Raw genomic sequence first — 57,671 nt, forward strand, 5'->3', positions numbered from 1 at the left:
CATTAGGGCCAATACCTAGGTCTTTAATAAAGTAGGCCATCTCTTTAGCAAATAGCTTTTCCACTTGCAGTTGCGTTTCCGTATCTTGTTGTCTAATCCCCTGTACCTCTATTGTTAAATATTTACCTGGTTTTTTCCCTAGCATTTCACTTCCTTGTTCAGTCACTTCAACATAAGAGATTTTCATGCCCTCTTTTTCTTTTTCTTTAATAATAACGCCTTCGATTTGGGACTGATTATCTTCACCTTGTATTCCTTGGTTTTCTAATACGACCTCACGAGCTTCTATTGCTAAGTCCGTTCTTATCCCATATTTGCTTAGATCCAACTTCTCATTCAAAGCCAAACGACCACCTTTTTTGCGTATTATTGTAGTTTTAGGATGACCACCACTTGTTCAAATCATGCATGTTTTATATGTGAACAATATGTTTCTACAGTGAAGGAGAAGATGGATTTCCTCGTTTTGTATTGATTTATTGTCTCAGTTTTGATAGAATATCACTTGTTCTGAATTTATATTAATGATGAATACAAATATCGAGTTCATAAAAATTCGATGCCTTTTTTGTAGGAGGTGAATGGAATGCCAAATATTAAATCTGCTATCAAACGTGTTAAAACAAACGAAGCACGCTATGCACGTAACATTCAAGCTAAGTCTAACATGCGTTCTGCAGTGAAAAAATCTGAAGCTGCGATTGCTAATAACGATGCAAATGCTGCTGAAAGCTTTGCACTAGCTGCAAGCAAACTAGATAAAGCTGCTGCAAAAGGACTTATCCATAAAAATGCTGCTGCTCGTAAGAAATCTCGTTTAATGAAAAGAATGAATACTGCAAATGCTTAATTTGTAGAAATCATAAAAAGCTATCCGCATGATGGATAGCTTTTTTTCATTACATATAAAAGATTATTTATAGAACTTCCATATCCCGTTTATTTAATTTAAATAAGAATAACTCAATTAATAATTGCTTGTTCATTCCTCCGGTTTTCATTTGATAATCCGCATCTGCGAGAATATCCATGATTTGCGATAACTCTTCTTCACTAAAAAGTCTCGCTTGACCGGCGGCAAGTTTCACTCTAAAAGGGTGCGTTTTAATATATCCAGCTATCTGATTTTGTCCGTAACCTCTTCTAGACAATTCTTTCACTTGGTAAATGAGACGAAACTGATTTGTAATGACTGCCAAAATTTTGATAGGTTCCTCATTTAACTTCAATAAATCATAAAAAATTCTTAATGCTGCTTCTATATCTCTATGGACGACTTTTTCTACAAGTGTAAAGATATTTTGTTCTAAAGACCGCGACACTAATTGATCCACCATTTCAACCGTAATACGTCTTTCATCACTTCCATATAAAGCAAGCTTATCCATTTCGCTCGTTAACATAAATAAATTCATACCTGATAGTGTAAGTAGAAGATTGATTGCTTCTTCATCAATCTGTACGCCATTTTTGGATGCACGATCACGCATCCAAACATGTAGCTCTTTCTCATTCAATTGTTTCGCTTCTAACACTGCAGCGCTTTTTTTGATTTGTTTCGTTAACTTTTTACGTTCGTCTAGCTTTTCATATGCGCCTGAAAATACGAGAATCGTGTAAGGAGCAGGATCTTTCAAATAATTCTCAAGTGCATTTAATTGATGCTCTACCTTCGCTTTCCCTTTATCCGCTGTTAGAAAATAGGGATTATGTAAAATAATAAGACGGCGCTCCCCCATAAAAGGAAACGTTTCAGCGTCTTCAAGCGCAACTTCAATAGGCGTTTCTTCTAAATCATAGGTAGACAAATTGAAGTCAAGTTCTTCTGGCAGTAACGCATGATTTATTAATAATTGTTTCGTTTCATTTATAAGGTAAGGCTCGGTACCGTATAATAAATATACAGATGAGAAGCTTTTTGCTTTAATTTGCTTCCATATATCAAAAACCACTTTTTCTCGCTCCGATCATTTTTTATAAGTACTATCTATCCTATAGAAGCAAATCGATTTTGACAAGTGGAATGAAAAGAATGTACGCTGCTTATAATACCAATAAATATAAAGAAAAGCGCTTTTTAAGGCGCTTCTCAAACAATCTATATAGAAACGCTTGCAAGCAAGAGGCCTAGGATACTCTTGCTGAAGCGGTGCACCCTTATACTTATAATATGTCATGACAGTCGCTGAATTATCGCTGTCAACTCATGTAAGTAAAGGAAAAGCATTTCTAGAAGTGTAGATTTTTTCATGGAAATCACTTATACTAATTAAGGAAATAGGAGGGTTGACTGTGAACGAATTTGAAAAAAATGTCCAATCGAAACGTCACGATATTGGTGACTCCGCAATGGGATTCGTTGCTTCTTTCGGATTCTTTACCATTCTATTTGTCATTGCGGTCGCAATTAAAGCAATCGGCGCATAACCCTTGAAGGCTCATTAGCAGATACATACTTCTGCAATTTTGCATTGACATCGAGCTTTCGGAAGAGACTGCATTACGCTTGCAGTCTTTTTTATTTTTTGAAAAGAAAGTTAAGTTGTTTTCTATTGTCTGGGCATAACATATCCTATGGTAGGACAGTTGAAAAGGTTCCGTTACCTTTGAAAAAAACATAAGTAATTCCGCCATGACGATCAGTTCTTACTATTGGAATTTGATGATTTCTTAACCTCTGCAACACTTCCTCTGTTGGATGACCGAAACGATTGTTTCTACCAACTGAAATAACTGCCAGTTTAGGTTTTACTCCATCAAGAAACTTCTCAGTCGTCGAAGTTTTACTTCCGTGATGTCCCACTTTTAATACATCAACAGATAACCTTTCATATTTATTGACTAGCTTCGCTTCCCCAGCTTCTTCTAAATCACCAGTAAATAACCATGTTAATCCTCCTATGACAGCATAAAGCACGATAGACCCATCATTTTTATTATTTGCTGTTTTATCAAACGGCATAAGAATTTGAAATTCCTCAGTCTTCATACGCCAACGTACTCCAGCACTTACCTGCCGTACATTAACCTGTTTTGTGTGAGCTATCTTTATTATCTCTGTTTCTAACGCACTTCTTTCCTTCGTAATCGGGAGTAATATCTCACTTACTTCAATCATAGACAAAACAGCTGGTGCACCACCCATATGATCACTATCACCATGTGTAAGAATCAGTTTATCAATTTTCCTAATGCCTTTACTTTTCAAAAAAGGCACAACGATATCTTCCCCAGGATCAAATGCGCCGGTTCTTTCCTGCCATTCCTCTTTATCAAACGAAAGTACTCCCCCAGTATCAATTAAATAATTCCCCCTGTTATGAGGTAAACGAATGAAAATACTGTCCCCTTGCCCTACATCAATAAAGGATACTTCACCTGTAAAATAAAAATAAGGAGTGAGATAGTGAATGAAAAAGACGAAAAAAGGTGCAATGCTTGCTAATAGAAAATTCTTTCTCCCCTCCCCTTTCTCCCATTGTAAGAAGAAAAGATTGATTGCAATTAAATAGAGCAGAATAAGCCACAAAGAGGGTCTTCCTAATGTTAATACAGCCTGGGGAAAATCCGCTATTGTTAAACTCAAATCATTCATTCGCTCTAGTAATGTATTTATCCATTGAATCGGAAACCAAGCCCAAGTTCCAACAATCATATGATAAGCCAATAAGAACAGAAATAGCGGGAGAATAACAAAAGAAAAAATGGGTACAAAGAGTATATTAGCGACGAGGGAGAAGATTGAGATTTCATAGAAGGAATAAAGTAATATTGGCGTTGCTGATAATTGACAAATAAAGGATATTATAAAAAGAGATCTTATAGGAGAGGTACGTCTTTTGAGGAGAGAATAAGAAGACAAAAGTAAAACATAAGTAACTGTGAAAGAAAGCTGAAAACCAACGTCATAAAGAATAAATGGGTTAATTAATAAATAACAAACAAATACAATACATAACACATCTTGCGTTCTCATAGCTGACAAAAAAATCTTAAAAAGCGCTGCGAACATAAGCATTGCTACAGCTCGAATCACTGAAGGTGTTCCTCCGGCAAGGATGCCATAGATCGGTAACAAACCCACTAAAATCATCAACATATGCTGTCTTGTCACACCTAGCCTTAAGCCCACAAATAAGAGCATTCCAGCTAATAAACTTACATGCATACCTGAAATAGCTAATAAATGAATAATGCCTAATCTTTGATAAGCTGTTTCAACGGTTTCATCTAATTGCGATCGGTCTCCATAAACTAGAGCATTCACTAGTGGTGCGGTCTCATTTGGAAAATACTTACTCACGTATTGGATCCCTTTTTCCCGCAATTGCCAAATTTGTGTAACGATATTCGTATTGCCCATTTGGCAGCTTCGTAAATCAAATTGGTCAGTTTGAATTTGCCAGTGAATACCTTTGCGCTCTAAATATTGTTGGTAATCAAAGCTATGAAAATTTGTTGCTTTTTGCGGAGTTTCTAGTTTGCCCATCACATTACATATCAGACCTGTACTCGTTACCTTCTCCAGTGAGTCTTTCTCTTCCTTAGATGGAATATAGTATGTAAATACGAGCTTTTCATTTGAAGGTTGATCGATCGCTTGAGCAGAGAGATGATCTCCATCAATGACCCATCCATGAGTAAAGGTCAGCGTGAAATCAGTCCTTTCACTTCTTATATCAGTCCCATTATCATAAGAAGCAACATAACCTCTAATGAAAAATAACACACTACATAAAATAAATAATAATGTCAGTCTTCGAGAAAGATACCTTGTAAAAATACTAAAGAGAAAAAATAGGAAAAGGGGTATGAAATAAAAATAAGAGGAGAAAGAAGATAAGAGTGAAAAAATCGCGACAAGGGAGCAAAAAAACCATTTCCCTGGCAAAGAAATCTCACCACCCATTTAGAATAGTATTGTACACCAAGAGGATGAAACGGCTCGCTACCTAATAAACCGTTTCATCCATCAATTATTTTAAAATTGTTTCTACTTCTTCTTTTAATTGAGCATCTAGAGCGTTCTCACCTTTTAAGTCTCTAATTTCAACCAATAACTTCTTAATTAAGTCGTTCTTTTCTGTTGCTTTTGCATCTAACTGTTGTTGATCGAAAGGTACTTTCTTTAACGAGACTCCAGCTTGTTGAAATAGCTCGATCCCATATGGATGATTTTTATAGTCCTCTGCATAGTATACCTTTTTAATGCCTGCTTGAATAATCGCTTTACAGCATTGTAAGCATGGAAAATGAGTTACATAAATTTCTGCATTCTCTGTTGGTACACCAAATTTCGCGCACTGTAAAATCGCATTCATCTCCGCATGTATTGTTCTAACACAATGATTGTCAATGACGTAGCACCCTTCATCAATACAATGATCGCCACCTGTGATTGACCCATTATATCCACCTGCGATCATTCGTTTATCGCGAACAATTGTTGCCCCTACAGTTAATCGTGTACATGTACTTCTTAATGCTAGTAAATGGCTTTGTGCCATAAAATATTGATCCCAAGAAATTCTGTCCATTGTACGTCTCTCCCTTTTTTAAAAACATCCTCATATTTTAGTTTAATCACACCATACATGTATGGTCAAATCCATTTTCATCTAATCAATTAACACTTATTAGATCTTTTAGTTTTTCAAACGTTTTTTCTCCAATTCCTGATACTTCTTTTAAATCTTCAATAGCTTTAAAAGAGCCGACTTCCTCTCTATACGAAAGAATATCTTCTGCTTTTGAAGGGCCAATCCCTGGCAGTGTTTCAAGCTGTTCAATCGTTGCTTGATTCAAATTGATTTTCCCATCATTACCCTCGTTTAACGGCGGTAATGACGACACGCCCTCTTCCCCCACTTTTGGAATATAGATAACCATTTCGTCTGTCAGTTTCTGAGCAAGATTGACTTGTTTTTGATCCGCTTCACTTAGAAACCCTCCTGCAACTTGAATAGCATCTACAATACGCTGGGTGCTTTTTAATTCATAGACGCCAGGGTCTTTGACTTCTCCTTTAATGTCAACCATAACATCATCATCTGAATAATTCTCTTCTTCTTCTTGAGATATTTCCCCCCCTTCTTCAAAACCTTTATCATCAAGCAACCATTCATTTTCCACTTCAACCGTATTGTTTTGATTTAGAAGTGGGGAGAGCAACCACATACATAAAGCACCAACAATGAATCCAGCGGCTATTACAATATACAGGGCGTATTGCTTCACCCATTCCATTTTCATCAATTCCTTTCAATAGACATAATTTCAACTGGTGCTTCATATTTTTAATAGGAGTCATTTTTTGTTGGCGAAGGAGGGATGTATTTTGAATATCGGTATAATTGGCACAGGCAATATGGGGAGAATTTTGACAGAAGCCTTGCTTGATAGCAAAGCTGTTTCCCCTTCTTCCATTACCATTACAAACCGTACCATTGCAAAATCATTGGAGATAAAAAAAGCATATCCAGATATCAATGTGGCACGAGATGCACTGACAACTGCAAAGATGTCTTCGCTTATTTTCGTGTGTGTCAAACCGCATGATGTTTACGAAGTCATTCAAACCATTCAACCGAGTCTAAATAGAGACAAATGCGTCATCTCTATTACAAGTCCTATTGCAGTAAATCAATTAGAGTCTGTCTTGTACTGTTCAAGTGCAAGAGTCATTCCGAGTATTACGAACCGAGCATTAGCTGGTGTCTCTCTAGTCACATATGGAGATCATTGCTCAAAAGAATGGCGAGAAAGTATTCAATGGCTGTTTGAACAAATTTCTGTCCCTACCATTATTGAGGAGAATATTACAAGAGTGGCTTCAGATATCGTTAGCTGTGGTCCTGCATTTTTTAGTTACTTAACCCAACGATTTATCGATGCCGCCGTTAAGGAAACAAAGATAGATAATGATACAGCCACAAAATTAGCTAGTGAAATGCTGATAGGTTTAGGGGAATTGTTGCGCCAAGGACATTATACATTACCTACTTTACAAGAAAAGGTGTGTGTAAAGGGCGGAGTTACTGGCGAAGGCATAAAGATACTTGAAAAAGAGTTAGGAGATATGTTTGAACACTTGTTCCAAGCGACTCACTCAAAGTTTACTGAGGATATAAACCTGGTTAAAACGCAATATACAACTATTTAATAGTTCTATAAAAAATGCCATAACCCTTCTAACAAAAAAAGAGTCTCGGAATTTTTTCCGGGACTTTTCTTTGTTTATATTCTGTTTTTCAGCTTTTTACAAATAAAAAACAATCTTTCAGCATCGTTCATTTCTCTATTTTTCTCATTAAAATCAACGAAAAAAGTAGTTATTTCAAAACCTGCCTCTTTCAACCACTGTCTGTATACGTCAAATTCATACGTTCTCTGAAAATGGCATTCATCATATCGTTTGTATGTGCCTATTTTTTCATCAAGGACGAAGAATGACAAATCATGTTCCACACTATGAGGAAATTCCCCTTCAAAACTTTGCCAAATATAACTTACGTCTTCTTCATTCAGGGCAAACGTTTGATTAACAAACAAATCATCAATTTTATGAACGGTATGCACGTCAAACATAAACAAACCGTCATCAGCTAAATGTTCATATACACCTGAGAAGGTAGATTTTACTTCATCTTCTGATTGGAGATAGTTCAATGAATCACAAAAAATAGTAATGATATCATAGCAACCAATTTCATCTAATTGGGACATATCCTGCTCTAAAAATTGAATTGACAGGGCTTCGCTCGCTGCTTTTCTTTGTGCAACCGCAAGCATATTGTCTGATAAATCAGCCCCAGTCACTTCATATCCTTTTTTAGCCAATCGCAAAGACAGCTCACCTGTTCCACAAGCAAGATCTAGGAGGCGCTTACCTTTTAATTGATGAAGATTACACTGTGATGCAACAATGGATACCCACTTTTCATAAGGTGCATCTACCATTAATCCATCATAGAGATAAGCAAATTGCTGATAACTCATTACGGTTGCAGCTCACTTTTAATATCTTCCGTTTTTGCATCGCCCCAAAGACGTTCTAAGTTATAATAACTTCTTTCATCACGATGGAACACATGTGCAACGATATCCCCTAAGTCAACTAAAACCCAGCGTGCTTCATCAAACCCTTCCATTCTTTTGACTTCATAGCCGCTTTCTTCAGCTTTGTCTTTTACCTCTTTAGCAATAGCTTGCACTTGCTTATCTGAATTCCCGTGACAAATAACGAAATAATCCGCTATTAACGAGATTCCTTTCATATTTAGTGCCACAATATCTTCTGCTCTCTTACTGTCTACTGCTTTAACAACTGTTGTAAGTAATTGTTTTTCTGACATATCATCAACCCTTTCTATTCATCACTAAATCATTGTACATCGTTAATGTGAGCGGATAGACTGATTGATTTTTTTTCATTAGAAAAAGAATAGAGTTTTTCACAGCTTGAATTAATGCTTCATCCAAATCACGCTGTGCAAGTTCTCTCACTTCTTCAACACCAGGAAAATGCCTACCCGGCTCAATATAGTCCGCTAAATACACAACTTTCTCTAATAATGACATATTAGCTCGCCCTGAAGTATGATAGCGTATTGCCTCTAATATTTCACGATCAGTAATACCAACTTTCGTTTCGACTAAATATGCGCCCACTGGTGCATGCCATAACTCACTATTATATTCTAGTAAGTCTGAAGGCATGTCTTTTGCTATGATACACGCTTTCATTTCTTCCTTAGGATGAAATTTAGCATAATCATGAAAAATGGCGGCCATTTCAGCTTTCTTCACATCTGCTCCGAATCTTTCTGCCAATTCAATGGCACTGTTCATCACACCAATAGTATGTTGATATCGATGGTCTGTTAATTGTTCTTTGACAATCTCTAATGCCTGTTCACGGTTCATATAGGTGATTCTCCTCCATGTATGTGCGGACATTTTCTGGCACTAAATACTTAATTGTCTTTCCATTTTGCATGCGTTCTCTAATCAAAGTAGATGAAATGCCAATCTCAGGAATCTCAACATAATCAACGGGATATTTGGTCGTTAATTGATAATCTGGTCTCTTTACACCTACAAAAGTAACAAGATCAAGTAAATAATCTATATCACGCCATTTATGCAGATACTCAACCATGTCCGCGCCAATAATAAAGAAAAATTTTGTATCTTTCTCTCTTTCATGTAAGATCTTGATCGTATCAACAGTGTAAGAAGGACCTTTTCTTTCTAATTCTACTAATTCTATTTGAAATTGTGGATGATCACTAACCGCTCTTCTTAATAATGCTACTCTATCTTCATTACTTAAAAAGTAACTCTTCTTTTTATGAGGTGGCTCTTGGTTAGGCATAAACCAAATCTCGTCTAAGTCTTTTGCATGCAATACTTCATTAGCGATAATTAAGTGACCTAAGTGAGGAGGATCAAATGTACCTCCTAGGATTCCTATTCTTTTCATCCTTTTCCCCCCACAGGATCGTTTAAGGTAATTTAATTTGTTTATTCTCTTTTGATTGTTTATAAAGCACAATCATATTGCCAATCACTTGTACAAGTTCCGCTTTAGTTCCTTTAACTAACAATTCGGCTACAGTATCCTTATCTTCATCACAGTTTTGTAAGATGCTTACTTTTAATAGTTCTCTTGCTTCTAATGCTTCCGCAATTTGCTTCACCATATTATCATTTACGCCGCCTTTTCCCACTTGGAAAATCGGGTTTAAATGATGTGCTTCTGATCTTAAATATCTCTTTTGCTTACCTGTTAACATAATTTCCTCCTAATTGTTGCTCCACATTTCTTCTCATTCGTTCCGTGTCTGGCATTTGAGAAGTCCATAACTCAAACGCTAACGCTCCTTGATAAACAAACATCTCTAGTCCATTTTGTACACGGGCTCCCTTTGCTTTTGCTTCTGCTAAAAAGGCTGTTTCAAATGGATTATATATAATATCGCTAACAAAAACGTCTTCACGCATAAGATTAAGATTAAGTGGTTTTTCATCCATTCTCGGTGACATTCCAATCGAAGTCGTTTGAATGATACAATCATATTCGTCCAGTTTATGTGCTGCATCATCCAATGTCAATGCTCGCATATCTACCTCATACGGACAATCAGCAATCAATTGCGCTGCACGATTAACGGTGCGATTGGCAATTGTGATATGTGAAACACTCGCTTGTGCTAAAGCATAGACAATAGCTTTAGCAGCCCCTCCTGCACCTACTACCAATATTTTATTTTCACTAAACTGTGGTTGATGGTTTTTCAGCCCCCGGAGGAAACCCGTTCCATCCGTATTATAGCCAATTAACTTTCCATCCCTGTGAATGACAGTATTTACTGCCCCTATTGCTTCTGCTAAAGGATCTAGTTCATCTAAATACGCCATAATAGTCTCTTTATGTGGCACAGTCACATTAAATCCTGCAATACCACATGCCCTTAAGCCCTTTATGGCATCCGATAGATTTTCCGATTGAATATGCAACGGTAAATAATGCGCATCCATTTCGTAGTACTGAAATAAATCATTATGCATCACAGGTGACATCGAATGTGCAATAGGATCCCCAATTACTGCATAAAACTTCTCCACTCTTCTTCTCCCCTTTGACAATAAGGATTATATCAGTGATTTTCTTAGTGAAACATTAACACCCTTAGGTACATATGCTGCGATTTTGCACCCTGCTGTAGGTACTGTTATCCAACCTAACCCTGAATAAACGACATCTGTCTTATCTTCTTTTATTGTAAATTCATGACGAATGAGTTCAGGAAACTCGTCTAATTCATCCTTACGAGGTGGTGTCAACATTTCTCCAGCATGCTTTTCGTATAATTCATCTGCTTTTTCTAATTTTGTCCGATGAATTTGGATTTCATTAGAAAAATGACAAATAAATGATGTCCGGTCACCATGAATAAAATCAAATCGACTTAATCCACCAAAATAAAGGGTTTGACCATCATTTAATTGGTATACTTTCGGTTTTATTTCTTTTTTCGGTGTAATGATTTTCAAGTCACGTTTGTCAATATAATGTGCCATTTGGTGATGATTAATAATACCTGGTGTATCGATGAGGGCTTTTCCATCCTCTAAAGGAATTTCAATCATATCTAATGTTGTTCCTGGAAAATGAGAAGTAGTAATGATATCTCCTTCTCCAGTTACCTCTTTTATTATCCTGTTAACAAACGTTGACTTTCCAACATTCGTGCAACCGACAATATATACGTCCTTACCTCTTCTATACCGATCAATTTCTGCTGCTATTTCTTTCATTTGTTGACCTTTCGCAGCACTAACTAAAAAGACATCTTCAGGTTTCAAACCAAGTTCCTTCGCCTGCTGTTTCATCCAGTGAATTAATTTATTATGATTCACTGATTTTGGTAGTAAATCTACTTTATTACCAACTAATAATACTTTATTATTACCTACAAACCTGTGCAATCCAGGCAACCAACTGCCATTGAAATCAAAGATATCAACAATCTTTACAATTAAAGCATCTTTATTTCCTAAGCCATTTAGAATTTTCAAAAAGTCGTCATCTGTTAAACTGACATCCTGTACTTCGTTATAGTGTTTTAGGCGAAAGCAACGCTGACAAATAATTTCTTCTTTTTTTAATGCTGAATTTGGCGCATAACCTATTTCATTCGGATGCTCAGTTTGAATATGCACACCGCATCCTATACAAACGTATTCTTCTTTCAAAGTTAATCCTCCCAATTAATCATACCTTTTTTCTTAAACCAGTTGAGTATTCTTCTTTCTATCGTACGATTGATTTTCGTAAAAAACCCATCTGTTTTTGCAACAGGTACTACTAAAATCGTGTTAAATCCACTTCTATTTCCACCTAATACATCTGTTAATAACTGATCACCAACGACAACAACTTCATGCTTTTCCAGTTGCATTTCTAGTAACGCGCGTTTAAAAGCTCTTCCCATCGGTTTTCTTGCTTGATAAATAAATGGTGTTTTTAAAGGATCAGAGAAATTTTTCACTCTGCTCTCATTATTATTAGATACAATCGTTACTTTAATATCACTTAAGCGCATTTGTTCGAACCAATTAATTAATTTTGGAGTAGCATTAGGTCGATCCCATTCAACTAACGTATTATCTAAATCAGTAATAATCCCTTTAATTCCTTGTTCTTTCAAGATATCTGGAGTAATTTCAAAAACATTCTTTACATGTTGATCCGGTAGAAAATTCTTTAGCACGACCGTTTAAACACCTCATTCTTCATTATTTCAAGCTATCATCTTATTCTGACCTAATATGACATATCACAATCAAATGGTCAATTAGCATTATTCTATATTCGAAAATGAATAATCGAATAAATAGAACTAAAACTTTTCGACAAATTCCAACATTACCCTTTTTGTGGATAACTTTATACACATTATACACTGTGAGATTATTTACTCGTACAGAGATATAAACAGTTTAATCACACTTTATCCACTTTCCACTGTGGATAAACGAACGATTGTTCTATCTTACTCATTCTGCTATGGTAGAAGTAACAACAAGAACTTCTTTTAAAATAGCCCTGTTCTTTAGATAAACGAGAACGAATGAGACGTAATGGAGGTGTGATCCTACATGCGAAAGTTATCTGATGAGCTATTAATAGAATCTTATCACAAAGCTATTCAACTTCAATTATCATTGGATTTCATCCGCCTTATCGAAACTGAAATTCACAGAAGATCCTTATCAAATAGAATAAAAGCTTCTTCCTAGCAGAATCATCGCCCTCCACAATTGTAGGGCTATTCTTTTTGTCTACACAATATGACCAATTACTTCTCCAACTTTTATTGGGGCTGGAAACTGTATTGTCGGTACCAATTGAAAGGCATCTTTTTGAAATAACAAAATCACTGTCGAGCCAAATGAAAAATAAGCAACCTCTTCACCTTTTTTCAATGAGTCATTTTGATACGTCCGCTCAATTGAATTGACAAACATGGCCCCTACTTTGACCATTGCTAATTCGCCACCGTCATATTGAATTTCTGATATTTTGCGATAATTTTTAGATAAAGTATCTTTACCAAGAGTTAAACCCCATTTATTCACTGGGTAAGATTTCTTTCCTAAAGTCCATTGCCTCTTTACTTGACCATCTACGGGACTATGAATACGGTGATAATGACTAGGACTTAAGTAGAAAATCATATACGTCCCACCTTTATATTTCTCCGCTTCTTCAACCCCACCAAGCATTTCTGCAATAGAGTAATCTTTCTCCTTCACAGTAATCACATGTTTACTATCCACCATACCTATATCCTCAATCATAGCATCAACAGGGCTAACAATTGTATCCTCCCCTTGATGAATAGGCCGGGCATCTTCCTTCAATAGACGTATAAAGAATTCATGTAATGTATGGAATTGATCCAAATCTCCTTTAATTTCATCTTCGTTAATACGATACGTCTTAGAAAACGGTTTAATTAAAAATCTACTCATTTTAGATCTTGCAAATTTATATAATATCGATGAGGTCATTCGACCATTCGTTAATTCAATCAAAGTTCGATATATCGCTTGCTTCATCTTTAACACCTTTCTATACTTTTTTTCCAAGGAATAAGCACCTATTTCGTAAAGGTGTCTCTCTTCATTTTAAATTTCTCTAATTCTACTACTCGTTCTTCATTTCTTAAAGTTCATCTATCGTCACTGAATATTTATCATAAATAAAGTCAATTATGTTTATGTTTTTTCTTTATGCATTAAAGAAAGGGGTGTCTTTCATATATAATAAACCCACCCTCACCGACTGCTATTATATCACTAGTTAACAGTCCAGCCTATTAAAATTATCGTAAGGAATGATGATTGTAAAGAGGAAAGAATGAATATGTTGTAAACTTGAGATGATTTACATAGATAGAAGGCATCATTCTAGAGATTTTCGAAGATAGTGAAGATTCATCTTTTGATAGAGGCTAAGCAAAAATCGTATATTAATTGGTCATACTATCCCTAGCCTCTATTCTTTCTTTTATAATGAAGTAGTCAACTGCATAAACTCCTCAATATCCTTTATACAAAGGCTCGCAGCGTTTTCCCAAAAGTCAGGTTTTGTTAAATCCTCATTTAGATGCTTCATCGCAAGAGATTCAACGGTCATAGAACCAGTATCTTTTAATAAATTTACGTATTTCTTTTCATAACTTGGGCCTACTTCTTGTGCTTGTTTATAGATACCCAATGAGAAAAGATAGCCAAATGTGTAAGGGAATTGATAAAAAGGTGTATGGGTATTATAAAAATGCAATTTGGAAGCCCAAAAATACGGATGATAATGTTCTAACGAATGACCATATGCTTGTTTTTGCGCACTTGTCATCAATTCATTTAATCGCTCTCGTGTGACTGTACCTTTTTTTCTTTCTTCATAAAAAGCGGTTTCAAACAAATAACGTGCATGTATATTCATAAACATCGTAACAGTCCGACTAATTTTATCATCCAGAAGAATCACTTTTTCCATTTTTGTTTCCGCCTGCCTTACTGAAGCATCAGCGACAATTAGCTCCGCAAAAGTCGATGCTGTTTCTGCTACATTCATGGCATATTTTCGATTAAAGAAAGGGATGTCTTTCATTACAAAACTGTGAAATCCATGTCCAAGCTCATGCGCAAGTGTAGAAACATTACTAGGTGTCCCAGAATATGTCATAAAAATCCGTGACTCCCCACTGTCGGCAAAATATGTGTGAAATCCTCCTGGACGCTTATTCGGACGATTCTCAGCCTCAATCCAACGGCCTTCAAAAGCTTGTACTGCAAATGTTTTCATTAAAGGACTAAATGTACCAAATTGTTCAATGATAAACTTCGCGCCCGCTGTGAAATCTTTCTTTGTATCTACTTTACCGATCGGTGCATCTAAATCAAACCAGCTTAATTTATTTACCCCAAGTAATTTTGCCTTTCTTTCTAAATAACGCGTAACTGGTTCTTTATATTTCTCTACCGCTGCCCACATACTATGTAAGGTTTCTTCTTTCATTCGGTTATTAAGAAGCGGCTCTTTTAAAGGGCTATTCCAACCTCTTTTCTTATTTGCCATTAATCGATACCCTGCTATGTGATTTAATGCTTTTGCAAAGATAGGAGATTTCTCCTCCCATGCCTGTTCCATTTGATTAAAGACCTTTTCTCTTAATGCTGCATTTGACTGTCCCATTATATTATTCGCTTGTCCTACAGATAATGTTGTTTGGCCATTCTCATCTTCATATGGAATAGCAATCATACTAACAGTTGTATGATATAACTCTCCCCAACTGTGAAATCCATCCATACTTAATGATTGAATTAAATCTTCTTCTTGGATTGATAATTTTTCCTGAGCCATCTGTCGCCATTCGTCTAAAACAAAAGCTACCGGAGTAAGAGTTTTACTACTTACATATTGCTTCCATTCATCATTACCTATAAGTGCCAATTTATTTTGAAAGGTTAATAGCACTGTCGAAAAAGTGGATGATTGTTGCATGACTTGCATTTGTAACCGTTCAACCAAAGGATCTACCGTATTCTCAGCTTTTAAACAACTGACGAAGGCGCTTGCCTGCATGAGCTTTTTAAATACTTCTTCAGATGACCTTAAAACTTGTCCTATACTATTTATAGTATGTTCTTCATTTTCTGTTATTTGCATATCGTTAGCCAGTGAAGCGAATTCTTCCATCAAGATATCTATTTGCTCTAGATAATTTTGAAACGATTGTGATTGACTACCTCCTTCAAAAAAGCTTTCTAAATCCCAAACCTCAGTATAAGTTGTATGAGTCATTCTAATCTCTCCCTTCTAATATTTAAATACTATCAGAGGTTTCAGATTATTAATACTTTTTGGAACGGTTTATATGGCATAAAAATACTCCCTTATAAGTACCAAGCTTATTACTTGTCTACCTATAAGGGAGCGTATCCTAGTGTTTTTCCGTTTATTTTTACTTGACTATGCAAAATGTAGAAGGTTATTTTGCTTCGATTGCAGGTGTTTTAATTGTTTCAACATGATATAGACTGCCTTCAGTTTCTAGAATAAATTCAGGCTTTGGTTTTCCTCTACTTGCTTTATGTCCAGCAATGTGTGCTTCGCTTTTCTCCCAGTTCTTCCAATCCTGTTCCGATTCCCAACGAATTTGCAATATAACTTCTTCATTTCCTCTACGTACTTTTTTTACCATAACTGTGATGTCAATAATCCCTGGTTGTTCATCAATAATGCCTTTTTGGCTGAATTTTTCCACAAGGTGATGGGCATTACCTTCAGTTACAGTAAATTTTTTCATTTGAACGAACATATTTAAATCCACCTCTATATTTAATGATATAACTTCATTTTAATCGATAATGATTATCATCGTCAACCATATGATCTATTTCACTACAATCTTATCACTGTAGGTATAAGATACTGATTCATTGGTAAATTGTCTCTCTCTTTATAAGGAAAAGTTTTATGCATGTTGAGAAAATCCAGTCTGTGCAGCTCTCATTTGAGGTCTTGAACGCGCCGTTATTGCCGTTTACAGCATTCTGAGGAAAAAACGGAAATAAGTGCGCAGTCAACATTAAATAAAGCTTTATGTTGAGTTGAACATTCATAAAATAATCCAATCGATGCGGGGTTCCCTTGATAATCACACAGGTTACAGTGTTTCTTCATTTTGGGATACTCTCGACTTCCTTTACTCACTTGCATTAGGCAAGTTATATGCGGAAATCAATCATTAGAAATCCGCTTTTATGTGGGCAATCGATAATATTCACACATCTCAAATTCATATTATACTAGTAATTAAAAGTACTTGGTTTAAATTTATTGTGTCAATGATTAAACGACCCTTTTCTTCATAAAGCTCGTTCATTTCAATACTATCTTTTACATAGCTCTTACCTTACATTGCAGTCATTTTTCTATACTACAAAGAAACCACAGCATGGAAACTGTGGTAAATACATACGGTATTCTTAATTCTTCTTCTTCTCTTTTTCCGCTCGATAAAACTCATGAAACATTTTCATTAATGCTCGTTTTTCAATACGCGAAACATAGCTCCGTGAAATACCTAATTCTTTTGCTATCTCTCTTTGCGTCTTTTCCTTCTTTAAATCCAACCCAAACCGTCCCACAATCACTTCTTTCTCTCTTTCGTCCAATACATCAATGTATTCTCGCACCTTCTCAAGTTCCATATTTAGTTGAATCGTATTAATCACATCTTCTGATTCTGACTTTAGCACATCAATCAACGAAATTTCATTGCCTTCTTTATCCTGCCCGATTGGATCATGAAGAGAGACATCCTTCTTTGTCTTCTTTAATGCTCTCAAATGCATGAGAATTTCGTTTTCTATACATCTTGCGGCATAAGTAGCAAGCTTTGTTCCTTTGCCTTCAGAATAGCTTTCAATCGCTTTAATTAACCCTATTGTACCGATAGAGATAAGATCCTCAGCATCTTCTCCTGTGTTCTCGAATTTTTTTACAATATGTGCGACAAGTCGAAGATTATGCTCAATTAGCATATTGCGTGCGTGTGAATCCCCTTCTGCCATTTGCCTTAAGTATTTTTTTTCGTCACTTGAAGATAAAGGCTGAGGAAAAGCATTATTCTTCACATATGAGACAAGAAAAACAATTTCTTTAACTAAAAATCCAAGTGCTGTCATAATTCCAGACATAGAGCCACCCCCGCTAGTTTGAACTTTTCGCCTATTAACCATTTCTATGTAGTGGAAAAGCTGTTATTGTCTGTCCTAGCGTATTAATTTTCAATTACAGTGTTTATTGTTTAGTGGAATTGGACGAGGTGTATGCCAATCAGTTAATATGGAGATATAAGAAATGGATAGAAAGTGGGAACGCTAGTTTGGGAGTGAATCGTTTAGTATTAGGGATTGTTTTTCTTATCATCGCCATGGTTAGTATTGCTGAAATTATATTTGAAGGCTTTTCTTGGAAACCAGTTGTCATTTTTGTCATTGGTTTATTTTTAATTATGTTTTTATGGAAACGACCTGATAAATAAAATCATGATGGGACATCTAAAAGCTAGAGGTCCCATCAATTCTGTCTTTATATTTTTCACTTTTGATTTCTATATTTTTTTGTAAAATAAACTGTGAATAGAGTTATTTTTATCGCCACATACTCTCCCCCTACAAAACTACGTTAGGTTGAGTCCTTCTCAACCCAGAAATAAACCTTTCTTCCTTGTAATAAAAACATCATGATCTCCTCCACCTTTCTTTATTTCCTTTATCCTTAGTAAAAATTGCGATAGATTTCTTCTTGTCGTGCTTTATGGTCTTCAAGAAGACGGTTTACATATTCATCATGCATACGTTCTTCAACCGAGCGTTTTCTAGCTTTAATTGTCACCGTTAGAAAAATTAGATTTAATGTCATCCTGCAGCACCTCCTCTCTTTATCTATCCAAAAAATGCACACAAAAATGCCGCAAAGGGGCACTCACCCCCTTACGGCATTAAGAAATAAACATAAAAATGCCGCAGGAGATGACAATTCCTCCCTGCAGCATGGATAGACAAAAAATTAAATGAAGCGATCCATTCCAAATAGGTCGAAATTGATTTGTATTTGAGTTTCATTTACTGCTGTAGTTAAATTGCATAAGTTTTTCATTGTTTCCGACCTCCTTTTTCTTTAGAATATTTTCGCTTACATTGGTAAGTATATCCAAGAAATAGCCATTTGTAAACGGCTTTTTGCAAAAAATTTTAAAAAGGGCGAAAATAATTATTTTTCTCCCTAGAACGCCCTACCTTTCTTTGAGAACAGAAAAAAGCCCACCCCTTAGGTGAGCCTCAACTTTACTTTTCTAAAGCTAACTTTAAATCTTCAATTAAATCCTCAACATCCTCTAAACCAACAGAAATTCTTACAAGTCCGTCTGTGATACCTAGTTCATCTCGACGTTCTTTCGGTATAGATGCATGAGTCATTCTTGCTGGAACGGAGATTAAGCTTTCAACAGCACCGAGGCTTTCTGCAAGAGTAAAGTATCTCACATTTTCAAGTAGCTTATCAGCATTCTCTTCACTGCCAACATCAAAAGAAACCATTCCTCCAAAACCATCAGCCTGTTTCTTGGCGATGTCGTGATTTGGATGAGACTCAACCCCAGGATAATACACTTTTGATACTGCAGGATGCTGTATAAGAAACTCGACAATCGCCTTTGTGTTACTTTCCGTTTCCTCCATTCTGATTCCTAATGTTTTAATCCCTCTCATTAGCAACCATGAATCTTGAGGCCCTAACACTCCACCGGTTGAATTTTGAACAAAGTGTAGTTCTTCTGCGAGCTTCTCACTATTTACAACCACTAACCCTGCAACAACATCGCTATGTCCACCTAAGTACTTCGTCGCGCTGTGAAGCACGATATCTGCACCTAACTCAATTGGAGTTTGCCAATATGGTGTTGAAAATGTATTATCAACAATTGTTAAGAGATTATTTTCTTTAGCTAATTTTGCTGCTGCTTCAATATCCGTGATTTTTAGAAGTGGATTTGTTGGTGTTTCAATATATACAGCCTTTGTATTTGGCTTTATGGCAGCTGTGATATTGTTTAAGTTACTTGTATCAACAAATGTCGCTTCAATACCGAATCGATTAAGCACTTTCGTAATCACACGATAAGTTCCCCCGTATACATCATCAGTGAGGATGATATGATCCCCACTATCAAAAAGCATCACAGTAGCAGTGATTGCTGCCATCCCTGAGCCAAAAGCAAAGCCTGCATGCCCAGCTTCTAAATCTTTAATAAGCTCTTCTAATGCATGTCTTGTTGGGTTACCTGTACGTGAATACTCAAAGCCTTTATGATTACCTACTCCGTCTTGTTTATAAGTACTTACTTGATAGATAGGTACAGATACTGCACCTGTTGTTGGATCACCAGCAATTCCGCCATGAATTAATTTTGTTTTTCTTTTCATATCAAATACCTCCTTCATAAATCTTTTTACTTAAATAACGCTCACTGCCATCTGGAAAAATCACCACAATATTCGTACCTGCTGGAGCTTGTTCTGCTTCTAATAATGCTGCATGCAAAGCTGAACCAGATGAACTACCGACAAGCATTCCTTCTTTTTCAGCTAATTGCTTTACTCTATTAAAAGCGTTCTCATCACTTATTGTATGAATGCTATTAAAATAAGTGGTATCCATATAATCTGGTAAAAATTCCATACCGATTCCCTCTGTTTTATGCGGACCAGATTCGCCACCATTTAAGATGGAGCCTTCTGGCTCAACAATGACGGTTTTTATTTGTTCTCTTTTTTCTTTCAAATAACGAGCAGTGCCCATAAATGTGCCACCTGTACCTGCACCGGCTACAAATATATCAACATTCCCATCAAGATCATCCCATATTTCAGGGCCTAAAGTTCGGTAATAAGTATCCGGGTTAGCCGGGTTTGCAAATTGCTGTGGACAAAATGCATTAGGGATTTCCTTTAAAAGCACTTCTGCTTTGGCAATGGCACCTTTCATGCCTTCTTCTGTAGGTGTTTGAACGACTGTAGCTCCTAAAGCTCTCATCAGATCTTGCTTTTCAATACTAAACTTCTCAGGTACACAAACAATCACATTCACATCTTCTTTTAATGCTGCTAGCGCTAGACCTATACCTGTATTGCCTGCTGTAGGCTCAATAACTGTTCCACCTTTTTTTAACTTACCACTTTCAAAGGCGTTTCTTAATAATTCTTGTCCTAGGCGGTCTTTTACACTGCCACCGGGGTTCATGTATTCTAACTTAGCAAATAAACGCACACCTTCTGGTAAGTCAAACTGCGAAATTTCTACCATTGGCGTTTGTCCAATTAATTCATGAATGCTTCGGTAAACCTTCATAACTTCCCGTCCTTTGTTGATTATTTACTTTTGATTCCTTCTACTATTTTCATAACAAGATTTGCAGAGTGTAGTGCTGCTTTCTCTAGGAATTGATCAAAAGAAATATTAGATTCTTTACCAGCAATATCAGATAAAGAGCGAATAATCACAAAAGGTGTATCAAAGGCATGAGCAACCTGCGCAATCGCTGCTGCTTCCATTTCTACTGCTTGCAATGCCGTGAATTTATCTTGTATTAGTGCCGTTTGCGCTGGGTTGCTAATAAATGAATCTCCAGTCGCAATCAGTCCTCTTATAACTGTTATACCTTCTAACTCTTTACCACTCTCTTCAGCAATTTCCAATAACGCCTCATGTGCAATAAAGGCAGGAGGTTGTTGTGGTACTTGACCATATTCATAACCAAATACAGTTGCGTCGACATCATGATGTCTAACTTCAGATGAAATAACGACATCACCTACATTTAATTCAGGGTTGAATCCTCCAGCAGACCCTGTATTGATAACATAATCCGGCTTGAACTTCTCCAAAAGAATGGTAGTGGACATTGCTGCGCTCACTTTACCAATGCCAGAACGAAGAAGAACAACGTCTGCTCCGTTCATTTTACCTTCTGTATATTCACAGCCAGCAATCACTTGCTGTTGCTTCTCATCCATATGGTCCCTTAAAATTGTTACTTCTTCTTCCATTGCTCCGATAATAGCTATTTTCATTACTTTCCCTCTTTCTAAGCTTTGACACCTTCCATAATCCAAACAAAATCATTGCAGCGATTAAATGAAACTGTAAAACCATTCACCCGCATAATCTCTCTTAATACGGGGATTGTCGTATAGTATTCTCGCTTTAAATCTTCAGCTAGATTATGATAACCCTTTTCAGTGGCATCAGTAATAGCCTTTTGATAAGCATCTACAGATTCATACATTGTATCCGCAAACACTATTTTACCACCTGAAGGTAACATCTTTCCATACTGTTCAATCGCCAAAGACTTTTCTTCATCTGTTAAATGGTGAAAGGCATAAGAACTTACTATAGTATCTACGTTTTCATCTATTTGAAAGTTTAAGAAATCACCATCGAGCACTTTTGCTTTATCTTGTAACTTGTTGATAGCAATCTCTCTCATTGATTTCGACGGTTCAATCCCGATAACAGTTAAATTACGTTTTAATAATTTTGCAGTTAAATTGCCTGTACCTGGGCCAAATTCTAATACATTACCTGTTGCTCTATCTGCCACCTCTTGTAGCAATTGATCATAGTATAAGAAAACATCCTTATATTCTTCATCATGGCCTGTTACTGTATCATCATATGTTTTAGCCCACTCTTCGAATAATTCAATAAACTCTTTCCCCATTTTGCACCCTCCTGCACGTAATTACAATAGCAATAATTCCTATGAGTATACTATGAATTAATTTGTAACATGTTCCCAATCTACCACACCCCTTCTTAAGTTTCAAGAAAAATCAATATCCACTTTTCTCATTGCACAGAAAATGAAATTTACTTAAAATTAGGAGTGATAGCGTATGAAGGGATGATTAACTTGAACTTTCAATTAGATTTTATTGAGGATAAAGTAGAATTTTTCGAAGCAACAAAGCTGGACGATTTAGAAAAGAAAATAAATGACCAAATTGAAACAAATAAAGCCATTATGCTAGAAGTTCATCATGTCGCTCACCAAATGCATATAGATGAAAACGGCAAAAGGTTCTATTCAGCTGTTGTTCATTTTAAACTGAAGAAAAAGTAGAATAAAAATTGCATGCGAAGCAAATGATCCTTTGTGGCAAGTGGACACTTAGAATTCACCACTTTCTAATATGCAGCCATATGTTGACTCTCGATGCAAAAAAACGCGAACAAATGAATGTTCGCGTTTCATTCTGGCTAGGAAAACCAGTTTTTCTTATATACTATTTAATTCTTCTACCTTCGTTGGTTTCCATCCTTTTCCGTCTACCCATTCAATATATACACGATACATTTCATCTTTATTAGGTGAAGCGACTGTACCAACAGAACGATTTACACCGTCATTACCAAGGAAATAAACAGTCATAGCTGAACGATCTAATCCAGTAGCATAAGTGATTGCACGAAGCATTTCATCCCAATCCACATGACTCTGATCATACACAGCTGTCGGATGGTCGTCTTGTACTGTACCTACAGGTTGCCAAGCCGGATTTTCTACCGTTCTATTTACATCAGCACTACTGCCGCCTTCAGTGACAATCTCTTCCTCTTTTACTTTTTCTTCATTGTTTTCTTCTTCATTACTTTCTTCATCTTTATTCTCTTCATTATCATTATTTTCTTCTTCCTCACTGTTACCTTCTTGACTTCCCTCATTTGTTGCATCATCTTTCTCATCACTGCTATTTTCTTTAGAAGTTTCTTCATTATTTACTTCTTCATTCGCAGCAGAATCCGCTGGTTGATCCTCGTCTTTTCCACCGGAGAAAATAATCGTACCAACAACGATGATGAGCAGAATAACGACGCCAATTAAGCCATTTAAGATTATGTTTGTTTTTTTCCTTTTCGATCTTTTATCATAACGGGATGAACCATTATCAGTATTATTCAAAGGAATACCTCCTAATTTAAAAAAGAAATATCATAGCTGAAAACATTTTAACATGTCTTTTAAAAAACTTGAAGGGATAACCATTACGTGGAATGATCTAATCTATGTATTTCTTTCACAATATCAGCGAATAAAGAAAGTGGTGATGGGTCGGTACTTTTGGCATCTAACCGGACGGTTACTAGTGCATATCTTGGGTTATCATATGGAAAATAGCCAGCAAACCATTTATTTTCTAGTTGCTGCCCATTCACTTTTTTCCCTGTTTCCCCTGTTCCAGATTTGCCTGCTACTTGATACGGTAAATTTTGTAGTTGCCTACCTGTCCCCAAATCATGATTGACAACTTCAAGAAGAAGCTTTTGTAATGATATGGCTGTATATGGCTTAATATTTTTACCAACAATTTTTTTAGACTGAAAGCTCTTTACTTTCGTCCCATTTTTATATTCTAGTTGTGAGGCGACACGTACCATCTGCTTTTCTCCACCTCTTGCGATTGTTGCCATCATATTCGCCACAGCTAACGGTGTACTGCGGACATCTAATTGACCAATGGATGTTAGAGCAATTAGATTTGTATCTTTTCTATTTCGCGGATCACTAAAGACCTGGCCTTGTTCTTCATCTGCCAATTGCTGAAAGCCTTTTAAATGATAGAAATCTCCTTGCCATCCTACTTTTATCGATAGGCCTAATTTATTAGCATAGCTATCCACCACCAATGGTTCTATAGACATCAGCTCTTTGCCGACCGTTGCAAATGTATAATTACAACTTCTCGCAAAACTATCTTTAAAATTAAGCATGCCGTATTGATAATTTTCATCGATTTCTCCATTGATTGACCGATTACAATCAAACATACGACTTTTTGCATCTAGCCCATAATCTATCGCTGCTGCAGCGATAACAGTTTTAAAAATAGACCCTAGTACTTGATTTTGTACCATAAAATTATTTGTACCTTCTTCGCCATGAGCGAAAGGGTTGACTGGGTTCACTTTCGGACGAGAAACCATCGCGACAACTGAATTATCCTCAATATCTATTAACACCATCCCCCCTTTGGTAACCTCGTTTTTATCGACTAGCATTTCCATTCGTTGCTGCCATTCAAAATCAAGCGTCGTTCTAATATTCAATGGATAAAAAGGGCTCGCAGGGTGAACATACTTTACATTCGAGCCAAATAAAGGCCTTCCTTTTCCATCAACATGATAAATGAGCTTTGTTTCACCTTCTCCAGACAAAAGTTCATCAAAGCTTTTTTCCATCCCAGTTGCACCTAGTCTTGTTATATTAGATAAGTGTTTATTAGGATATCTTTTGGTTAGTAAAAAATCCCTATTGGCAATCCCTAATAATTGTTCTGCTGGTCTCTCATAAATCGGGTATGATTTTCTCGCTGCAAATACACCTGGTATTTCCAACTGATTAATCTCCTCCATTTGTTCATTAGACAAAATGAAAGGTTCTCGCTCACCATATACAATAGGATCCTTTATTGCTTGAACTTTTTGACGGAGTTGACTATTATCAACTTTAAGAATTTCAGCTACACTCGAGACATCCCATTCTATATCTTTTAGGAACGGAAAAAGGATTAAGACCGTTTTATAGGCTACAGTTAATTGTTTGCCATCTCTATCAAGCAAATTCCCTCTCTCGGCATCTATAACTATTTCCTTAGAGCGTTGTGCGACACTTTGACTGATCAAGTTAATGTCTCTATTTGTAAAATGCTTTGTTTCAAACAACTGTATTTGAGCCAGTCTAACAATAAGTATTGATAAAATAATCATCATAACAGAAACAAACAGAATGACTCGTTTTCTTTGCATAAAAACACCTCGTCAAAAGTGTTGACGAGGTGTTTCTATTTCAAACGCTAAAACACAATAATTTTATTAGTTAATACTTGTTATCTTAACACTCATTTCTCCACCTGGTGTTTGCACTGACACTTCTTCGCCTACTTTTTTACCAATAAGGCTTTTAGCAATCGGAGAATCATTGGAAATTTTGCCCTCAAAAGGATCTGCCTCTGCACTACCTACGATAGAATAAGTCTCTTCTTCACCATCAGGTAATTCTACGAAAGTAACAGTTGAGCCTAAGCTAACTGCGTCGCCTTTCATCTCATCCTCAGTAATGATTTTAGCATTACGAATCATGTTTTCAAGAGTCGTAATACGACCTTCTACAAAAGCTTGTTCTTCTTTAGCAGAATCATATTCTGAGTTCTCAGATAAGTCACCAAAACTACGAGCTATTTTTATACGTTCAACCACTTCTTTTCGTTTAACGGTTTTTAGGTTTTCTAGTTCTTGTTCTAATTTCGTTTTACCTTCTTGTGTCATTGGAAATACTTTTTCTGTACTCAAAACACCCACTCCTTTACCATATATAACCAATTATTGGTCAAAAGTATGTATAAATTTTATAAACAATGCATTTACAGCGCGTCCTTTATCGAACGCGCCTATCTATGCAAACGTTTGTAGCCTTATTATTTTTCTATGCTATTGTGTCATAAAAAAGACTTTTCTTCAAGAATTGTTTGAATTTTTGTGACCATTAAATCAATCGCCACTTTATTTTGTCCACCTTCAGGAATGATAATATCGGCATATCTCTTAGTCGGTTCGATAAATTGATTATGCATTGGACGAACAACACTGACATATTGCTCAATTACTGAGTCAATGGAACGCCCTCGCTCCTTAATATCACGCATAAGCCTTCTAATAATTCTTAGATCTGCATCCGTATCGACAAACAGCTTCATATCCATTAAATCACGTAAACGCTCATCTTCAAGTACAAGAATACCCTCTAAGATAATCACATCTTTTGGTTCAACAACGATGACATCATCTGACCTCGTATGAATAGAATAGTCATATACAGGCTTTTCGATGACCTCGTGATTCGTTAAAGAGATGATATGCTCAATTAATAAATCTGTGTCAAACGCAAGTGGATGATCATAATTGGTTTTCAAACGTTCTTCAAACGGTAGATGTGCTTGATCTTTATAGTAATAGTCTTGTTCTAACATAAGAATAGAATGACCTTGAAATTGATTATAAATCGCCTTCGTTACACTTGTCTTTCCAGAGCCTGATTCACCAGCTACACCGATCACAATCGGTTTTCTCTTCATCTTTATCAATCTCCCTAACATCGTAGCTTTTTTGCTACTGTTTAACAATATACACCTTTTTGCTATGATTGCCAAACATATGGTACTTATACTAGTAATAATTCTTTATCACAACAAAACTTATTTCTTTCTACTAATCGCAACACCATCACCAATAGGCAAAATCACCGTATGGTAACGATCATTTTTCATAAGCCATTCATTAAATTGGTCAATTTTTTGCACTAGGTTGCGGATGCGTTTTTTTTCTATCTCTGCTTTTTCATAAACAAGGCCTTTAAATAACACGTTATCGGTAATAATTACACCTGTATCATTTAAATATTGACTATACATCTCGAAAAACTTCTTATACTGTCCTTTTGCTGCATCAATAAATATCATATCATAGTCACCTAATATTCGAACCTCATCTTCTTGCTCTAATGCATCGCCTTTAATTAAAGTGATTTGATTCGCCATGCCGCTTCTTGCAAAGTAGTTCTCTGCCTTTTCATAACGCTCCTGATCTCTTTCCAATGTAACAATATGAGCAGATGGACAAGCTTCAGCCATTCGTAAAGCGGAATATCCGATTGCTGTTCCAATCTCTAATATTTTTGTTGGTTGTTGAATTCGTACAATCTGTAACATGGCTTCAATACCTTCTAGTTCCATGATTGGCACACGATTTTCCCTAGCGTATTCTTCCATTTCCATGAAGAGGTTTGTACGATCCGGTATTAATTTTTGCATATATGTAATTAGCTCATCATTTAGCAATTACTTTCACCTCTATTAATTTAACTTCCATCCTTTGCATATGCAAGAAAAAAAGCGCTCACATTAGTAGATTGTCAACAAGAGCTTGGACCATCTACGCTATCTGCATGATACGCCACATAAAAAAATATATAAAATGCTTGTGCTATTTTACCACATAAAAAAGAGGAAAGCTATGAGATTTTATCATAAATGATGATCTAACATCATTCACACCTCTTTAGCTTCCTCTATTTTTTAATTATTACTAGTTATGTGCTCATTTTTCTTCACATTATGTTCATCCAATGTTTTAGAGAATAAAACTTCTCCTTCTGGTGTAGCTAGGAAATACAAATAATCCGTTTCTTCAGGATTCAATGCAGCTTCAATAGAAGTTGAACCTGCATTAGCAATCGGTCCAGGTGTTAGGCCATTGTATTTATATGTGTTATATGGGTCATCTATTTCTAAATGCTTATACAATGTCCTTTCCTTATGCTCACCATGTGCATATAAAACGGTGGGATCTGTTTGTAAAGGCATATCTTCATCCATACGATTATAAAAAACGCTGGCTATCTTATCGCGGTCCACTTGTGCAGTGGCCTCTTCTTCGATTAATGAAGCCATTGTGAGTAATTCATGGACAGACATCTCTTTGTTCTCCATTGCATCTGTGTACTGAGCAAGCACTTCACTTGTCTTCTTAATCATTGGTGTTACAATTTCTTCTAACGTTGCATCTTCTTTGTAGTAATCATATGTGGCAGGGAATAGATAACCCTCTAAAGGGTATTTAATATTCTCCGCAAAAACATCATCAGTAATGACACTTGGAAATTTCTCCTGCATTTTCTGTACAAATGCTTTATCATTTAATTCTGCAAAGACTTCGTCTCCGTCCATGCCTGCTTTTTCTGCTATAATTGCTGCAATTTGCTCCAACTGCTTGCCTTCAGGAAGTGTGACTTTAAACACGACTTCTTGATCAACATTTCCAGTTTTCAGCTCTGATATGACTTGACCTAAAGTCATCGCCGGTGCCAGTTCATAAGTTCCTGCCATAAAGCCTGATTCATTCTTTAGCTTCACATAGTATTTGAATACTCTAGCATCCTTTATTATCCCATTCTCTTCTAATACTTGTCCGATCCCTGAAACGGATGAGCCTATAGGGATTTCGACATTTTTGACTTTGTCGTTATCTGGATTAACAGGTTTTAAAGCAGAATTCACATAAAGGAACCCACCTAGCCCTCCAACACCTATGATTACAAATAATATTATGGCTGCAATTAACACGATTTTACGCACAACTTTCGCCTCTGTTTGCCTCTCTATCAACTGTTTTTTCATCTTACCTTTTTTATCATCTGTCATGGTAAACCTCCTTGCAACTATTTCCCCTTACTATTCATACTTCCTTTTCGCCTCATGTTGCTACTGTATTAATAGCTGGAAAATAGCTCTCATACATCTCGGATTATTATACTATACTTTCTGTCATAGGATAGCATATTTAGACAAAATTCTTCTACTATAGAACGAATCAGTTATACTGAAAGCGTTAATCAATAATACCTCTCCCTTAATAATGAATGAGTTAAGTTTATAGAGAATGAGATAGAAATGAGGGCAATGCTGAAAGTGGAGGGTTTTTTTGAGATAGGTTATATTTTGCTAAGTCTTTTTTTACTTAATGTTTTTTTGTTGTGTGATATTAATTCTGGGTTAGCCTTAGTCGCAAGTTCACCTGCGAAGAATGATAGAACATAAAAAAAAGACCCACTAAATACGCGGGTCTTTTCAAATTTATTCTTCTTCGTTTTCTAAAAATGTATTTAACATCTCTTCGATAAGGTCCCATTCTTCGTCCGTTTCAATTGGCATTAATTCACCATCAGTATTATCTTCACTTGGAACGAATGCAGATGCATGAATTTCAACCTCTTCTTCATCCTCATCTGCACCAATTGGATAATAAAGAACATAAGATTTGCCAAATTCTTCAGAGTCAAAAGTAAAAAGCACTTCGCAAAGCTGCTCGTTACCTTCCTCATCTACTACTGTGATATTGTTTTCTCCGTGATCCATTTCTTTCACCTCTTAATTCTGGCTATCTAAATAACCTTGTAAAATCATGACTGCCGCCATTTTATCAATCACTTTTTTCCTTTTTTTGCGACTGACATCTGCATCAAGTAGGACTCTCTCTGCAGCGATTGTAGTGAGACGCTCGTCCCAATAAATAACCTCAACACCGAAACGTTTGTTAAGTTCATTACCATAGAACTGACTCGCTTCACCTCTAGGCCCTATTGTACCATTCATGTTCTTAGGAATGCCAACAACAACCTTTGTTACTTCATATTCTTTGAGCAGCTCACCAATACGTTTAAATCCGTACTGATTCTGTTCCTCATTTATTTTCACTGTTTCGATGCCTTGGGCTGTCCAACCAAGACCATCACTAACAGCCACGCCGACCGTTTTTGAGCCGACATCTAATCCCATTGTACGCATATTATCCCTCTCGTTGCTGTTTTAAATACGACTTCACAAGTTCTTCAATAATTTCATCCCGTTCTAACTTGCGAATCACATTCCTTGCATCTTTGTGACGGGGTATGTAGGCAGGATCTCCAGAAAGCAGGTAACCTACAATTTGATTAATAGGATTATACCCTTTTTCCTGCAGGGCATCGTGAACATGGAACAAAACTTTATTGACATCTTGTTCAAATGGTTCCTCAGGAAAATTAAATCTCATCGTTTTGTCAAATGAGCTCAATTGCTACACCTCACTATTCTGTTCTTAAGCGATTAAGCTACCTATTCAAAAAGAGAAGGATGGATAGCTACACCAAGTTCATGAAGAAGAGGTTATATAACCTCTTCTTTTTATGATTCGCTTTTGTTTACCTACATTTTACACTAAACTATTCGGGAATCAAACGGATTTTACCCATTCCTCTACAAATTGTAACGCTCCCTCTAATTTTGCTGGGTCTTTTCCACCGGCTTGCGCCATATCTGGACGTCCACCGCCACCGCCTCCACAGCGAGTAGCCACTTCCTTAATTAATTTACCCGCATGATAGCCACTTTTAATCAAATCATCTGTCACACCGGCAATTAAATTCACTTTTCCTTCATTCGCACTACCTAGTACAACCACTGCTGAAGCAAGCTTTTGTTTTAATTCATCTGCCATATTACGCAAGTGGTTCATGTCTGTCGCCTGAACTTTTGCAGCTAATACTTTTACACCGTTCACTTCTTTCACTTGGTCAATCAAGCTTCCAGCTTCAATATTACCCAATTTAGTTGCTAATGATTCATTTTCTCTTTGTAATTGCTTGATCTCTGCATGTAAGCTGTCAATTTTTACTGGTACATCTTTTATATTTGATTTTAATTTAGCTCCAGCCTCTTTTAATACAGAGATTTGCTCTGTCATCATTTTATAAGCACCTTCACCTGTGACTGCTTCTATTCTTCTTGTGCCTGCACCAATCCCGCTTTCAGATTGGATTTTGAACAAACCAATGACTGCAGTATTTGCCACATGACAGCCACCACAAAGTTCTAATGAATAATCACCGATTTGAACAACTCGTACAATTTTCCCATACTTTTCTCCAAATAAAGCCATTGCTCCCATTGCTTTTGCTTCTTCAATATCTTTCAGGTCAATTTGCACATTTAAGCTATTCCAAATTTTCTCGTTAACAATGGCTTCGATTTTCTCTAACTCATCTCCTGTTACTTGTCCAAAGTGAGAAAAGTCAAATCTTAGTCGATCTGGTTCAACGAGAGAACCTGCTTGATTTACATGCGTACCTAATACATCTTTCAATGTTTGGTGAAGAAGATGTGTCGCAGTATGATTTTTTACGATTTTATTACGATTAAAATAATCTACAGATGCTTTAACCGATGAATGAGCTTTTAATTCTCCTTCTGTGACAACTGCACGATGGAGGTTTTGTCCATTTGGAGCTTTTTGCACATCTTTTATTTCAACCCTCACGCCACTTGCTGTTAGAGTTCCCTTATCAGCGATTTGCCCACCACTTTCAGCATAGAAAGGAGTAGCTGTCAATATTAATTGAACCTCTTCGCCTTGACCAGCTTGGTCTACTAGCTCGCCACCACTTACAATTGCAGCTACTTCAGTATCAATCGTCAATTGTTCATACCCAACAAACCTACTGTCTACCGTAATTTCACCTAGGACACTATCCTGGACTTGCATACTATCTATATCTTGACGAGCAGCTCGAGCGCGATCACGCTGATTTTCCATCTCTTTTTCAAAGCCATCATGGTCGATGCTCATCCCTTCTTCTTCTGCGTACTCCTCTGTTAATTCAACGGGGAAACCATACGTATCATAAAGACGGAAAACATCTTTTCCATCGATTACAGTATGTCCATTAGCTTTTTCTTTTTTCATTACTTCTGAAAGAATAGCTAAACCCTCGTGTAACGTTTCATGGAAGCGTTCTTCTTCGTTTTTAATGACTTTTTGAATAAAAGCCGTTTTTTCTTTTACTTGTGGATAATAATCAACCATTATTTCTGCAACCACTGGTACTAACTCAAACATGAACGGACGATGAATATTGATTTGTTTCGCATAACGAACCGCGCGACGTAATAATCGTCTAAGAACATATCCTCTACCTTCATTTGATGGAAGAGCACCATCACCAATTGCAAATGCTACTGTACGAATGTGGTCAGCAATCACTTTAAATGCGACATCTTGTTCCGCAGTTTTTCCATATTTCTCAGCAGAAATATCTTCTGTTCCTTTAATGATTGGCATAAATAGATCTGTGTCAAAATTCGTCTTTACATTTTGCACAACTGAAGCCATACGCTCTAAGCCCATGCCCGTATCAATATTTTTCTTTGGTAGTGGAGTATATGTTCCATCTGGATTATGGTTAAACTCAGAAAATACAAGGTTCCATACTTCCAAGTAACGTTCGTTCTCTCCCCCAGGATAGAGCTCAGGATCATTTAAATCGTTACCATACTCTTCTCCCCTATCATAGAAAATTTCTGTGTTCGGTCCACTTGGTCCTTCACCAATATCCCAGAAATTCCCTTCCAACCGAATAATTCGTTCTTCTGGTACACCTACTTTTTCTCTCCATAATTTGTACGCTTCATCGTCCTCAGGGTGGATTGTCACAGATAATTTGTCTTCTTCAAAACCAATCCATTTTGGACTCGTCAAGAATTCCCAAGCATATAGAATCGCTTCTTCTTTAAAGTAGTCACCGATAGAAAAATTCCCAAGCATTTCAAAGAATGTATGGTGACGTGCTGTCTTCCCAACATTTTCGATATCATTGGTACGTATTGATTTTTGTGCATTAACGATCCTTGGATTTTCGGGAATCACTCGACCATCAAAATATTTCTTCAATGTAGCTACACCACTATTAATCCATAGTAGTGACGGATCTTCATGTGGTACTAAAGAAGCACTTGGTTCCACTGCGTGACCTTTTTCTTTAAAAAAATCTAAAAACATTTGTCTAATTTCTGCACCAGTTAAATGTTTCATAAAAAAACCTCCTAAAAAATTTATGTAACCATAAAAAAAAGCCCTCATCCCCAATACAGGGACGAGGACTTAAGCTCGCGGTACCACCCTGATTGTGAAAGAAAACTCTCACCTCTCAAAGCACCTTAACGCGGTGAACGGCAGTAGTTAACTGCACTCCGGATTAGCTTTCTGTTATCCTTCATCGAGAAATTCTCTCAGCCATGGAATTTCCTCTCTTTCGAATGGACTATAACATACTTCTTCCATCAACATCTTACATTATTTAAATAGATATAGTCGAATTATAGCTAGATTTTTGCTCTTTTGTCAATATCAATGTCTAACAGTATCAACAAATTCAGCTGAAACTATACCTTATCTGCCCTATGTCGGTTCATTAATAGTTTACGTGCATGTATAAGACTAATTTTTAGGATTGCCAAAATCGGAACAGCCATAATTAAACCAATGATACCGCCAGCTTCTCCACCAGCTAGTAATGAAAGCATAATAATGAGGGGGTGCATATGTAAGCTTTTCCCTACAATTAAAGGAGATAATATATTCCCTTCCACAAATTGCAATACAACTATAATAATTAATGTGATAATCACCATTTTGACTGACAGGGTCGCTGCAATAATCACCGCTGGGACTGCACCAATAATTGGACCAAAATACGGAATAATATTGGTTATTGCAATGATAAAACCAAGCAACAATGGATACTTCATACCGAACACCCAAAATAAAGTAGCTGAAATCACCCCGATTACTAAACATACAAGGAGCTGCCCACGAATATAACCTCCGAGTGACTTATCAACATCTCTTATAAACAAAACAGCTTCTTTTCTCCATCTTCTTGGCGTTAAGTACCAGACTGCTTTTTTTACATCCGTATAATCTTTTAAAAGGTAAAAGGAGATAAATGGGATAATAGCGATGATTAAAGCATAATTAAGAATCTCAAGCAATATATTAATTGCCTTTGTTAATAATTTATCTAATGCTGCTTCAATATTGTTAATCCCATCCTCTACACGTAATTGTAATGTTTCTGGCCATTCAGATGTGCGTTCTTGAATCAAAGCAATAAAAGAGCGATATTGCTCGGCAAACTCTGGCGCATGATCAACTAAATCATTTAGTTGATGAATAAAAGCCGGAATCCCTTTATACAATCCGTAGCCAACACCACCAAAAAATAATAAATAAATTCCTAAAGCTGCTAATCCTCTGTGCATACCCGTTTGATGTAACTTTTCAACAATAGGGTGTAAGAGATAAGTAAAAAACGCCCCAAGTAAAAACGGAATCAGCACAACAAGCAGTAATTTTAAAAGAGGGAGCCATAATTCTTTTAATTGAAAAAAGATATAAAGTAAAATGAGAACAAGCAAAACAAAGCCTAAATGGTACAACCATTTCATACGAACGTCCATGCACTACGCCTCCCTTTACTATCTTGAGAAGAGAGCATATGAATTATACATACAAGTTAAACAAGGGACGGAATGGATTCATTTATTGACATAGCACAGATACGAAAAAACGTCCCCAATCTATTTGATTGAGGACGCCAAAACATTTAAAACATTTTCATTACTTTTCTTTGTATTTTTTTCATATCTCTTTTTGAGACGATGTTATTTTTCTGCATATAGCTATATGCAGCTACACCTGCGCCTATGACAGCTGCTGAGGTTAACATTTTATTCATCATATGACACCTCTCATAAGAATTTTTATGAAGAAAAACGACGCTCTTCTTCATCAAATAAGTCATCTAAAGAACTTAAAGACCCATCTTCTTCCACTTGGTGAGTGTGAATAATTCCTTTAGACAATGAGAGTTCGATAAAGCAATTCCAACAGTAATATTGATTTATGCCAATCTTACCGACATCTTTGCTTTGACAATTAGGACATTGAAGCATCATGGAAAGGACACCTACCTTATTCTACATTTACAATAATGGCATCCTTTCCAATCGCTGGTGCGCAACTAGCTTTAACTACTTTCTTTCCTTCAAGTACATCAGAAAAGAAGCCATCTGATAGTTCATACCCTACGATTGTGCCCAATTCTTCATTGAAATATACATCTTGAAGAAGTCCTAGGCGATCGCCCTCTCTTGTCATCATCATTCGGCCAGCCAGACGATTTTCACTAGCAATTGTAAAATCACTATGCTTTGGTATAGCTGTTAATACATCACAACTCTCAATCATCACACCATCCCAACCAAATGAGTACACATCTTTAATATCTAGAAAAAAGGATTTACGAATAAATGAGTGGTTCTTCACCCATAGTCCCTTCACTAATCCTTCGGGTGAGATGAAGAGATCATTCACTTCACCTATTGCCCTACCGTTATTCAACACGATTACCGACAAGCCTCTTAATAAGGAAAATGTTCGCAAAAGTTACTCCCACCTTCTTTGAACATTGTTATTTTGTTCAAAGATGGTGCGAGTCATTCTTTTTCCAGGTTGGCAATTTGTTTTATGTATATAGGTAAAAAAATAAGATGAGAAAAATCTCTCATCTTAGTCTAATCAGCCTCTAAAAAATCATAAGGTGTGATATTTTCCATTCCTATCAACGGGTCGACTTTCATCAAATAATCTTCATATGTTAATGATTCATCTACAGCTTCAATGGTCTCTCCTTCGAAGATTTCATCTTGTAACTTCAATCGTAAGTTAGATCGCCTCGATTGATCATCCAATCGTTGTATACCCATTTTTAACGCTTCTTCATCACCGCATAATATAAGGAACTGCTTGCTTCGTGTAATGGCAGTATATAATAAATTCCTCCGTAACATCCGGTAATAACTTTTAACGACCGGAACAATAACAATCGGAAACTCACTGCCCTGTGACTTATGAACGGAACAACAATAGGCATGAGTGATTTGATTTAAATCCTGTTTTGTATACGTTGCTTCCACTCCGTCAAAAGAAACAATAACCATATCTTGTTTCTCTGTGTTCTCTTTTGCATAAAATATGGAAATAATTTCACCCATATCACCGTTATAAACGTGGTTTTCAGGTTGATTGACTAATTGCAACACCTTGTCTCCAATGCGATAGACAACATCACCAAAAGCAATTTCCTTTCTACTACCATCTTCATTAGGGTTGAAAATTTCTTGGATCATTTTATTAAGGCGATCAATACCTGCAGGACCACGATACATCGGTGCAAGTACTTGAATATCCTTTGCTAAATACCCCTTTTTCTTTGCATTTCGCACTACTTGCCCGATAACCGTGCCAATTTGACCTGGTTGGCATTGAAAAAAGGAACGGTCTTTTTGTTGCTGAGTAATATTTTGCGGCAATCTTCCCTTTTTCATTTCATGTGCTAACTCAATAATTGACGAGCCTTCCGATTGCCTATAAATATCTGTCAACATAACCGAAGGGATACGTTCAGAAAGTAATAAATCTCTTAATACTTGACCTGGGCCCACAGATGGTAATTGATCTTCATCACCAACAAGTATGACTTGCATTTCTTCAGGGATCGCTTTAAAAAGTTGATTGGCTAGCCATATATCAACCATGGAAGTTTCATCAACAATAAGAATTTTCCCTTCAAGCGGGTTTTCTTCATGATGGTCAAAACCCTCACTTCCATTCCAACCAAGCAATCTGTGAATCGTCACAGCTGGTAATCCTGTAGATTCTGCCATTCTTTTCGAAGCTCTTCCAGTAGGTGCAGCTAATAAGAAAGGAAAAGGCTCTTCTTTTTTATAGTCTTTCGGATTTAAACTACAGCCATGTAATTCACCATACAATTCAACAATTCCTTGAATAACCGTTGTTTTGCCCGTACCTGGACCACCAGTTAAGATCATCATTGGCGACATTAACGCTTTTTGAATGGCATCTTTTTGAGATGGCGCATACTGTACCGAAAGTCGCTCTTCTAATTGTCCCAAAGCAAGGAGGAATTCCGATTCAGGAAACTGTTCATTAAATTCCGTTTGATTGAGTATACGTTTGATATTTGTAACGATTCCCTTTTCAGAAAAGAAAAGAGAAGGTAAATATAACTGCTGTCCTTCTGCAATCACTTTTCTCTCTTCTCCGAGCTTTAAGATTGCTTCACTAATCGCCTCGTAAGGGATTACCTCAGTCGCTTTTTCCTCTAATAGTTTTTTGACAGCAGGGAGTAATTCTTCTGCTTCAGCATATACGTGACCTGCCTGTGCACTTTCACTATCAAGCACATACAAACATGCTGCTTTAATACGGTCAGGATGACTACCTGACATTCCCACTTGTTGTCCAATCTCATCTGCCCGATGGAAGCCAATCCCTTCAATATCCTCTACGAGTTGATAAGGTTTTTTTTGCAAAATATCTATTGCTTGATCTTTATATGTTTGAAAAATCTTCATAGATAGTTGTGGACCAAAACCAAGTTGATTGAGGTGAATCATGACTTGTTCAATTCCTTGATTCTCCACAAGTGTGTCGTATAAAACTTTCGCTTTTTCACTTGCTAATTTTGGTATCCCATCTAATAATGAAGGATTATTTAAAATGCTATTGATCGCATTTTCTCCAAGCTCGTCCACGATACTTTGTGCCGTTTTCTTACCAATTCCTTTAAAGAGGTCACCTGATAAATAATTAACGACACCTTCTTTTGTTTGAGGCATTTCTTTCTTGTACTGCTCTACATGGAATTGCAACCCAAACTTTGGATGTTCCTTCCATTCCCCTAAAAATGTATAGGTCTCCTCTTCATGGATTTTCGGTATGTAGCCAGTAATGACCGCTTCTTTCTCTTCATATTGTGCATTTGTCTCTAGCACCCGAATACGTAAAACCGTATAAAGATTACTCTCATTATGGAAAATAGTCACAAGATGCTTGCCCTTTACATACGTTTTTTGTTCAGCAAATAAATCTAATGAATTCTGCTCATCCATCCCATATGCTCCTTCCTTTTTAAGCGCATCTTGTTTTTTATCTTATGCTTGTTTTTCAATCATTTTCTTACCGTAGCCGGCAAGCATATGATCCGGTTGTATATCCAATGCACGATTAAAATGAGCGAGTGCCTTTTGCACGTCTTCTTTAAAACCATAAGCGACACCGAGATTATAATGAGCATCTGCATGTTCCTCATCTAATTCAATACATTGTTGTAGTTGCTTAATGGCTTCATCTATTAATTCTAATTGCGCTAAGCAAAGACCATATTGAAACGCCGCTTCTGCATCCTGTGGATTTAATTCAGTTGCACGTTGCAAGTATGGTAATGCTAATTTCCCTTGCTCTAATTGCATAAGGGAAATACCTAACATAAAATAATTGTCTCCATGGTCGATTCCTTTTTGCATCGCTTGTTCAAACATATTTTTAGCCTCGTCAAATTGTTCTTTTTCAAAAAGTAAATTTCCGACACTATAATAAGCAACACCCGCGTTTTCATCAAGTTCAATTGCTTTTAGAAAAAACTTCAATGCTCGTTCTCCGTCGCCAACGGCTGATAAAACATTACCAAAATTGATATAAGAAACCGCATCCTCAGGGTTTTCATCAATGGCTCCCATAAAAATCTTAGCTGCTTCTTCCCATTTACCTTCTTGCATATATTGAATACCTTGTTGGTTTTTATCCATTATTTATCGACTCCATTTCTATCTCTTTACTCTTCGAAATAGTATAGCATATTTTTCGTTATGACTTCATTCACAGGCTAAACGTTCAGGCATAATTTGTTTAGGTTTTTAGAATTGAACATAATATAGTTGGTACACGGCTTGATTTTCCAGCTTCTCCAAAGAATGAGAGGAGAAAAGTTAACTTCGATGATTTGCGGCATTTGTGCGTATCCATTCTAGACTCAGTAACTTGTTGAAGATTTATCATAAAAACGTGGGAAAAATAAAAAACCAGGCAATCAATTTGCCTGATTTTTTATCCTACATATGTGAGTTGATTACTATTAATATATACTTCATCAATTGTTGCTCCGCCTAAGCATTCGTCACCGTTATAAAAAACAACTGATTGGCCAGGGGTAATCGCTCTACTTAGCTCATGAAACTTCACTCGAACTTTATTGTCCGCTAAGCGTTCCACCGTTACATTATTGTCTGTCTGACGATATCTAAATTTAGCTGTACATTCAAATGTTTGTGGCATTTCTTTTTCAGATACCCAACTTACATTCACAGCTACAAGGGAATCGGAATATAATTTTTCATGGTGAAAGCCTTGTCCTACATAAAGAACATTCCTTTTCAAGTCCTTACCAATCGCAAACCAAGGCTCACCTGCGCCACCGATCCCTAAACCATGTCTTTGACCAATTGTATAATACATTAAACCATCATGCTTACCGACTACTTTACCATCAAATGTCTCCATATTACCTGGTTGAGCTGGTAAGTAGTTACCTAGGAATTCTTTAAAGTTTCTTTCACCAATAAAACAAATACCTGTACTATCCTTCTTAGTAGCTGTTGCTAAATTTGCTTTTGCCGCAATTTCCCTTACCTCTGACTTTTTAATATTGCCGATTGGGAACATTACTTTTTTTAATTGATCTTGCGAAAGCTGATTAAGGAAATACGTTTGATCTTTGTTTTCATCAAGGCCACGAAGCATTTTTACTTCGCCGTCTCTTTCTTCTACACGCGCATAATGACCAGTTGCTAAATAATCAGCACCTAAATGCATCGCATGTTCTAGAAACGCTTTAAATTTTATTTCCTTATTGCACATGACATCGGGGTTCGGTGTTCTACCTGCTTTATATTCTTCAAGAAAGTAGGTGAACACTTTATCCCAATATTGCTTCTCAAAGTTGACAGCATAGTATGGAATACCGATTTGATTACATACGCGGATTACATCTTCATAGTCTTCCGTCGCTGTACATACACCGTTTTCATCGGTGTCATCCCAGTTTTTCATAAAAATGCCGATGACATCATAGCCTTGTTCTTTGAGAAGGAGTGCAGCTACCGATGAATCAACGCCACCGGACATCCCAACAACAACTCGCGTATCTTTTGGCGCTTTTGTCATTGTCTTCACCTCTCTTTGCTATACTTTATTTATGCCTGAAATCGTTGCACGATTTTACTTACTTCTTTTCCAGCTACACCTGCTTGTTCTAATGTATTACCATAGCCAAAGCTGAACCTTATAGAGTTAGCTAACCGCTCATCTCCTTTACCAAACATCGCGACCAGTACATGCGATGGGTCTATAGATCCTGCTGTACATGCAGAACCACTAGATGCGGCAATCCCTACCAAATCCAAATTAACAAGCATAGCTTCCACATTTGTTCCTGGAAAGCTTAAGTTTAATACATGAGGAAGTGTTTCAGCAAGCGAACTGTTTTGCTTAAACTTTATTCCATTTTCTATCAATGTTTGCAAGAACATTTCTCTTAATTGTTGAAAGTGCGTACTTTTAGCCCCTCTATTTTGTTGACTTACTTTCACTGCTTCTAAAAAACCAGCAATGGCAGGTACGTTTTCCGTTCCAGCTCTACGCTTTCTTTCTTGCTCGCCCCCAAACAATCTTGAAGGAAGGGAAATGTCTTTCCGGCAATATAGAAATCCAATACCTTTTGGACCATTTATTTTGTGAGCTGAAACAGAAAGTAAGTCAATATTTGCTTCATTCACATCTATAGGCAATAGGCCATAAGCTTGTACCGCATCTGTATGAAAGACTGCTTGATGATTAACGAGCAGTTTACCTATCTCAGCGATGGGCTGAATGGTACCAACTTCATTATTCGCATACATGATGGTAACTAAAATTGTATCATCTCGTAACGCTTTCTTAACAGTGTCTACCTCAATGACCCCTTCATTGTTGACTGGTAAATATGTTACTTCAAATCCTTCTCTTTCAAGCTCTTCGCACGCATGTAGTACTGCATGATGTTCAATTTCTGAAGTGATGATATGCTTACCTTTATTTTGATTCGCTCGAGCTACTCCAAAAATAGCATGATTATCGGATTCGGTTCCACCACTTGTGAAAATAATCTCGTTTGCAATAGCTCCAATACTTGATGCCATTACTTCTCTTGCCCGATCAAGTACTTGTCTTGCTTCTCTACCAAAAGAATGAATGCTTGATGGATTTCCGTAATCCTCTTGCATCATTCGCATCATTACTTCAATTACTTGAGGATGCATCGGACTTGTTGCCGCATGATCCAAATAAATTCTTTCCACTTTTTTCACCTTCTTGCCAATCTGTTAAATATAAAACATATAAGCATCGGATTCACCATTATCTTTATGGTTTGCTAAATCCTCAATCGTTGTATTATCCAATACCTCTTTCACTGCGTCACGTATACGCATCCATAATTCTCTTTTAGCTGGTTCTTCATTTTCTATCCCTTCAACTGGACTAATCGGACCCTCTAATACGCGAATAATATCGCCTGAAGTGATCTTTGATGGCTCATCTCCAAGTATATATCCGCCATAAGCTCCTCTTATACTTTTCACAAAACCAGCATTTCTTAAAGGAGCAATTAATTGTTCTAAATAGTGTTCTGATAAATCATTTGCTTGTGCAATTGTTTTTAATGAAACGGGACCTTCCCCATATTTCTTAGCGAGTTCTATCATAATCGTTAATCCGTAACGACCTTTTGTCGATATTTTCATTCCCGACACCTCTATTCATCTTTATTCTCTCTATAAATTCCATCGTTACCTGTTATGAGGCAATCGATACTTTTCTTTCCTTCATTCGTGCAAGTAACTTATTCGTAAATCGTTGACATTGTGGTAATGCTGCACCGACTATTGGACCAGTAGCCAAGCTTAAAACGATTGTCCCCCAAAAAACAGGACCGCCAAGCTGCCAACCGATAACTAACACAATAATTTCCATACTTGACCTTATATAGGCAACTTTCCAACCTGTTCGATTCATTAATGCCATCATTAAACTATCCCGTGGCCCAGTACCTAAACGAGCTGATATATACAAGCCCATACCATAACAATTAATTAAAAGACCACAAGCAAACATAATGAACTTTCCCCAAATCGTTTCAGGAGTGGTCATAAACGGTAATAATAAATACAAATCAATAAAGATTCCAATAAGAATCATATTAAGATAAGCACCTGCTTTTGGCATCTCTTTACCAATGATTGCCGCAATGGCAAGTACAAGAATACCAACAATAATAGACCAGGTGCCAATTGATAACCCTAATTGATAATACAAACCTACATGCAATACGTCCCAAGGTGTTGCGCCTAAATCTGCAACAATAAGGAGTACAATTCCTAAACTCATTACTAATAAACCGAGTAAATAGATAATAAACCTCGGTCCTGTTTGCCCTATTTTATTATTATTGATCATTTGACAAGCCCTCACAGGATAGATTATTTTTAATCTTATTTCTTACGCCCTCCATTAAATGGTAGAATACTCTTTAATAAGTAGTTGGATAGGTTAAAAACATTTTTCTTCACAACATATAAATAGACCTTGCTATTATAGCACATTTGCAAGCGTTAATCATTTTAGCTATTTTAATTTTATGATATGTTATCAAAAGGAACAGGATAAGCCTCTTATCTAATTAGGAGTGATATAGTTGAGTATCAAACCGTTAGCTTTTCGAATGAGACCAAGAACAATCAATGAAATTATTGGTCAACAACACCTCGTGGGAGAAGGTAAAATTATTCATAGAATGGTAAAAGCGAAACAACTATCATCGATGATATTATACGGACCACCAGGAATTGGAAAAACCTCTATTGCTAGTGCAATAGCTGGTAGTACTAAATTCGCTTTTCGCACTTTAAACGCAGTGACAAATAATAAAAAGGATATGGAAGTCGTAGCAGCCGAAGCAAAGATGTCAGGTAAGGTTATTTTATTATTAGATGAGGTTCATCGCTTAGATAAAGCAAAACAGGATTTTCTTTTACCTTATTTAGAAAATGGCATGATTACCTTAATAGGTGCTACTACTAGCAATCCTTATCATGCAATTAACCCCGCCATCAGAAGTCGATGTCAAATTTTCGAACTAAAGCCATTAGAAGTGGAAGAGATTAAAACGGCATTAAAAGTAGCTATTGCTGATGAAGATAGAGGGCTGGGTAATAAGACAATAGACATAGAAGATGAGGCATTAACTCACTTTGCAACTGCATCTGGAGGCGATGTTCGTAGTTCGCTAAATGCGCTTGAATTGGCAGTGCTTTCAACTGAACCAGATGACTCAGGTACTATCCTCATCACACTTTCAGCTGCCGAAGAATGCATGCAAAAAAAGAGTATGGCACATGACAAAGATGGTGATGCACATTACGATGTTTTATCTGGATTTCAAAAATCCATTCGTGGAAGTGACGTGAATGCCTCCCTTCATTATTTAGGCAGATTAATTGAGGCAGGAGATATGGTTAGTATTACAAGAAGACTATTGGTTATCGCTTATGAAGATATCGGACTTGCCTCCCCCCAAGCTGGACAAAGAACATTATCAGCCATTGAATCAGCAGAGCGGTTAGGTTTCCCTGAAGCAAGAATTCCGTTAGCTAATGCAGTGATTGAGCTATGCCTTTCACCGAAATCTAATTCAGCTATTATGGCGATTGACCGTGCTTTATCAGATATACGTGCAGGCATTAGCGGTGAAGTTCCAGATCACCTAAAAGACGCCCATTATAAAGGGGCGAAAGAATTAGGTAGAGGCATTGACTATCAATACCCGCATGATTATGAAAATGGATGGGTAAAGCAACAATACTTGCCTAATAACATTAAGCAGAAAACTTATTATGAGCCAAAAACGAACGGTAAATTTGAAGAAGCTCTTTCCAATGTTTACAAACGGCTACAACAGTAAGATTCTAGCTAAAAAAGATAGTAAATCCACTCAGTTCTAAATGTTTGAGTGGATTTTCCTCATTTGTTAACAACAAAATACTTGGCAATGCCTTATCTATCTCTTGTCACTCTGATAAGTAAGGCAGAACATATCTTTTCATCATATTTCCACTCAAAAAAAATAGAAAACCTGTTATTTTGCATCGAAGATAGTTGTTGGAATTTCTTGTGAAAGTAAAATAAGCTCGGACACAGTTACCCCTTTAAATTTAATATTTTTCATTGTTTTCAAGATTTCCTCTAGTGCAAACACTGTCTGTGAACGATCACCACCAGCATCATGTAAAACAATTATATCTCCAGGTTTCATCGCAGTAGATACGTGATGAAAAATAGGATAAACACCAGGGTTCATCCAATCTTTAGGATCTTGATGCCAAGACCACATCGTTACTAAATAACCTTGTTTTGTAGCTGTATTCATAATAGTATCATTGTATATTCCTCCAACTGGTCGATATAACGTCATTGATTTAGAAGTAATGGCTTTCACAACCTCCTCTGTCTTTATAAGTTCTTCTGTCAATTTATCTTCTTTAATTAAAACATCATATCCGTGGTTATACGTATGATTAGCAATTTCATGACCTTCTTTATTTATACGCTGTATCACCTCAGGGAAATCCTTTGCTTTTTTCCCCACGACAAAGAAAGTCGCCTTTACTTGATACTTTTTTAATAAATCTAAGATTTGCGGCGTGTATACAGGATCTGGTCCATCATCAAATGTAAGTGCTACATAATTTCCTTTCATTTGGCAAAAATCCCAAATGGCTAGGCCCAATTGTTCATATTCATCTCTTTCCTTAATCGAAGCCTCGCTAATACGAAATGGTATAAATAAAATCATTATAAAGACGAGAAAAAACCACTTTATTCTCATGACCCCACACTCCTTCAATGATTATTGTGACCATTTCACCCATAAAAATAAGCTGCCGGAAATTTCCAGCAGCTTCTAGATTTTATCCAGCTATATCTCTTTTCTTAAATATGATAAATGCAATGATTTGGAATATCAGAAAATAAACAATCAACATGATAACGGAAAAAGTTAACGTCATTCCTGGTAACATCGGTGTTCCTTCAAAGTACTGAAACAGATCGGTATTAGCAAATAAACTATATTTCGCCCAATCATACTTCATCGCAATGAGGTGAGTAATTTGCCCACCAGCAAACATAAGGAAAATAGATAAACCAATTGCTAATGAACTACTTCTGAATGCTGATGAAATCATAAAGGCCATCGTTGCTAGCATAATGTTTTGGATGGATGATAAACTATACACATTGATTAAATGCAAAATCATTGACTGTTCTTTTACTACTCCATCTTGATATAAGAGATACGGTTCACTACCACCTAAACCAAATAGAACGAGGCCTAATATGCCAGAGAACATGAAAAGTAAAAAGAGCAAACTGAAACCAAATAACAGCACAGTTATGTACTTGGAGAGAAGAATTTTACTTCTAGTAATTGGGCGAATGAGTAGCAGTTTAATCGTTCCCCAATTAAATTCACTTGCTACAATCCCTCCAGCAATAATAATCATAAACAAACCGGCAAAATCTATTAGCGAAGACATATCAGATATAAAACTCAGTGCCTCGTAATCTCCATTTGGTGATATATTGTTTTCGATGCGATACTCATTAATGGCAATGATCTTTTCATAGCTTTCTTTTACATCCTCTGGAAGCATATCTCCGGAATTCTCCAGCTCCTTCTCATAGGAGTCTATCTCCATTTGTAACCCTTTTTGCCATTGCTCATTTGGAGGGACTGATCCTTGTACATCTTGGTATTTCATAAAAGCACCTGCTACAGCAACGATAAAAAGAAGAATGCCAATCATTACATAAGTGCCACTTCGTTTAAAGATTTTCACCCATTCGTTTCTAATTAATGAGAACATCGCTTATTCCGCCTCCTTCTGTAGTGTTGTCACTTCAAGAAAGCGGTCTTCCAACGTTTTCGTCGTTTCTTGAATACGATATATATTAATTCCATCATGAACCCACTCTTTCACCAATAAAGGGATATCCTCTTTTTGTGCTCGCAGCATAAGCGTATTTCCCTTCACCTCTGCTTGCTGTTGTGGAATTAATCTATTGACAGCAAACATTGCTTCTGTTGGATGATCGACGTCAATTTCATATTCCTTTGCTCCTCCTTCTACTTGCTCATGGACAGACTGAATCGTAATTAATTTACCTTTTTGAATAATACCGACTCGATCACACATCATTTCCATTTCTGATAGTAGATGACTAGATACAATGACTGCCATTCCTCTTTCTCTTGCTAACTTCCTTACATGGTCACGGATTTCACGAATACCAGCGGGGTCTAATCCATTTGTTGGTTCATCCAGAATTAACACTTTAGGGTCATGTAACAAACATTGAGCTAACCCTAGTCGTTGCCGCATACCTAAAGAATAAGTCTTCACCTTATCATGTATTCTCTCAGTCAAACCAACAAACTCTACTGTCTCCATAATTTTTTCTTTTGTAATTCCCTCTGCCATTTTTGCGTAATGGAGGAGATTTTGATATCCACTCATAAATTTATACATTTCTGGATTTTCAACAATCGCTCCTACATGTTGGATTGCCTTCTCAAAGTTTGTTTGCACACTATTGTCAAGAATTTTAATATCACCTTCACTAATGCCAATTAAGCCAACAATCATCCGAATAGTGGTTGTTTTACCCGCACCATTAGGGCCTAGAAACCCAAAAACCTCTCCTTCCATTACTTCAAAATTTAAGGAATCAATAATTTTTCTCTTTTTAATGATCTTTGTTACATTTTCAATTTTAACTACTGCTTTCATTTCTTTCCCTCACCCCTTATATGTTTCTTTCATCCATTCTTTGATAGACAGCCCTTTTTCTTCTCTTATTGTTTCTACATGATACTGACCAAGAAATTTCCCATCTTCTATCATAATCAATTCGTCAAGGACTGTTTCAACTTCTTCTATTTCATGTGTGGCCATTAGCACTGTTTGTTTCTCAAAATCAATAAAGCTTAATAATCCTTGAACCAACGAATCCCGAACCATTGGATCTAATCCAGAAAATGGTTCATCTAAAAGTAGAATAGGTGCTCTTCTAGCAAGAGCCAATACTAACTTTAACCGTCCACGGTTTCCTTTCGATAATGACCTAATTTTTACTGAATCATTTAAGTTCATAAATTGAAGTAGTTCCATTGCTTTATCTTGTTCAAAATCAGCAAATTGGCTCTCATAAAAATTCAGCATATCTCTAACCGTAAAAGAAGGATAAAAACTGTCTGCCTCTGTTAAATAGATGACTTTGGACGCAATTCTTCTATTAGCAGGCTCTCCTAATACATTGACTTCACCACTTGAAGGATAAGTCAGACCAGAGATGAGTTTCAATATGGTGGATTTTCCACTTCCATTCGGTCCCACTAGGCCGATGATTTTCCCAGGGCGTATTGTAAAGCTGATATCTTTCAAAACCTGATTAAAGCCATATTTCTTATTCACCTTATGAAACTCAATCATCATGATCCTCCTTCAGGAATTGAGATAGCCCTTGTTTCATTTCCTCATTAGAAAAGCCTAACTCTCGCAAATTATTTACATAGGATTGGATGATCTGCTTTTGCATATCTCTTTTTAAGTTCATTAACTTGGCTGTATCTTCTGTTACAAATGTTCCTTGCCCACGCTTCGCCAAGGCGACTTCCATCCTTTCTAGCTCTTGATACGTTCTTTGAATTGTATTTGGATTCACCCCAAATGTAAGTGCCATCTCACGAACAGAGGGTAATTTTTCCCCTGGAGCTAACTCTTTTCTCACAATCTGTTGACAAACCCGTTCCATGATTTGGAGATATATCGGCTGTGATGAATGAAACTCTTTCGCCATTATTACACCTCAACCTTCTTTTCGAGCAACCAAGTCGAGGTAATGAATAACAGACTAGCTGTAACGAGGTATAAAAGGATTTCTACAATGGAGATTGTACTATCAGCCATATTGAATGTGAACCCGTCTGATTGAACAAAAAAGTTGAAATGCAGCCAATCTACATTTAAATCAAGCTCACTCATATGGACTAATTGTTTGTACCAATCGCTTTCACCTATTAAACCAGAAATGAACATTTGCACAACTACTATGATAAATAAAGATACTGAGCGCACCCTTCCTAAGATTGGTACATTTTTTAAGCTATAGTAAACGAACCAATAAAAACAGAACCATAAACCAAAATAGAAAGACAAACAAGTGATAAATAATAATAAGTAAAGCGGAAGAACAACTGGTATGTTGTCATAGAATGAGACATTAGGATTATAATAATAGCTCCCTATAGCTAAGAAAATGGTAATGACTATCGACATTACAAAATAAATACTAATGGCCACTAGCTTACTACTCAATAAATAAGAACCCCGATTTGGGTTATGCAACCACCCTTGCGTCTTTGTCTCTAAATTTAAGGAATACAAAATAAAAATAGGGTAAAACAGAATATGCGCAAAAAATAAGAAGAACAGAAAAGCAGGTAAAATATTACCTTCCTTAAAATAATGAGTCAATGTTAAGCCTATTAAAACGGCAAAGAACACGGTTAAAATTACGCCATAAAAGTGAGATTTCATTATCTTTAATTCTTTTACGAGCAAGCCACGAAAAGGATTCATTTTTTCCTCCTTTTTACATCTAGTGTATTAGTTAAATAGTACACCGGTACTTTGTTTCCGTCAAGCCTAATGTATGATTCTTTTTTTAAGGTAGAGGATAATAATAAATGTTTTGATAAGGAGGCTTTCGATGACACATGCATCTTGGCAAGAATCCGACGATCAACTATTAGAAGAATTGGTTAATGAGTATAGCCAAAATGGTGATTCTAAAGCAGATGCCTTTCGCATGGCAGCAAAAAAATTAGGTAGAACAGAATCAGCCTGTCAAACTAGGTATCACAATATGAAGAAGACTAAAGAAGACGCTACGAGCTTATCTATACAGAAAGTGATTGAATACTTAAAAACAACCCCTGACCTTTTATTATTATCTGAGAACAAGGCACTTTTACTGGAAAATGAGCAATTAGAGGAAAGAAATAAAGAACTTAATCAAAAATGGGAAGAAACTAGCCATCAATTAGAAAACGAGCTTTCACTTTACGAAGGACTAATGTCTGTTATGAAAGAATATCGCAAATAAATGAAGAAAAGCTTGTAGTAACAATAACTACAAGCTTTTTTTCATTTATTTACTTTCGTCATTTACACGACTAATAGGAATGTCGGCTAATAATTCCTTAACAACATAACTTGCCATAATAAGTCCTGATACAGATGGCACAAATGCATTAGAAGACGGCGGCATTTTCGCCTTACGGATTTTTGCATCATCTTTCCCAACGGTTTTTCTCACATCTTCACGAATAACGATTGGACTTTCATCAGAGAAAACGACGGGTATACCTTTACGAATGCCTTCCTTTCGTAAACGAGTACGAATTACCTTAGCAATTGGGTCAGTATGCGTTTTAGAAATATCAGCGATTTGGAATCTTGTCGGATCCATCTTATTAGCTGCACCCATACTAGAAATAATCGGTATATCTCTTTTCAAGCACTCTTTCATTAAGTGGATCTTATAAGAAATCGTGTCTGAAGCATCAATGACAAAGTCAAGGTTATAACTAAAGAAATCTTCATATGTTTCTTCTGTATAAAACATTTTCAAAGCAATGACTTCACATTCTGGATTAATATCCATAATTCTCTCTTTCATTACTTCTACTTTTTGTCTACCGACAGTAGAAAGCAACGCAATAATTTGTCTATTGACATTGGTAATATCCACATCATCTTTATCAACAAGCACAAGTCTGCCCACACCTGAACGAGCAAGGGCCTCAGCTGCAAATGTCCCCACTCCCCCGATACCTAATACAGCCACTGTACTATTTTTCATTGTCTCTAAACCATCTTTACCAATGGCAAGCTCATTTCGCGAAAACTGATGTAACATGCTATTTCAACTCCATTCCATATCTATCCTACAAATAATCATACCCGTAAAAAAATATATCATACTTTCCGTTAAATACAAGTAAATCACTAGGATTTCTCATTCCTTCTTTTGAAAAAGGTGAACAGATTTTTATGGGCATATGATCTCTTTTGACCTTCCTGTTTTGGTACATATTTGTTGAGTTTTTTAAACCCTAAAAATAATGAAGTCATACGCATGCCAGGTTCTTTCTGAGGGACTTACTATTTCATTTTGCGTAGCGTTCATTATCGGTTTTCCTTCTGAGGGGCTTGCTCATCCATTTTGTGAAGCGCTCACGCCTGGGATTCCTTCTGAAGGACTTGCTATTCCATTTTGCGAAGCGCTCTCGCCCGGAGTTCTTCTGAGGGACCTGCTCATCCATTTTGCAAAGCGCTCACACACCAGAGTTCCTTCTGAGGGACTTGCTATTCCATTTTGCGAAGCGCTCACGCCCGGAGTTCTTTCTGAGGGACCTGCTAATCCATTTTGCGAAGCGCTCACACACCGGAGTTCTTTCTGAGGGACTTGCGATTCCATTTTGCGAAGCGCTCACGCCCGGAGTTCTTTCTGAGGGACAAGCTAATCCATTTTGCGAAGCGCTCACACACCGGAGTTCCTTCTGAGGGACTTGCTATTCCATTTTGCGAAGCGCTCATACGCCAGATTCATTCTGAGGGACCTACTAATCCATTTTGTGAAGCGCTCACGCCCGGGATTCATTCTGAAGGACTTGCTATTCCACTTTGCGAAGCGCTCACGCCCGGGATTCATTCTGAAGAACTTGCTATTCCACTTTGCGAAGCGCTCACGCCCGGAGTTCTTTCTGAGGGACCTGCTCATCCATTTTGCGAAGCGCTCATACGCCAGATTCCTTCTGAGGGACCTGCTCATCCATTTTGTGAAGCGCTCACACACCGGGTTGTTTCTAACTTGCAAAACCCTTAAGTAAGTACACTATTATTCGACCACAGATAAAAAAACCTGATAACTATGATCAGGTTTTACATACAATTATAAATTGAAAGAGTCCCAATTATGCCGTCGTTATTGGTCCTTCATTTTGAACCCGCACTTAGCAGGTGGGTGTCCTGCTTCTCGCATCTGTAAGTCCTCTAGAAATGAGGCATTTACGCTTACGTAGAAAACTCCGGACTCCCGAAGGTAATATGTTCGGTCAAAATTAGGGTAGACGACGTACACATCAGGACTCTTTATGATTGAAGTAATCTTATCATAGCTAAGATATGAATTCAAGAAGTGACATATAGTTCAAAAATCACTTTTTTTACCAATTAATCTTGATTCTTTACATTCAAAGCGAGATGAAGATCATTTAATTGTGCTTCACTTACTTCCCCAGGTGCATCTGTTAAAACGCAACTTGCACTAGCTGTTTTAGGGAAAGCAATTGTATCTCTTAGGTTCGTTCTACCAGCAAGTAACATTACTAGACGATCAAGTCCTAGTGCAATCCCTCCATGTGGCGGAGTACCATAGTCAAATGCTTCAAGTAGGAAACCAAATTGCTCGACAGCTTCCTCTTTAGAAAAACCAAGAATTTCAAACATTCGCTCCTGAATATCTCTTTCGAATATACGTAGGGAACCACCGCCAAGTTCATAGCCATTAAGAACTAGGTCATACGCTTGAGCTTTTACTTCTCCAGGCTGATCAGCTAATTTTTCCAAATCTTGTCTTTGTGGCATTGTAAAAGGATGATGTGCTGCATAATAGCGACCATCTTCTTCGTCATACTCAAGTAGCGGCCAATCCGTTACCCATAAGAAGTTAAATTTGCTTTCATCAATTAATTCTAATTGCTTACCTAATTTTAGACGAAGCGCACCTAATGCATCAGCAACTACTGATTTTTTATCCGCAACGAATAGTAATAGGTCGCCAGCTTCTACACCAAGTGCTGACTGAATCGCTGCTTGTTCTTCTTCAGATACAAATTTAGCAATTGGGCCTTTTAAACCTTCTTCTTCTGCTTTTAACCAAGCAAGTCCTTTAGCCCCGTATACCGAAACAAATTCCGTCAAGGCATCAATATCTTTGCGGGAATAGGTGGAAGCAGCGCCTTTGACGTTGATTGCTTTCACTTGTCCACCTGATGATACAGCACCAGCAAATACTTTAAAGCTCGAATCCTTTACGATATCAGATAAATCCGTTAGCTCCATTTCAAAACGTGTATCTGGCTTATCGGAACCGTATCTTGACATAGCTTCATGATAGGTTAAACGAGGGAATGGGATATGAACTTCTTGTCCTTTTACATCCTTCATGATTTTAGCCATCATACTTTCCATCAACTCAATAATATCTTCTTGGCTCATAAAGCTCATTTCAATATCAATTTGCGTAAACTCCGGTTGACGGTCTGCGCGTAAATCTTCATCTCGGAAGCAACGAGCAATTTGATAATAACGGTCTACTCCACTGACCATTAATAATTGTTTAAATATTTGTGGCGATTGTGGCAGCGCGTAAAACTCTCCTGGATGCACACGACTTGGCACTAAATAATCGCGCGCTCCTTCTGGTGTACTCTTCGTTAAGATTGGTGTCTCTACATCGATAAAATCAGCATCATCAAGGAATCCTCTAATAGCTTTTGTTACTTGATGGCGTAGCTTTAATGTATTGGCCATTACTGGTCTTCTTAAATCTAGATAACGATATTTTAAGCGAACATCCTCAGATACTTCAGATTTTTCGTCAATTGTAAATGGAGGTGTTTTCGCCTCATTAAGAATCGTTACTTTTTCCACTCGAATTTCAATTTTACCAGTTGTTAAGCTCTCATTAACCGTCCCTTGTTCCCTTTCAATAACGACGCCTTCAATATCTAACACATATTCGTTACGAATTTTTTCTGCTAATGCTAAAGCTTCTTGTGAAACTTCCGGATTAAAGACAACTTGGACTATGCCTGTTCTGTCACGTAGGTCAATAAAGATAAGACCTCCTAAATCACGACGTTTTTGCACCCAACCCTTTAATGTTACTTTCTCACCTATCGCTTTTTCGGTAATCTCTCCGCAGTAGTACGTTCTTCCAAACATCTATGATTCCTCCTAGTTTCTATATAGCGCAGTAAAGTCTTGGATAAATGAAGCAAGCTCCATTTCCTTTTGTTCCCCACTATCCATTATTTTTAAGTTAATCTTATTGTTTTTTAATTCATCTTCACCAATAACAGCTACATATTTTGCGTTCATTCGATCGGCTGCTTTGAATTGTGCCTTAATTTTACGATCAGAATAATCTCTTTCAGCAGAATATCCTGCATGGCGTAATTTGTGGAGCAAACCGACAGAATAATCTCTCGCCTCTTCACCTAATGCGACAATATAACAATCAATGGATTGATCAATTGGGAGTTCAACATTTTCGGCTTCTAAAGCAGCTAGAAATCTCTCAATACTTAGAGCAAAGCCAATGCCAGGTGCTTCCGGTCCACCGACTTCTTCTGTTAAACCGTTATACCTGCCTCCACCACAAAGAGTTGTTATTGCGCCAAACCCTTCCGCATCACTCATAATCTCAAAGGCAGTATGCGTATAATAGTCTAAACCACGGACTAGATTTGCATCGACTTCAAATTCAATTTCTAAGTCTGTTAAGTACTGTTGTACTTTTTTGAAGTATTGTTTGGATTCGTCATTTAAGTGATCAATAATTGATGGGGCAGTTTTCATCAATGGATGCTCACGATCTTTTTTACAATCGAGAATACGCATAGGGTTTTTCTCTAATCTGCTTTGACAATCTGAACAAAATTCATTAATACTCGGGCTGAAATGAGCAATGAGGGCCTCACGATGTTTTGCCCGGCTCTCCTTATCACCTAAACTGTTGATGACTAGTTTTAACTTTTTCAAACCCATTTCTTTATAAAGCGCCATGGCTAAAGCAATAACTTCTGCGTCAATGGCCGGATCATCGCTGCCTATCGCTTCTACACCAAATTGGACAAACTGGCGGAAACGACCAGCTTGTGGTCTTTCATAACGAAACATTGGTCCCATATAATATAATTTAACAGGCTGATTTGCTTGGCCAAACATTTTATGTTCAACAAATGAGCGTACTGTGGAAGCTGTTCCTTCTGGTCTCAATGTTAAGCTTCTTCCTCCACGATCATCAAATGTGTACATTTCCTTCTGGACGATATCAGTTGTATCTCCCACACTTCGTAAAAACAAATCTGTATGTTCAAATATCGGTGTGCGAATCTCCTGATATTGAAATTTATGACAAAGTTCTCTCGCTTTTTGTTCTATTAATTGCCATTTCTCTACTTGACCAGGAAGTATATCCTGGGTACCCCTTGGTAAACGGATTGACATATATACCAAATCCTCCTCTTTCCTAAAGCTTAAATAAAAAAACTCTCGTCCCTTGTATTTTTCAATACAAGGGACGAGAGTTGAATATCCCGTGGTGCCACCCTAGTTACAGCATAATAATTATACTGTCTCTTTATACAGATAACGCCTGCATACGTTCTTCCCCTAATAAATTTATATTTTTCAGGGAGAAACCTAAGAAGTGTTCTTTCATCAAATCATCATATAGAAATGCTTTCAGCCTATGGCATTTCCTCTCTTTTTATGTGGAGAATGATTACTCTTCTTCATCATTGGTTCAATTTATTTTATCATTTACTGTATTAAAATATCATTTTATCCTTCTTATCATAATAACCATTGTACAAGATGTCAAGTCTCCATATAGAATAGATGGCGATTTACGTTCTAGAAATTTTCTTTTTCAGTTTTCTCACATCTTGTAAGGAAATTCCGAATTCACTCGCAAGTTCAACCATCGTGGCATTCCCCTCAGCTTGAATAAAATCATGAAAGTCAACACCAAATAATTGGTTCTCGCCACTTTGCACATTCATCCCTTTTTCACCATATCTCACAGACAATCATCCTTTTACCATATAGTCTTTTACTCATGTTAGTATGGGCAAATCGAATGATATTTATAAAAATAATAAAGAAATAGACAAAAACCATGCAATTCTCCCGAATGGTTTGAAGTGGTAATTACGTTACAACTTGTTTACAAAACAGGTTGATAAACCGATATTAGAAGGGAAACGGCCACATAAAAAAGAAAGTATATATAACCTCATTTATCTTGACGAGAGAGGAAATATTTGCTTATCTTGATAAATGGCAAACAGGAAGGAGGAACGTGGTTGCAAGGCAAAAAACATCTTTGGATAACCATTTGTATGATTCTAGTGATAGCTCTTCTAATACCCATAAAAGAGGCAGAAGCTGAATCAGCAGGACAAAAGCTTCGAATTGCAACAGATAGTCTTAATGTTCGCACAGGTCCAGGATTAAGTTATGCAAGTCTAGGAATGGCGGCAAGAGACGAGACTTACACAATCCTTGATCAAGAAGGTGATTGGTATCAGATTGATTTTGAATCCGGCCAAAAAGGGTGGGTCGCCAATTGGCTTGTTGTAATGGAAACAGAAAATAAGCAAGAAAAAGAAAAACAAGTAAATAGCGGTAGTGAAAAAACCGTTACCATCAATGCTGATGGTTTAAGAGTTAGAGGTGGTCCTTCAACTGATTATCGCGTTGTTGGCGTTGTCTCAAAAGGAAAAGAATACAAAATCGTCTCCACCGACCAAGATTGGTTCAATATTACGACTGAGTACGGAAATGTATGGGTACACAAAGACTTTGTTCAAGTGAATGGCCAAACCCAAGAAGCAAGCTCTTCATCTAATGAAGAAAAGAAAACGGTGATTAAACAAGGGGTCATTACTGGTAATTCCCTCAACGTTCGTACTAGTCCAGATACAAACAGTAAAGTAATTGGTAAGTTAAATTCAGGTACGTCCGTAGATATTTTATCACAAGAAAATGATTGGACTGAAATCTCATTTCAAGGGACAAATGCATGGATAAGTAGTCAATATATCCAAGCAGGCAAAAACCAAGAAAAAAAGAAAGAAACTAATAATAATGGCACCATCACCGCTAGTTCTTTAAATGTAAGGGAAAAACCATCATTAAACGGGAACATTATCGGTTCAGTTGCTCAAGGTGACAATTTTCGTATTTTAAAGGAAGAAAATAACTGGACAAATATTGAGCTTCCAAATGGGACAAACGGATGGGTTGCTAGCTGGTATGTGAACAAAGATCAAAGTTCCTCAACGGAATCAAAATCGTCTTCATCTGTCAAAAATGTAACGATTCTGCACAATGGCTCCAATATTCGTCAAAGCGCAACGACTAATGCCACCATTGTAGCAAGAGCCAATCAAGGAGATACATTTGAAGTTGTGGGGACAGAAAAAGATTGGTATGAAATTAAATTAGGTGATGGACAAACAGGTTTTATTGCTGGCTGGATTGTTTCTAATGGCAAACAATCTCAACCAACCGACCAATCTTCTTCTACTCCAGGATTAAAAAACAAAGTGATTGTCTTAGATCCTGGCCATGGAGGAAGAGATAATGGTACAACTGGCGCATCCGGTACACTTGAAAAAACAGTAACGATTCGCACTGCTGAAAAATTGGCTGCAAAATTAAAAGCAGCAGGAGCTACTGTAATATTCACAAGACAACAAGATACATATGTTCCTCTCCAGTCACGGGTAAGTATGTCTCATATGAATAAAGCTGATGCATTCATCAGTATTCATTATGATAGCATAAACGATCGAAGTGTAAGAGGCATGACTACTTATTACTATCACGATTATCAACAGCAATTTGCTGCTGATGTCCATCAAGGGATTATGTCGAAGATCGACTTAAATGATAGAGGTTATAGACATGGTGATTATTATGTTATACGTGAAAATAACAGCAAAGCAATATTACTTGAACTAGGTTATTTAAGTAACGCAACAGAGGAAATAAAAGTAACATCTGAACAATACCAAGAAGCTGTTTCGACAGGTATCTTCCAAGGATTACGTACACATTTTCAATAAGAATCTCACACCTGCCTTTTTGCTTTTAGGCAGGTGTTTTTTTATATTTATTGAACTAGCATAAATTAAGAGTTCCTTAGCCCAATAACAAAAAGAGAGTGTGTAATGTAGTTTTGCTCGTCTATGTTTGATGCTGTCACTCTAGATACACGAGCTCATTCACTTTCCTACGCTATCTTTAACGATTCCACTCTATTTGTACGATTAATCCTCTTCCTACGCTATCTTTGGCGAAATGTACGAGCAAACACATTCAACTCTCATAAACAACGCCCAATTATTAGAACAAAAAAACAACCTGATCAAATCCCCTTCAATCAAGATTTGTTCAGGTTGGGTCTTATTTTTTATTTACTTTCTAAAATGAGTGTAACGGGACCATCATTGGTGAGAGATACATCCATCATCGCACCAAATTCACCTTTTTCTACGTGGACACCTTTTTCCTCAAGCATTTCATTAAAGCGAAGATAGATGTCTAACGCTTTCTCAGGGCGTGCAGCATTCATGAAGTTAGGGCGTCTCCCTTTACGGCAGTCCCCATACAGGGTGAATTGAGATACAGAAAGAATTTCACCTTGTATATCA

62 protein-coding genes, 1 other RNA gene and 2 other annotated features (2 of these 65 only partly in view) are annotated in these 57,671 nt (G+C 36.9%); of the genes, 9 read left to right on the forward strand and 54 right to left on the reverse strand.

Going from position 1 to position 57,671, the window contains the following annotated elements; all coding sequences use genetic code 11:
* A protein-coding gene (gene gpr / locus MKX83_RS16525; RefSeq protein WP_095372503.1) for a GPR endopeptidase crosses the window boundary here: on the reverse strand, positions 1-340 show its start. 779 nt of this gene lie to the left of the window's left edge; the window shows 340 of its 1,119 coding nt (coding positions 1-340); its start codon is at positions 338-340; its stop codon lies off the left edge, out of view.
* Between the two features lie 246 nt (positions 341-586).
* On the opposite strand from gpr, the gene rpsT reads away from it, so the two are divergent.
* Positions 587-850 (forward strand): 30S ribosomal protein S20, encoded by a 264-nt coding sequence (gene rpsT / locus MKX83_RS16530; RefSeq protein ID WP_095372502.1) that lies wholly within the window; start codon positions 587-589, stop codon positions 848-850.
* Positions 851-917: 67 nt separating this feature from the next.
* Here the strand turns inward: rpsT and holA are convergent, their stop codons facing one another.
* Entirely contained in the window at positions 918-1,952 is a 1,035-nt protein-coding gene (gene holA / locus MKX83_RS16535; protein ID WP_095372501.1) for a DNA polymerase III subunit delta, read from the reverse strand.
* Positions 1,953-2,292: 340 nt separating this feature from the next.
* On the opposite strand from holA, the gene MKX83_RS16540 reads away from it, so the two are divergent.
* Positions 2,293-2,427 carry a YqzM family protein gene (locus MKX83_RS16540; RefSeq protein WP_095372500.1) on the forward strand — a complete coding sequence of 45 codons (135 nt, stop codon included), beginning with the start codon at positions 2,293-2,295 and terminating at the stop codon, positions 2,425-2,427.
* A 145-nt stretch (positions 2,428-2,572) separates the two neighbouring features.
* Here MKX83_RS16540 and MKX83_RS16545 read toward each other — a convergent pair whose 3' ends face one another.
* From MKX83_RS16545 to MKX83_RS16555, 3 genes are all read right to left on the reverse strand, one after another.
* A complete protein-coding gene (locus MKX83_RS16545) occupies positions 2,573-4,891 on the reverse strand; it encodes a DNA internalization-related competence protein ComEC/Rec2 (RefSeq protein ID WP_307312839.1) in 2,319 nt (772 codons plus the stop codon).
* Positions 4,892-4,976: 85 nt separating this feature from the next.
* The gene (locus tag MKX83_RS16550) at positions 4,977-5,537 is read right to left on the reverse strand and encodes a ComE operon protein 2 (protein ID WP_095372498.1); all 561 of its coding nucleotides are present in this window, start codon (positions 5,535-5,537) and stop codon (positions 4,977-4,979) included.
* Positions 5,538-5,622: 85 nt separating this feature from the next.
* On the reverse strand, positions 5,623-6,246 hold the full coding sequence (locus tag MKX83_RS16555) for a helix-hairpin-helix domain-containing protein (protein WP_095372497.1): 624 nt from the start codon (positions 6,244-6,246) through the stop codon (positions 5,623-5,625).
* A gap of 91 nt (positions 6,247-6,337) precedes the next feature.
* On the opposite strand from MKX83_RS16555, the gene comER reads away from it, so the two are divergent.
* On the forward strand, positions 6,338-7,162 hold the full coding sequence (gene comER / locus MKX83_RS16560) for a late competence protein ComER (protein ID WP_095372496.1): 825 nt from the start codon (positions 6,338-6,340) through the stop codon (positions 7,160-7,162).
* 74 nt (positions 7,163-7,236) lie between these two features.
* Here the strand turns inward: comER and MKX83_RS16565 are convergent, their stop codons facing one another.
* From MKX83_RS16565 to MKX83_RS16600, 8 genes are read right to left on the reverse strand one after another with little or no spacing between them, the layout of a single operon-like run.
* Positions 7,237-7,998, reverse strand: a complete 762-nt coding sequence (locus MKX83_RS16565) for a class I SAM-dependent DNA methyltransferase (protein ID WP_095372495.1) — start codon at positions 7,996-7,998, stop codon at positions 7,237-7,239.
* On the reverse strand, positions 7,998-8,354 hold the full coding sequence (rsfS, locus tag MKX83_RS16570; RefSeq protein ID WP_095372494.1) for a ribosome silencing factor: 357 nt from the start codon (positions 8,352-8,354) through the stop codon (positions 7,998-8,000). The genes MKX83_RS16565 and rsfS overlap by 1 nt, the downstream gene beginning before the upstream one ends.
* Positions 8,355-8,358: 4 nt before the next feature.
* Complete coding sequence (yqeK, locus tag MKX83_RS16575; RefSeq protein ID WP_341056584.1) at positions 8,359-8,925, reverse strand: bis(5'-nucleosyl)-tetraphosphatase (symmetrical) YqeK; 567 nt, start codon at positions 8,923-8,925, stop codon at positions 8,359-8,361.
* Positions 8,915-9,484 carry a nicotinate-nucleotide adenylyltransferase gene (locus MKX83_RS16580; protein WP_328199717.1) on the reverse strand — a complete coding sequence of 190 codons (570 nt, stop codon included), beginning with the start codon at positions 9,482-9,484 and terminating at the stop codon, positions 8,915-8,917. The genes yqeK and MKX83_RS16580 overlap by 11 nt, the downstream gene beginning before the upstream one ends.
* 22 nt (positions 9,485-9,506) lie before the next feature.
* Positions 9,507-9,797 (reverse strand): ribosome assembly RNA-binding protein YhbY, encoded by a 291-nt coding sequence (gene yhbY / locus MKX83_RS16585; protein ID WP_095372491.1) that lies wholly within the window; start codon positions 9,795-9,797, stop codon positions 9,507-9,509.
* Positions 9,784-10,629: a shikimate dehydrogenase gene (aroE, locus tag MKX83_RS16590; protein WP_341056585.1), complete on the reverse strand. Its 846-nt coding sequence runs from the start codon at positions 10,627-10,629 to the stop codon at positions 9,784-9,786. The genes yhbY and aroE overlap by 14 nt, the downstream gene beginning before the upstream one ends.
* 27 nt (positions 10,630-10,656) lie before the next feature.
* Positions 10,657-11,760, reverse strand: coding sequence for a ribosome biogenesis GTPase YqeH (yqeH, locus tag MKX83_RS16595; RefSeq protein ID WP_095372489.1), 1,104 nt, complete (start codon positions 11,758-11,760; stop codon positions 10,657-10,659).
* 2 nt (positions 11,761-11,762) lie between these two features.
* Positions 11,763-12,278, reverse strand: coding sequence for a YqeG family HAD IIIA-type phosphatase (locus tag MKX83_RS16600; protein ID WP_095372488.1), 516 nt, complete (start codon positions 12,276-12,278; stop codon positions 11,763-11,765).
* A 388-nt stretch (positions 12,279-12,666) separates the two neighbouring features.
* On the opposite strand from MKX83_RS16600, the gene MKX83_RS16605 reads away from it, so the two are divergent.
* Positions 12,667-12,807, forward strand: coding sequence for a sporulation histidine kinase inhibitor Sda (locus tag MKX83_RS16605; protein ID WP_095372487.1), 141 nt, complete (start codon positions 12,667-12,669; stop codon positions 12,805-12,807).
* A 42-nt stretch (positions 12,808-12,849) separates the two neighbouring features.
* Here MKX83_RS16605 and MKX83_RS16610 read toward each other — a convergent pair whose 3' ends face one another.
* The 4 genes from MKX83_RS16610 to sigK form a co-directional block, all read right to left on the reverse strand.
* Complete coding sequence (locus tag MKX83_RS16610; RefSeq protein WP_307312828.1) at positions 12,850-13,629, reverse strand: phosphatidylserine decarboxylase; 780 nt, start codon at positions 13,627-13,629, stop codon at positions 12,850-12,852.
* A gap of 451 nt (positions 13,630-14,080) precedes the next feature.
* On the reverse strand, positions 14,081-15,883 hold the full coding sequence (locus MKX83_RS16615) for a M3 family oligoendopeptidase (RefSeq protein ID WP_341056586.1): 1,803 nt from the start codon (positions 15,881-15,883) through the stop codon (positions 14,081-14,083).
* A gap of 187 nt (positions 15,884-16,070) precedes the next feature.
* Complete coding sequence (locus MKX83_RS16620) at positions 16,071-16,400, reverse strand: antibiotic biosynthesis monooxygenase (protein ID WP_307312826.1); 330 nt, start codon at positions 16,398-16,400, stop codon at positions 16,071-16,073.
* Positions 16,401-17,070: 670 nt separating this feature from the next.
* On the reverse strand, positions 17,071-17,784 hold the full coding sequence (gene sigK, locus MKX83_RS16625) for an RNA polymerase sporulation sigma factor SigK (protein WP_095372484.1): 714 nt from the start codon (positions 17,782-17,784) through the stop codon (positions 17,071-17,073).
* A 113-nt stretch (positions 17,785-17,897) separates the two neighbouring features.
* Here sigK and MKX83_RS16630 point away from each other — a divergent pair, with 113 nt between their 5' ends.
* On the forward strand, positions 17,898-18,131 hold the full coding sequence (locus MKX83_RS16630; RefSeq protein WP_341056587.1) for a hypothetical protein: 234 nt from the start codon (positions 17,898-17,900) through the stop codon (positions 18,129-18,131).
* Between the two features lie 236 nt (positions 18,132-18,367).
* Here MKX83_RS16630 and MKX83_RS16635 read toward each other — a convergent pair whose 3' ends face one another.
* The 5 genes from MKX83_RS16635 to MKX83_RS16655 all read right to left on the reverse strand — a co-directional run bounded on the left by MKX83_RS16635 (position 18,368) and on the right by MKX83_RS16655 (position 22,373).
* The gene (locus MKX83_RS16635; protein WP_095372483.1) at positions 18,368-18,511 is read right to left on the reverse strand and encodes a YrzI family small protein; all 144 of its coding nucleotides are present in this window, start codon (positions 18,509-18,511) and stop codon (positions 18,368-18,370) included.
* Between the two features lie 425 nt (positions 18,512-18,936).
* Entirely contained in the window at positions 18,937-20,073 is a 1,137-nt protein-coding gene (locus tag MKX83_RS16640; RefSeq protein WP_095372482.1) for a bifunctional cystathionine gamma-lyase/homocysteine desulfhydrase, read from the reverse strand.
* Position 20,074: 1 nt separating this feature from the next.
* On the reverse strand, positions 20,075-20,998 hold the full coding sequence (locus MKX83_RS16645) for a PLP-dependent cysteine synthase family protein (RefSeq protein ID WP_095372481.1): 924 nt from the start codon (positions 20,996-20,998) through the stop codon (positions 20,075-20,077).
* A 20-nt stretch (positions 20,999-21,018) separates the two neighbouring features.
* Positions 21,019-21,720, reverse strand: coding sequence for a 5'-methylthioadenosine/S-adenosylhomocysteine nucleosidase (mtnN, locus tag MKX83_RS16650; RefSeq protein ID WP_095372480.1), 702 nt, complete (start codon positions 21,718-21,720; stop codon positions 21,019-21,021).
* Positions 21,721-21,734: 14 nt separating this feature from the next.
* A complete protein-coding gene (locus tag MKX83_RS16655; RefSeq protein WP_095372479.1) occupies positions 21,735-22,373 on the reverse strand; it encodes a class I SAM-dependent methyltransferase in 639 nt (212 codons plus the stop codon).
* Positions 22,374-22,556: 183 nt separating this feature from the next.
* Here MKX83_RS16655 and MKX83_RS16660 point away from each other — a divergent pair, with 183 nt between their 5' ends.
* Complete coding sequence (locus MKX83_RS16660) at positions 22,557-22,775, forward strand: DUF2536 family protein (protein WP_322909612.1); 219 nt, start codon at positions 22,557-22,559, stop codon at positions 22,773-22,775.
* Between the two features lie 156 nt (positions 22,776-22,931).
* Here the strand turns inward: MKX83_RS16660 and MKX83_RS16665 are convergent, their stop codons facing one another.
* The 20 genes from MKX83_RS16665 to MKX83_RS16760 form a co-directional block, all read right to left on the reverse strand.
* On the reverse strand, positions 22,932-23,615 hold the full coding sequence (locus MKX83_RS16665) for a DUF1510 family protein (protein WP_307312818.1): 684 nt from the start codon (positions 23,613-23,615) through the stop codon (positions 22,932-22,934).
* An 83-nt stretch (positions 23,616-23,698) separates the two neighbouring features.
* Positions 23,699-25,459, reverse strand: coding sequence for a peptidoglycan D,D-transpeptidase FtsI family protein (locus MKX83_RS16670; protein WP_307312816.1), 1,761 nt, complete (start codon positions 25,457-25,459; stop codon positions 23,699-23,701).
* A 66-nt stretch (positions 25,460-25,525) separates the two neighbouring features.
* Entirely contained in the window at positions 25,526-26,002 is a 477-nt protein-coding gene (gene greA, locus MKX83_RS16675; protein ID WP_095372476.1) for a transcription elongation factor GreA, read from the reverse strand.
* 146 nt (positions 26,003-26,148) lie between these two features.
* Positions 26,149-26,784, reverse strand: a complete 636-nt coding sequence (gene udk, locus MKX83_RS16680) for a uridine kinase (RefSeq protein ID WP_341056589.1) — start codon at positions 26,782-26,784, stop codon at positions 26,149-26,151.
* 120 nt (positions 26,785-26,904) lie between these two features.
* The gene (locus MKX83_RS16685) at positions 26,905-27,546 is read right to left on the reverse strand and encodes an O-methyltransferase (protein ID WP_095372474.1); all 642 of its coding nucleotides are present in this window, start codon (positions 27,544-27,546) and stop codon (positions 26,905-26,907) included.
* 237 nt (positions 27,547-27,783) lie between these two features.
* Complete coding sequence (mltG, locus tag MKX83_RS16690; protein WP_095372473.1) at positions 27,784-28,908, reverse strand: endolytic transglycosylase MltG; 1,125 nt, start codon at positions 28,906-28,908, stop codon at positions 27,784-27,786.
* Positions 28,909-29,340: 432 nt separating this feature from the next.
* The gene (locus MKX83_RS16695) at positions 29,341-29,622 is read right to left on the reverse strand and encodes a DUF1292 domain-containing protein (protein ID WP_095372472.1); all 282 of its coding nucleotides are present in this window, start codon (positions 29,620-29,622) and stop codon (positions 29,341-29,343) included.
* 12 nt (positions 29,623-29,634) lie between these two features.
* Positions 29,635-30,051, reverse strand: a complete 417-nt coding sequence (ruvX, locus tag MKX83_RS16700; protein WP_095372471.1) for a Holliday junction resolvase RuvX — start codon at positions 30,049-30,051, stop codon at positions 29,635-29,637.
* Position 30,052: 1 nt separating this feature from the next.
* A complete protein-coding gene (locus MKX83_RS16705) occupies positions 30,053-30,319 on the reverse strand; it encodes an IreB family regulatory phosphoprotein (RefSeq protein ID WP_095372470.1) in 267 nt (88 codons plus the stop codon).
* A 159-nt stretch (positions 30,320-30,478) separates the two neighbouring features.
* Positions 30,479-33,112, reverse strand: coding sequence for an alanine--tRNA ligase (alaS, locus tag MKX83_RS16710; RefSeq protein ID WP_095372469.1), 2,634 nt, complete (start codon positions 33,110-33,112; stop codon positions 30,479-30,481).
* Between the two features lie 54 nt (positions 33,113-33,166).
* Positions 33,167-33,373 (reverse strand) — a binding site (T-box leader).
* 89 nt (positions 33,374-33,462) lie between these two features.
* Positions 33,463-34,539: an AI-2E family transporter gene (locus MKX83_RS16715; protein WP_095372468.1), complete on the reverse strand. Its 1,077-nt coding sequence runs from the start codon at positions 34,537-34,539 to the stop codon at positions 33,463-33,465.
* Between the two features lie 146 nt (positions 34,540-34,685).
* On the reverse strand, positions 34,686-34,817 hold the full coding sequence (locus MKX83_RS16720) for a DUF3918 family protein (RefSeq protein ID WP_095372467.1): 132 nt from the start codon (positions 34,815-34,817) through the stop codon (positions 34,686-34,688).
* A 25-nt stretch (positions 34,818-34,842) separates the two neighbouring features.
* Entirely contained in the window at positions 34,843-35,034 is a 192-nt protein-coding gene (locus MKX83_RS16725; RefSeq protein WP_095373640.1) for a hypothetical protein, read from the reverse strand.
* A 19-nt stretch (positions 35,035-35,053) separates the two neighbouring features.
* A complete protein-coding gene (locus MKX83_RS16730) occupies positions 35,054-35,524 on the reverse strand; it encodes a PRC-barrel domain-containing protein (protein ID WP_095372466.1) in 471 nt (156 codons plus the stop codon).
* A gap of 131 nt (positions 35,525-35,655) precedes the next feature.
* Positions 35,656-38,055 (reverse strand): SF1B family DNA helicase RecD2, encoded by a 2,400-nt coding sequence (gene recD2 / locus MKX83_RS16735; protein ID WP_095372465.1) that lies wholly within the window; start codon positions 38,053-38,055, stop codon positions 35,656-35,658.
* A gap of 42 nt (positions 38,056-38,097) precedes the next feature.
* The gene (locus tag MKX83_RS16740; RefSeq protein WP_341056595.1) at positions 38,098-38,751 is read right to left on the reverse strand and encodes a tetratricopeptide repeat protein; all 654 of its coding nucleotides are present in this window, start codon (positions 38,749-38,751) and stop codon (positions 38,098-38,100) included.
* Between the two features lie 298 nt (positions 38,752-39,049).
* Positions 39,050-40,165, reverse strand: a complete 1,116-nt coding sequence (gene mnmA / locus MKX83_RS16745; protein WP_095372463.1) for a tRNA 2-thiouridine(34) synthase MnmA — start codon at positions 40,163-40,165, stop codon at positions 39,050-39,052.
* Between the two features lie 29 nt (positions 40,166-40,194).
* On the reverse strand, positions 40,195-41,337 hold the full coding sequence (locus tag MKX83_RS16750; protein ID WP_095372462.1) for a cysteine desulfurase family protein: 1,143 nt from the start codon (positions 41,335-41,337) through the stop codon (positions 40,195-40,197).
* A 24-nt stretch (positions 41,338-41,361) separates the two neighbouring features.
* Positions 41,362-41,781 (reverse strand): cysteine metabolism transcriptional regulator CymR, encoded by a 420-nt coding sequence (gene cymR, locus MKX83_RS16755; protein ID WP_095372461.1) that lies wholly within the window; start codon positions 41,779-41,781, stop codon positions 41,362-41,364.
* 52 nt (positions 41,782-41,833) lie between these two features.
* Positions 41,834-42,493 (reverse strand): YczE/YyaS/YitT family protein, encoded by a 660-nt coding sequence (locus MKX83_RS16760; RefSeq protein ID WP_307312797.1) that lies wholly within the window; start codon positions 42,491-42,493, stop codon positions 41,834-41,836.
* Positions 42,494-42,731: 238 nt separating this feature from the next.
* Between MKX83_RS16760 and MKX83_RS16765 the strand changes: the two genes are divergently transcribed.
* A complete protein-coding gene (locus MKX83_RS16765) occupies positions 42,732-43,997 on the forward strand; it encodes a replication-associated recombination protein A (RefSeq protein WP_307312795.1) in 1,266 nt (421 codons plus the stop codon).
* Between the two features lie 174 nt (positions 43,998-44,171).
* Here the strand turns inward: MKX83_RS16765 and MKX83_RS16770 are convergent, their stop codons facing one another.
* The 6 genes from MKX83_RS16770 to MKX83_RS16795 form a co-directional block, all read right to left on the reverse strand.
* The gene (locus MKX83_RS16770; protein WP_341056597.1) at positions 44,172-44,921 is read right to left on the reverse strand and encodes a polysaccharide deacetylase family protein; all 750 of its coding nucleotides are present in this window, start codon (positions 44,919-44,921) and stop codon (positions 44,172-44,174) included.
* 82 nt (positions 44,922-45,003) lie between these two features.
* Positions 45,004-45,960 (reverse strand): ABC transporter permease, encoded by a 957-nt coding sequence (locus MKX83_RS16775; RefSeq protein ID WP_095372457.1) that lies wholly within the window; start codon positions 45,958-45,960, stop codon positions 45,004-45,006.
* A 3-nt stretch (positions 45,961-45,963) separates the two neighbouring features.
* Positions 45,964-46,884, reverse strand: a complete 921-nt coding sequence (locus MKX83_RS16780; protein WP_307312792.1) for an ABC transporter ATP-binding protein — start codon at positions 46,882-46,884, stop codon at positions 45,964-45,966.
* A gap of 9 nt (positions 46,885-46,893) precedes the next feature.
* Positions 46,894-47,589 carry an ABC transporter ATP-binding protein gene (locus MKX83_RS16785; RefSeq protein ID WP_095372455.1) on the reverse strand — a complete coding sequence of 232 codons (696 nt, stop codon included), beginning with the start codon at positions 47,587-47,589 and terminating at the stop codon, positions 46,894-46,896.
* Positions 47,579-47,953, reverse strand: coding sequence for a GntR family transcriptional regulator (locus MKX83_RS16790; protein WP_095372454.1), 375 nt, complete (start codon positions 47,951-47,953; stop codon positions 47,579-47,581). The genes MKX83_RS16785 and MKX83_RS16790 overlap by 11 nt, the downstream gene beginning before the upstream one ends.
* Positions 47,954-47,955: 2 nt before the next feature.
* Positions 47,956-48,735, reverse strand: a complete 780-nt coding sequence (locus MKX83_RS16795; RefSeq protein WP_307312789.1) for a hypothetical protein — start codon at positions 48,733-48,735, stop codon at positions 47,956-47,958.
* 130 nt (positions 48,736-48,865) lie between these two features.
* On the opposite strand from MKX83_RS16795, the gene MKX83_RS16800 reads away from it, so the two are divergent.
* Complete coding sequence (locus MKX83_RS16800) at positions 48,866-49,261, forward strand: SANT/Myb-like DNA-binding domain-containing protein (RefSeq protein ID WP_095372452.1); 396 nt, start codon at positions 48,866-48,868, stop codon at positions 49,259-49,261.
* A gap of 45 nt (positions 49,262-49,306) precedes the next feature.
* Here MKX83_RS16800 and MKX83_RS16805 read toward each other — a convergent pair whose 3' ends face one another.
* The 5 genes from MKX83_RS16805 to MKX83_RS16825 all read right to left on the reverse strand — a co-directional run bounded on the left by MKX83_RS16805 (position 49,307) and on the right by MKX83_RS16825 (position 55,034).
* A complete protein-coding gene (locus MKX83_RS16805) occupies positions 49,307-50,077 on the reverse strand; it encodes a tRNA threonylcarbamoyladenosine dehydratase (RefSeq protein ID WP_307312786.1) in 771 nt (256 codons plus the stop codon).
* Between the two features lie 1,046 nt (positions 50,078-51,123).
* Positions 51,124-51,312, reverse strand: a non-coding RNA gene (ssrS, locus tag MKX83_RS16810) — 6S RNA.
* An 81-nt stretch (positions 51,313-51,393) separates the two neighbouring features.
* Positions 51,394-53,169 carry an aspartate--tRNA ligase gene (gene aspS / locus MKX83_RS16815; RefSeq protein WP_307312785.1) on the reverse strand — a complete coding sequence of 592 codons (1,776 nt, stop codon included), beginning with the start codon at positions 53,167-53,169 and terminating at the stop codon, positions 51,394-51,396.
* 12 nt (positions 53,170-53,181) lie between these two features.
* Positions 53,182-54,456, reverse strand: coding sequence for a histidine--tRNA ligase (hisS, locus tag MKX83_RS16820; protein WP_095372447.1), 1,275 nt, complete (start codon positions 54,454-54,456; stop codon positions 53,182-53,184).
* Between the two features lie 66 nt (positions 54,457-54,522).
* Positions 54,523-54,759, reverse strand: a binding site (T-box leader).
* A gap of 98 nt (positions 54,760-54,857) precedes the next feature.
* Positions 54,858-55,034 (reverse strand): hypothetical protein, encoded by a 177-nt coding sequence (locus MKX83_RS16825; protein WP_180316944.1) that lies wholly within the window; start codon positions 55,032-55,034, stop codon positions 54,858-54,860.
* A gap of 282 nt (positions 55,035-55,316) precedes the next feature.
* Here MKX83_RS16825 and MKX83_RS16830 point away from each other — a divergent pair, with 282 nt between their 5' ends.
* Positions 55,317-57,083 (forward strand): SH3 domain-containing protein, encoded by a 1,767-nt coding sequence (locus MKX83_RS16830; protein WP_341056599.1) that lies wholly within the window; start codon positions 55,317-55,319, stop codon positions 57,081-57,083.
* A 347-nt stretch (positions 57,084-57,430) separates the two neighbouring features.
* On the opposite strand, the gene dtd is transcribed toward MKX83_RS16830, so the two are convergent.
* Positions 57,431-57,671, reverse strand: the 3' portion of a protein-coding gene (gene dtd, locus MKX83_RS16835; RefSeq protein ID WP_095372445.1) for a D-aminoacyl-tRNA deacylase. 200 nt of this gene lie beyond the right edge of the window; only the last 241 of its 441 coding nucleotides appear in the window; its start codon lies off the right edge, out of view — the gene reads right to left on this strand; its stop codon occupies positions 57,431-57,433.

It is taken from the genome of Cytobacillus sp. FSL M8-0252 (genome assembly GCF_038007345.1).
GTDB lineage: Bacteria > Bacillota > Bacilli > Bacillales > Cytobacillaceae > Cytobacillus > Cytobacillus kochii.

What these genes read in the sequence shown, in the direction of transcription:
- rpsT (WP_095372502.1), top strand. Translation starts at nt 587, where the DNA reads ATGCCAAATATTAAATCTGCTATCAAACGTGTTAAAACAAACGAAGCA.
- MKX83_RS16550 (WP_095372498.1), bottom strand. Translation starts at nt 5,537, where the DNA reads ATGGACAGAATTTCTTGGGATCAATATTTTATGGCACAAAGCCATTTA.
- MKX83_RS16555 (WP_095372497.1), bottom strand. Translation starts at nt 6,246, where the DNA reads ATGGAATGGGTGAAGCAATACGCCCTGTATATTGTAATAGCCGCTGGA.
- MKX83_RS16565 (WP_095372495.1), bottom strand. Translation starts at nt 7,998, where the DNA reads ATGAGTTATCAGCAATTTGCTTATCTCTATGATGGATTAATGGTAGAT.
- rsfS (WP_095372494.1), bottom strand. Translation starts at nt 8,354, where the DNA reads ATGTCAGAAAAACAATTACTTACAACAGTTGTTAAAGCAGTAGACAGT.
- yqeK (WP_341056584.1), bottom strand. Translation starts at nt 8,925, where the DNA reads ATGAACCGTGAACAGGCATTAGAGATTGTCAAAGAACAATTAACAGAC.
- MKX83_RS16580 (WP_328199717.1), bottom strand. Translation starts at nt 9,484, where the DNA reads ATGAAAAGAATAGGAATCCTAGGAGGTACATTTGATCCTCCTCACTTA.
- yhbY (WP_095372491.1), bottom strand. Translation starts at nt 9,797, where the DNA reads ATGTTAACAGGTAAGCAAAAGAGATATTTAAGATCAGAAGCACATCAT.
- MKX83_RS16605 (WP_095372487.1), top strand. Translation starts at nt 12,667, where the DNA reads ATGCGAAAGTTATCTGATGAGCTATTAATAGAATCTTATCACAAAGCT.
- MKX83_RS16610 (WP_307312828.1), bottom strand. Translation starts at nt 13,629, where the DNA reads ATGAAGCAAGCGATATATCGAACTTTGATTGAATTAACGAATGGTCGA.
- MKX83_RS16615 (WP_341056586.1), bottom strand. Translation starts at nt 15,883, where the DNA reads ATGACTCATACAACTTATACTGAGGTTTGGGATTTAGAAAGCTTTTTT.
- MKX83_RS16620 (WP_307312826.1), bottom strand. Translation starts at nt 16,400, where the DNA reads ATGTTCGTTCAAATGAAAAAATTTACTGTAACTGAAGGTAATGCCCAT.
- sigK (WP_095372484.1), bottom strand. Translation starts at nt 17,784, where the DNA reads ATGTCTGGAATTATGACAGCACTTGGATTTTTAGTTAAAGAAATTGTT.
- MKX83_RS16635 (WP_095372483.1), bottom strand. Translation starts at nt 18,511, where the DNA reads ATGACATTAAATCTAATTTTTCTAACGGTGACAATTAAAGCTAGAAAA.
- MKX83_RS16640 (WP_095372482.1), bottom strand. Translation starts at nt 20,073, where the DNA reads ATGAAAAGAAAAACAAAATTAATTCATGGCGGAATTGCTGGTGATCCA.
- MKX83_RS16645 (WP_095372481.1), bottom strand. Translation starts at nt 20,998, where the DNA reads ATGAAGGTTTACCGAAGCATTCATGAATTAATTGGACAAACGCCAATG.
- mtnN (WP_095372480.1), bottom strand. Translation starts at nt 21,720, where the DNA reads ATGAAAATAGCTATTATCGGAGCAATGGAAGAAGAAGTAACAATTTTA.
- MKX83_RS16655 (WP_095372479.1), bottom strand. Translation starts at nt 22,373, where the DNA reads ATGGGGAAAGAGTTTATTGAATTATTCGAAGAGTGGGCTAAAACATAT.
- MKX83_RS16660 (WP_322909612.1), top strand. Translation starts at nt 22,557, where the DNA reads ATGATTAACTTGAACTTTCAATTAGATTTTATTGAGGATAAAGTAGAA.
- MKX83_RS16670 (WP_307312816.1), bottom strand. Translation starts at nt 25,459, where the DNA reads ATGCAAAGAAAACGAGTCATTCTGTTTGTTTCTGTTATGATGATTATT.
- udk (WP_341056589.1), bottom strand. Translation starts at nt 26,784, where the DNA reads ATGAAGAGAAAACCGATTGTGATCGGTGTAGCTGGTGAATCAGGCTCT.
- mltG (WP_095372473.1), bottom strand. Translation starts at nt 28,908, where the DNA reads ATGACAGATGATAAAAAAGGTAAGATGAAAAAACAGTTGATAGAGAGG.
- MKX83_RS16695 (WP_095372472.1), bottom strand. Translation starts at nt 29,622, where the DNA reads ATGGATCACGGAGAAAACAATATCACAGTAGTAGATGAGGAAGGTAAC.
- ruvX (WP_095372471.1), bottom strand. Translation starts at nt 30,051, where the DNA reads ATGCGTACAATGGGATTAGATGTCGGCTCAAAAACGGTCGGCGTGGCT.
- alaS (WP_095372469.1), bottom strand. Translation starts at nt 33,112, where the DNA reads ATGAAACATTTAACTGGTGCAGAAATTAGACAAATGTTTTTAGATTTT.
- MKX83_RS16715 (WP_095372468.1), bottom strand. Translation starts at nt 34,539, where the DNA reads ATGGACGTTCGTATGAAATGGTTGTACCATTTAGGCTTTGTTTTGCTT.
- MKX83_RS16720 (WP_095372467.1), bottom strand. Translation starts at nt 34,817, where the DNA reads ATGAATAAAATGTTAACCTCAGCAGCTGTCATAGGCGCAGGTGTAGCT.
- MKX83_RS16725 (WP_095373640.1), bottom strand. Translation starts at nt 35,034, where the DNA reads ATGCTTCAATGTCCTAATTGTCAAAGCAAAGATGTCGGTAAGATTGGC.
- recD2 (WP_095372465.1), bottom strand. Translation starts at nt 38,055, where the DNA reads ATGGATGAGCAGAATTCATTAGATTTATTTGCTGAACAAAAAACGTAT.
- MKX83_RS16740 (WP_341056595.1), bottom strand. Translation starts at nt 38,751, where the DNA reads ATGGATAAAAACCAACAAGGTATTCAATATATGCAAGAAGGTAAATGG.
- mnmA (WP_095372463.1), bottom strand. Translation starts at nt 40,165, where the DNA reads ATGACAAAAGCGCCAAAAGATACGCGAGTTGTTGTTGGGATGTCCGGT.
- cymR (WP_095372461.1), bottom strand. Translation starts at nt 41,781, where the DNA reads ATGAAAATATCGACAAAAGGTCGTTACGGATTAACGATTATGATAGAA.
- MKX83_RS16760 (WP_307312797.1), bottom strand. Translation starts at nt 42,493, where the DNA reads ATGATCAATAATAATAAAATAGGGCAAACAGGACCGAGGTTTATTATC.
- MKX83_RS16770 (WP_341056597.1), bottom strand. Translation starts at nt 44,921, where the DNA reads ATGAGAATAAAGTGGTTTTTTCTCGTCTTTATAATGATTTTATTTATA.
- MKX83_RS16775 (WP_095372457.1), bottom strand. Translation starts at nt 45,960, where the DNA reads ATGTTCTCATTAATTAGAAACGAATGGGTGAAAATCTTTAAACGAAGT.
- MKX83_RS16780 (WP_307312792.1), bottom strand. Translation starts at nt 46,884, where the DNA reads ATGAAAGCAGTAGTTAAAATTGAAAATGTAACAAAGATCATTAAAAAG.
- MKX83_RS16785 (WP_095372455.1), bottom strand. Translation starts at nt 47,589, where the DNA reads ATGATGATTGAGTTTCATAAGGTGAATAAGAAATATGGCTTTAATCAG.
- MKX83_RS16790 (WP_095372454.1), bottom strand. Translation starts at nt 47,953, where the DNA reads ATGGCGAAAGAGTTTCATTCATCACAGCCGATATATCTCCAAATCATG.
- MKX83_RS16795 (WP_307312789.1), bottom strand. Translation starts at nt 48,735, where the DNA reads ATGAATCCTTTTCGTGGCTTGCTCGTAAAAGAATTAAAGATAATGAAA.
- MKX83_RS16800 (WP_095372452.1), top strand. Translation starts at nt 48,866, where the DNA reads ATGACACATGCATCTTGGCAAGAATCCGACGATCAACTATTAGAAGAA.
- MKX83_RS16805 (WP_307312786.1), bottom strand. Translation starts at nt 50,077, where the DNA reads ATGTTACATCAGTTTTCGCGAAATGAGCTTGCCATTGGTAAAGATGGT.
- aspS (WP_307312785.1), bottom strand. Translation starts at nt 53,169, where the DNA reads ATGTTTGGAAGAACGTACTACTGCGGAGAGATTACCGAAAAAGCGATA.
- hisS (WP_095372447.1), bottom strand. Translation starts at nt 54,456, where the DNA reads ATGTCAATCCGTTTACCAAGGGGTACCCAGGATATACTTCCTGGTCAA.